Origin of the sequence: Marinomonas profundimaris, assembly GCF_000508165.1 — a bacterium.
Taxonomy (GTDB): Bacteria; Pseudomonadota; Gammaproteobacteria; order Pseudomonadales; family Marinomonadaceae; genus Marinomonas; species Marinomonas profundimaris.
The window spans coordinates 57672-115342 of record NZ_AYOZ01000034.1; the positions used below are offsets into that span (position 1 = coordinate 57672).

A 57671-nucleotide genomic window follows, 5' to 3' on the forward strand; every position below is an offset into this window, starting at 1 on the left:
TTTTGGATTCTTCGTATAGGCTTTCCACGCTTTAATGAACGCTTCGTTTTCAGGCGTTTCAACACTTTGGAAATAGTTCCAAGCGGCTAAGTGCCCAACCAAGGGTTTAGTGTCTAAACCAGAAAGCTCTTCTTCACCCACAGAGAACGCCACCACAGGAATGTCTTCTGCTGAAATGCCTTGGTTGCCCAATTCTTTGTAGAACGGAATGTTGGCGTCACCGTTGATGGTCGAAACCACCGCGGTTTTCTTGCCTTCGCTGCCGAACTTCTTCACATCAGACACAATCGACTGCCAGTCAGAATGACCGAACGGCGTGTAATTAATCATGATGTCTTTCGCCGCAACACCTTTGGCTTTTAGGTAGGCTTCAAGAATTTTGTTGGTAGTACGTGGATAAACGTAATCGGTTCCAGCAAGAACAAAACGCTCTACGCCCAGATCGTTCATCAAATAATCCACCGCAGGAATGGCCTGTTGGTTTGGCGCCGCGCCTGTGTAGAACACGTTTTTAGACGACTCTTCCCCTTCGTATTGCACTGGGTAAAACATCAAACCATTCAATTCTTCCAATACAGGCAAAACCGATTTACGAGACACCGACGTCCAGCTACCGAAAATCACATCCACTTTGTCTTTGGTCAAAAGCTCACGACCTTTTTCGGCAAACAAAGGCCAGTTAGACGCAGGGTCAACTACGATGGCTTCTAGCTTCTTGCCAAGCAAACCGCCCTTTTTGTTTTGGTCGTCGACCATCATCAAGACCGTGTCTTTCAGCGTCGTTTCAGAAATTGCCATGGTGCCAGACAAGGAGTGCAACACACCGACCTTGATGGTTTCTGCTGCCAATGAAGGAAGCGCAATAAGCGTTGCACCAGAGAGCACAATCGCAGATGTAAGCGTTTTGATTTTCATAATTGGAGCCGTCCTATTGTGATTTATAATAGTGTTGAATCGTAGCAAGAGGTGTAAACACCTCGTATCAGTAGACCCAGTATTAAAAAATCACCGTCAGAAAGGTATGCGCGAAATGACTTACAGGGATACGTTATTTGACGTATATGGCAGCTTTATTCCCTCCCCTTTCTTCAAGGGTTCATCTCTTGATCTGTCCCTTCCCCTTATCACTTCCAAGGGGAAGGTTAGGATGGGGTTGCTCTTTGATTCCATTCAAACGCCTTGTATTCATGAGCTTTATTCCGCCAATTGTAAGGTAGGTCGTGGCTTTAGCCCGACGCGGAATTTAGGTTCCATTCAAACACTTTGTATTCTCAACCTTTATTCCGCTCTTTAATTCAGGAAAAGTTAACGCCTACCTTTTCTGTCACTTTAAAATAGAGCTTTAATGCGTGTTGTACACCTTGGTTGGCGTGCAATATTTCACGGCTTACATTCAACATTGTCGTTACTTGCGCCGCTGACACATCCAGTTCTTTGTTTTTATCTGCGGGGAAAAGGCGCAAGCTTTCCGCTATGTCTTCATTCAGCGCCTGATGTTGTTGGCTTATCATGTCGTTTAGTAGATGAAACTGATTTAGCCGCTGTTCATCAAGCATGTCGCTTTGCAAAAAACTCAGCTGGCGACGCAGTATTTCTTCCTGACTGTTGCTTATTTCTTGATTAAATAAGAGGCTGCTTTCACTGTCACCTTGACGGAATAGGTCTAAGTCGGATTGGATATCTTTTAAGCTTTTTAACGCAAAGACGTTATCACGAGCGCATTCCAGCAATAGGCTGATACGCTCAATCTGTTTAACGTTTAGCGATACGGATTCTAGGCGAATACTGTAATGTCGAATCAGTGTCTCAAGGCGCTTTAATCTCACGTAACCTTCGTTAAATCCTTCGTATTTCTTTGCCACCTTTTGCAAACTCTGCACTTGCTCTGGCGTACCTATCTGCAATGGTGAAAAATGAAACGACTGCATATTAAGTGTCATCCCCATTTCCAAAAGGTGGCGAACTTCTTTCTCTAAGGTAATTAACCCAGCGTCCGTTACTTCGGTCGATGTGTTGTGCAAATACAATGAAATGTATTCTTCTTCGTCCTTGCCAAAACGCTTACTTAGCCAATCGGAAAACTGCTTTAAAAAGGGCACAAACAAGAAGAGACCAATGAAGTTGAAGCTACTTTGAAACATTACAATGCCATACAAAGGATCGGTAATACCGACAAAATTCATGGCGCGGGGCAACAAGGGGAGCAGCACTAAGAAGGCAAAAACATCCACAACGAGATTATAAACAACATGAGCTAAGGCCAGTTGTTTCATAATACGAGATCCTCGTAAGCTCCCTAAAATAGTGGTACTCGTGGTGCCAATATCCGCACCAACGACCAACGCGGCGGCGGCGGGCAAATCCACAATGCCAGAATGCAATGCGGTTAAGGTAATGAGCGTCATCGCTGAACTGGATTGAATCATAGCGGTCATCAACATGCCCACCAGCAAATAGACCACGATGGGCATATTGCCTAGGCTAGACAGATCAAAAAGCAGCGGGAGCGTTTCAACCGCGTCTTTCATTTCCGACAAGCCAAAGATTAATAGCCCTAACCCAATAACGGCTTGAGCACCACTTCGCCATTCCGGACGGCGCTCAGAAAATAAATAAACAATGGAAGACAGGCCAAACAGAGGAAGAGCGATCGCGGCGAGATCCATTTTGAAGCCAATAGTGGTGACAATCCAACCACTAAACGTCGTGCCGAGGTTCGCTCCAAGAATGACACCAACGGCATTGAATAAGGGAATCATGCCTGCACTGGCAAACGCCAACACCATCAAACTGACCATAGAGCTACTTTGAACAATCGCGGTAATGGTTACCCCTGACGCGACACTGAATATAGGCTTCTCAGTAGAACGCGACAAAATTTTCTTAATACGATTGTTACCCAGTGACTGCAGCCCTTGCTCCAACTGATGCATGCCAAACAGGAAAATCCCTAAACCGACAATAGTGCCTAAAATGATATTCATACGCTGAATTATAATTCCCAAAGACGGTTCGAACCTAAAATAGGGTTCGTCATTATTCTTATAAAAATGGAAAAACCTTAACAACAAAGCTTAAGTCAGCCACCCTATTTAGGCAAAGCAATAATACGACAGCAACGCCGTGCGGCGTAAAGGGTTGATTTGGTGATTACTTCCCCACTTGATCAACTCTCTTCATTTTTCAATTGCTCGATCAACACCATAGCGCCCGCTTTCTTTTTGGTTCTATCTGGATAAGTCAGGTAGTAGGCTTTTCTTAGTGACAAGGTTATGTCACTGAGTGACACGAGTTGTCCTGTTCTCAATGCGTTCTGGATGAAGAGACCTTGGCCGAGTAGTAGACCTTTGCCTTGTATAGCGGCGTCGATGGCCATGCTGGAAAGATTGAATTGTGGGCCTTTGTTGGGTTGTCGGTTTTGGTAACCCGCGACAGTTAGCCAATCTTGCCAGTTGGGTAAAAACGCGTTGTCGTCTCCCCAATCAATATGAATCATTGGTTTTTCAAGCAATGCATCTAAATCACCCTGCGCCATTCCGTTAATCAAAGACGGGCTAGCAACTAAATGCACGTCGTCTTGGAACAGGAAGTCATGGTTCAACGACGCACACTGCTTACCAAAGCTAATCGTTGCGTCACATCGACTTAGACTGAAATCCACCGCAGAATGGCTCGCTTCGACGCGAATCTCAAGGTCTGGGTGCTTTTCCATTATTAGCAACACTTTGGGCATTAGCCACAAGCTCGCTACCGATGGCAGTGTGTTTAAAGTGAAAATAGACTGGGGTTTTAATTGGTCTAAACTGGCTTGCCCGCGCTGCAGGCTTTCAACTGCTTGGTTGGCAAAATACAAATATTGATGGCCGGCTTGAGTCAGTTCAACACCTTGCTTTGACCGCTCAAAAAGCAGAGTCTCAACATGCGACTCAAGCAGCTTAATTTGTTGGCTAACCGCCGCTGGCGTTATGCACAATGCCTTCGCGGTTTTCGCAAAGTTGCCAGTTTGTGCCGCATTGATAAAGGTGATCAAACTGTTTAAATTGGGCAATTTCAACATAATAATATCAAGCTGCTTTTCAATGTTAGGGAATGTGACATTCAACCAAATTGCCTTTCTTTTTTAGTGTTAAGAAATACTTAATGATGAATGCAAAAAATATTGATTTAACCACACGGAAAACTTTACTAGTCTGAACATCATCCTATGTCTTATTAAACGCGATGAAAAGATCAATACAGCAAAGGGGGAATGATTATGCCATTATCAGATTCGATGAATAAAGCCGCCTACCCTATTGAAAATAGTGACTTTAGAGCCGAATGTAAAAAAACGCTGTCAGAAAATGGCGCGTTGGTTTTGCCAAATTTTCTGAATGGAGAAACCATTCAAGCCATTATTCAAGAAGGGGAAGCCAAGAAAAATCTCGCTTGGTTTACCCAATCGACCCATAACGTTTACTTAACCCATGTCGACAACAATTACGACACTGAACACGCGAGAAACAAACAAGTCAGTTCGTCTAAAGGCTGCATTACCGATGATCAAATCGACCCAACATCGCCGCTGAGACAGCTTTATGATGCGCCTTTGTTTCGGGCGTTTCTCGCCAGTGTATTGGACGAAACGGCGCTTTATAACTACGCAGATAACCTCTCGTCTATCAACTTACACTACGCCAGCGAAGGACAAGAACTCGGCTGGCATTTCGACAATTCGTCTTTTGCCATTACCTTGTTAATTCAAAAGCCGGAGTCTGGCGGTGTGTTTGAATACATTGAAAACATGCGTGACGCCGACGCGGGTGAAATGAATTACAGCGGCGTGAGTGAGGTGCTTGCGGGACAGAAAAAAGTCAAGAAATTGGCGATCGAACCCGGCGCTTTGGTGCTTTTTCGTGGTCGAAATGCCATTCACCGAGTCACGCCAACACAAGGCAAGATCACTCGCATGTTGGCCGTGCTGGCGTACAACTCACAACCGCATATAGCTCTCTCTGAAGCGGCCAGCAAAACCTTTTACGGTCGAGTAAAATAGCCGCAATATTTCACAATAAACGCTCATCAAAAGCGCTCATTTCTATTTTTATGTGTAAAAAAAAGCCCTGCACGTAACACGTGTAGAGCCTTTGTTTTATTTATACACCAAGCGGCTTAATGGCTTACGCGTTTAACTGCTTAACCATGGCTTCGGCTACAGCGTGTGCGCTCGCCGGATTTTGACCTGTGATCAAACGACCGTCTTCAATGATGAAAACATTCCAAGGTTTTACCTTGCTGTAACGGGCGGCTTTGCGCGCTAAAGATTCTTCTAGTAAAAATGGAATATCAACAATGGTGCCGTAGTCGATTTCTTCTTCACGTGTAAAACCCGTCACCGATTTATCGGCAATTAACGCTTCTCCAGTGCTCAGAGTAATCGGCAATAACGCAGCAGGTCCGTGGCATACCGCACCGATAATACCACCCGCTTCGTAATGCGCTGCGCTCAATGTGGCGAAGTCTTCATTGCTCGCTAAATCTGTCAATAAACCAAAGCCGCCAGGGTAAAAAACAGCGTCGTAATCGGCGATTTTAACGTGTGAAACAGGCAGTGAATTGTTCACGCGATTTTGAAAGTTTTCATCGGCTAACACAGCTTGATTAACGTCGTCATTTTCAATATCCGTTCCGTAAATAGGAACCTTGCCGCCATGAATGGAAGCGATATCGTAATCAATACCGTTTTGCGTAAACACATGCAAAGCGTGTGTAATTTCTGGTGAATAAGTGCCGTTGGCTTGGTCGGTCGTGCCAAGTGTGGCGTGATTGGTAACGGGAATCAGAATTTTTTTCATGGTGGGTCCTCTATGGTGTTTTGTTGTTACTGATGTTGCTGTTGATATTGTCATTGATGTAGTCACTATAGAATGTCCCTGATAATTTGATAATATACTGTTTCGTGGAAACACTATTGCTATATGGCAACAATGGAGAACGCAGTGGACAGTTTTGAGGGGATTATTGAATTTGTTGCCGTGGCAGAACGACGAGGTTTTTCCGCCGCCGCCAAGCAATTGGGTTGCAGCACGAGTAATGTCAGTCGACAAATCGCCAGACTAGAAGAACGACTTGGTTGCGCCCTACTGTCTCGCACCACGCGTTTGGTGAGCTTGACGGACAACGGCACGGTCTATTATCAGCAGGCGAAAGATTTACTGATTGGATTACAACAAGCCAATGAGCAAGTGAACCAACAGCAAATCAAGCTGACAGGCACGTTACGAGTCAGCGCGGCTGGCGGCTTTGCGGAACACTTTATTGCACCCGCCTTAGTGTTGTTTGCTCAGAATCACCCAGAACTCACCATAGACATGGACTTCAACAGTCGCATGGTGAACTTTGTGGAAGACGACTTGGATTTTGTGATTCGTTATGGCGAGCTAACGGATTCCAACTTGATCGCTCGTAAGCTGGTAAATCGCCCTTTGATGGCGGTGGCGACCAAAGCGTATTTACAACAACACGGCGAGCCCAAACACCCGAGCCATTTGAAAAGCCATAGCTGCATTGTCTCGAACAATGACGTGTGGAAGTTCGACCATGAAAATGGCCCAGAAAGCATCAAAGTAAAAGGCCGTTGGCGCAGCAACAACGCCAATTCCGTATTAGATGCGTGTCTGCGCGGCTTGGGCATTGCCTACATGCCGCAAAGTACCTTTCAATCTGCAGTTGCCGATGGTCGTCTAGTGCCGGTGCTAGAACCTTATTGGGGAAAAGGCACCAGCAGTTGGATTGTGTATAAAAATAAGCGTTTCATGCCATTGCGCGCTCGACTCGCCATTGATTTTCTCATTCAACATTTCGCCAATTGGGAAGAACGAGAAACCACCCACCCATTACCCTAATGTGCAAATACCTGACACCACGTTGCAATTTCGCTATTAGCCCAAATTATAGACAGCTTGCTGTTTCACTAAGGGTTAAGTTATCCATGTTTATCATTAAATTGATCTTGTCTCTCCTTGTTCTGTTTGGCATTGCCATTTATGTCATCAATTTGACTCTCGTTGCCAAACCTGGCGCGGTCGCTGGCATTGAATCGACGCATTACCAAGGAAACAAGTTTCGTAATGCGGCGCCCCGAACACCAATGCCTTTTTCAGAAACAGCGGCGTTGTGGTTGCGTTTTTTTACGGAGAAAAAAGTGGGCACCACGCCAGATATCACCATTCCGGTTCAGCCCATTAGCCAAGCCGATTTGAACGCGCTGAGTAACGACACCCTGCACGTGGTGAAGCTCGGCCATTCCTCTATTTTGCTGAAAGTGTACGGCGAATATTGGCTGATCGATCCAGTGTTTTCTGATCGCGCTTCGCCCTTCAATTTTATGGGACCACAACGCTTCCACCAGCCACCGATTTCCTTAGACGAGTTACCACCAATCGATAAAGTACTGATTTCACACAATCACTACGACCATTTAGACAAAGCCAGCGTCATAGTATTATTAGGCAAAACTAAGCAATTTTTTGTGCCAACAGGCGTAGATGGTGATCTCATTTCATGGGGCGTAGAACCGGGTAAAATCACCACGTTCGATTGGTGGCAAGAAGAAGAAACCAGCCAAGGCACAGTGGCGTTCACACCGACACAGCATTTCTCAGGCCGTGGCATGGGCGATGGCAATTCAACTTTATGGGGTTCTTGGGTTATTAAAACACCGCAGCAAAGCCTCTATTTTAGTGGCGACTCAGGTTACTTTTCAGGCTTTAAAGAGATTGGGGACAAGTACGGGCCATTTGATCTCACCATGATAGAAACCGGTGCATACGACAAGGATTGGGCCGACATTCACATGACGCCAGAGCAAAGCGTTCAAGCCCATATCGACTTGCAGGGAAAAACCATGATGCCAATTCACAACGGCACATTTGATCTCGCTTTCCACACGTGGCACGACCCGTTTGATCGGGTGGTTGCTGAATCAGAACGCCGCAATGTCGCCTTGAGCACGCCAGAATTTGGGCAGATTTTTAACATTAACGCTCTTCCACCGCTGACCCCCTGGTGGAAAAAAAGCGTCACAGAATAACGCCTTAACAATGAAGTCCGCGTTAACTCAGAATGGGAAATTGGTTTTACGGCTTTTTGTATTTCATTACGTGCTGCGGGCCGGAAGGGCCGCCGTGATATAGCGTATTGGTGTCTTGAAAACCGCTTTTTAAATAGAGGTTTTTGGCTGGGTCGTTTTTGGCGTTGACTGTTAAAAAGACACCGCTGTGATTGGGGAAAGTCGCCGTTAGGTAATCCGGCAAAAGGTGAAGCGCTTGCTTGGCGTAGCCTTTCCCTTGGTGATGTTTGTCGATGAAAAATTTACGAAGCCCAAGGCTATGTGGTGTGGCAAAGTCATTGGTTTGCTCATAAACGGTATCGATCAAGAAAAAGCCGACCACTTGATGGTCGTCAGCCAGAATCACATGCGGCCGAATTTGCGCATTGACAATTGCCAGTATGTCATCGATAGAACCCACGAATTGTCGCTGATCCTCTCCCACGCCAAGTGCAATAACGTCACCCACATGCTGAGATGTCATTTTTTCTATTGCGATCACGGTGCCTCCTATCAACATAAAATCCAGTTACGTTTCCAAATGACCTATTAATAAAATATCCGAGCGCATTTTTCTACCCTTTCTCCTTAAAAGTGATCCGTAAATAAAAGGCCCCGAAGGTGGGGCCTTTACACCTCAAGCAGAAACAGCAATACCAAAGCACAGTTTATTGTTATCCAAATCCCTGACATAAGCGGAGAAATAAGGCCCGCGCGGGTTTGGTTTTCCCTCGCAACGCCCTCCCAATTCAATCGCTTTTTTATGCAAACGCGTTACCTCGTCCATGGAATCGACACCAAAACCAAGCATGGTGCCATTGCCATTCGTGGCAGGTTCTTCATCAAAGGGAATCGCCACAGCAAAAGCCGTCTCTGCATTTTGCCAATAGGTCATTCTTTCCGTCGCGAACGTTCGAGTAAAACCCGTTTCTGCAAACAACGCATCGTAGAATGTAACAGACGCCGACATATCATTTGTGCCAAGCACGAAGTAGTTCATTTTCATTATTAAGGTTTCCTAATTTATACGAAGAAGTGGAAAATCAATCATCAGAAATAACGATCAGAAAGATCACTCAGTAGCCGTCGAGCTCACCGCAGAGGCAAAATACGCCATAATTTCCGCTCTGGTCATTTCGTTCGTTTTATTCGAAAAACAATAATAATCGGGACGTTGATCACTAAAATATTGCATGTCCATTTCAATACCATCGAGGCCTGAAAAGATCCCTACTGACATGTTATAAGCGCCGCTTTCTTTCAGCTTATAAAATAAATGCGTGCCACACTCGGCACAAAAGCTCCGCGACGCCCATGCCGAAGAGTCATACTCTTTGATGTGATCTTGGCCTTCAATCAATACATCAGTTCCACATTGAACCGCAAAGAAAGGCGCGCCGCCCCACCCGCGACAAGAATCGCAGTGGCAAACGGTAAATTTAGGATTAATCTGATTGGCCGCGATGGTCACCGCGCCACATAAACACTGTGCTTTTGCTTTTAGCATTAGGCTGCTCCTTAGAAATTGAAGGCTTTTGAATGAACCTCTCAATGCATTCTATGAGCACCTAATGACAGCCCTATGTCAGGGGTTAGAGCTTATTTATAAGAAAAATAAAAGTCATTTACCATATCGACAAAAATAGTCTTCTAACGTCATATCGTGAGGCGTGAATGTGTTGGAGCGCAAATCGAGGTTTTGTATTCTGTCCAAACGAAAGTTTCTAAAATCTTGTCGTAAACGACACCAAGCAACCAGCATCCAACCGTTCCTCGTGTTTAATAAAGCAAACGGCTCAATCTGCCTTTTCGTCAGTCGATTGGCTTCATCCATATAGCCGATATCGGTGAGAAAGAAATTCGTTAATGCACATTGTAGCGTCGATAAATGATCGCTGTTTTTCTCTTGCGTCTTCATTTGGCTGAATTGCGTTCGTTCCGAGAGAAAATTCACCTTCGCCTTATTCTCACTGTTCAGCGACGACTTAATCTTATCAATGGCATTGGAGTATTCTTTTACCAGTGACGAATCCTTATTATTGAGCACCAACTGCTCCACCATCACCAAGGCATTCGCTTCGTTTTCAGTAAACATTATTGGCGGCAAACGATAGCCTTCGACCATGCGATAGCCTTTGCCCTCTTCCGTGTAAATCGGAATGCCTGAACTTTCCAACGCGCGAATGTCTCGGTAAATCGTCCTGACACTGACAGAAAAGCGAGCGGCCAATTCCGTCGCCGTCACCAAGGATCTTGCTTGTAATTGCGTCGTAATCGCCGTTAACCGCGAGAGCCGTTTTACATTGCCGTCACTCAAAGCGCTTCCCCCTATATAAAGCCCAAAAAATCACCTTCCCACAAACCAAAAAAAATGCCGTTAAGATTGTCATCTTAACGGCATTTGATATTCGCTTTATGAACCGACTACTTTAGTCTTGGTTGATAAAGTAGTTGATCACGTAAGCTGGAAGGTCCGCTGCGTTCACAACGATTTGTTCCATTGTGTCACGGTCACGAACGGTGACTGGTGCGCCTTCTTTTTCGATTGAATCGAAATCGACAGTCACACATATAGGTGTGCCGACTTCGTCATGACGACGGTAACCTTTACCTACGTTACCGGTGTTTTCATAAAGAATACGACCCAAGCCCAGTTTTTGAAGCTTGTTTTTCAATTCTTTCGCTAACGCAACGATCTCTGGCTTGTTCTTTTTAAGCGGCATGATAGCGACTTTGATCGGCGCTAGATGTGGCTTAAATTTAAGCACGGTACGAGTCGAACCGTTTGGCAGCTCTTCTTCTGTGTAGGCTTCTGTCATTACAGCAAGCAAACCACGGTCTAGACCAGCAGAAGGTTCGATACAGAAAGGGATTTCCCACTTGTTCGCTTCAAGGTCACGGATCGCCAATTTGGCCGTAGAATGTTCGTTCTTTTTCACTTTCGCGGTGATGTCGAATTCGTCTTGCGCCTTGGTGTGAGAACCCAAATCGTAGTCGGTACGGTTGGCGACGCCTTCTAGCTCTTCAAAACCATGTGGAAACTTGTACAAGATATCCACAGTCGATTTTGAATAATGCGACAGGTCGTCGCCGGTGACGTATTCAAACTGGATGTTTTCTTCTGCTAGACCTTGATCCAACCACCACTGTTTACGAGCGCCAACCCAGAATTCATGCCATTTTTCATCTTCGCCTGGCTTGCAGAAGAATTCCAATTCCATTTGTTCGAATTCACGAACACGGAAGATGAAGTTACGCGGCGTAATTTCGTTACGGAAAGATTTACCAATTTGCGCAATACCGAAAGGCAAGGTGCGAGAAGTAGAATCCACGACGTTTTTGAAGTTAGTGAAAATACCTTGTGCGGTTTCTGGACGAAGGTACGTGTAAGAATCTTCGTTTACCATTGGGCCGACGTTGGTTTTAAACATCAAGTTGAAGTCACGAGGCTCTGTCACATTGGTCGAACCACAGTTATCACAGACTTTGATGTCTTTCATGTGGTCGGCGCGCAAACGAGATTTACATTCGTGGCAATCGACCATTGGGTCTGTGAAGGTGTCTTCATGACCAGAGTATTTGTAAACGTGTTTGTTTTGGACAATCGCTGCATCCAACCCTTCTACGTCATCACGTTCGTAAACCATCGAACGCCACCACGCGGCTTTTAGGTTGTTTTTTAATTCAATACCTAGCGGACCGTAATCGTAAGCGCCTTGCATACCACCGTAGATTTCACTGCCTTGGAAAATAAATCCGCGACGTTTACATAGGGAGACGAGTTCATCCATTGTTTTAGCTGGCATTTCTAAACACACCTTAAGCAAAATTCATTAATAAGGACATAAAACCCATATGGCTTCATGTTCAAGCAATCGTTATAGCCGGACATTGTACTCTTTGCCCGTATTTCGCTCAATGGCGATTCACAGATCAAGCACGACAAAAACTTTACACATTTATGCACAGAAATAGGACAAATTAAGGAACAGAGTTGCTGTTTTAAAGTCTATTTTGTTAGATAATTCGTTTGGCTTACATAGTCTTTCTTCAAAGCGTTTTTTCATTATTACAGGTATAAGCATGCTTTCTTATAAACCCGTTGTCTTTACATTAGCCATCTTGAGCATTCTTCCTCTTTTTTTTACGACTTACTTAAGCCTGACGCATAAAATGTTTCTGGATACATCCGGCATCACGCTGTTTGCGATGTATGGCGCTATTGTGCTGAGTTTTTTATGCGGCGTGATCTGGGGGCAAGTCATTGAGCAACCAGAGAACAATAACGGAAAAAAACTTTTAATTTCCTCGTACCTTATTATGTCTGCCGCATGGATCGCCCTGCTTTTCAAAACGCCAGAGCTGTCTGTGGTGTTTCTATTGCTCGGTTTGATCACGATTTTTTGGGTAGAAGTGCATTGGTTAAAACCAGAGAATTCGGAAAAATCGTATCATTTTTCGCTGCACTTTTGCTTAACCTCCGTTGCCTCTATTTTGCATTTATTGGTGCTGTACCCAAGCTACTAGCAATACACACTGATCTAACCTTCCGTTAACTGCGTATCACTCATAACTAACTTAACAATCAATACAACAATCAAAAATGAGTGATACACCATGCTAACCATTTTCTACGATGGCCATTGCCCACTTTGCGCCGCTGAAATGAAAACACTGCAGTCCCTCGACACAAAAAACAGGCTGCGGTTAGAAGACATTCACGCCGATCACTTCCAACAAAACTACCCGTATATAGACCCTATTGAGGCGGATAAAATACTGCACGGCCAGCTCGCCGATGGCAAAATCATCACAGGGCTCGATGTCACTTGCTTAGCTTGGAAGCTGGTTGAAAAACACCAATGGATACAAATCCTGCGTTGGCCGATCATTCGTTTTATCGCGGATATTAGCTATCGTTTTTTTGCTCGATATCGCCATCAAATATCCTCTTTTATTTCCAGAAAACCGCGCTGCGATGCATGCCAAAATAAAAAATGTGATCTATAGTACATTTGTTTTCATTCTCACCTTCGTTGAGGTTTTTTTTGTATGCCATCATTCTATGCGCTGGTCATTGGCGCCAGCAGCACCATTGCCAAAGCCGCTATACATCAATTCGAAGACGATTCAAACTGCCTTGGTGTTTTTGCTGTCAGCCGCTATTTTCCGGTTCCTACACAAAACACAAAAACCACGTATCTGGCGTGCAACAATACGGAATCTAGCATCAGCGAAGTGTGCCAAATTCTGGCGCCTGTATCGGGTAAAATCACCAAAGTCTTAATCTGCAACGGTCTATTGCACGACGACAACATCACGCCAGAAAAACGACTAGAAGACATTAGCGCGTCGCAACTCGAAGCCGTATTTCATGCAAACAGCATTGTTCCCATGTTGTGGTTGAGCCATTTACTGCCGCTTTTACAAGGTAAAAATAACACCCAAGTGGCACTATTCAGCGCTCGAGTAGGCAGCATTTCAGACAATAAAATGGGCGGTTGGTACAGTTATCGTGCGTCAAAAGCGGCGTTAAACATGCTGATTCAAACCAGCGCGGTGGAATACGCCAGAAGAGCAAAAAACGTCAAACTCATTGCTTTTCACCCCGGCACCACAGATACGCCACTATCCAAGCCTTTTCAGCAATCGGTTCCAAAAGACAAACTCTTTAGTGCCGCCTTTGTGGCCACACAATTATTGTCCATCATGGAAAACATACCAATGGACAATGAAGCCGCGTATTTAGACTGGAACAACCAAACCATTGAGTGGTGATTGAGCGCCCCCCCCCCCCGTAACGCGAGCGCCGTAATAGTCACGTCTTCTTTCCTGTATTCGAAAAAAACGTATTGCCATGAAAGAGTTGGAGCCGCATATGTTACTCTCGACCTAAAAGAGAACAATTTATGGAACACCTAGACTCAACCGATCGTAAAATCCTTCAACTGTTACAGCACGATGGCAGCCTGAGCGCGACGCAAGTGGCGGACAACATTGGCTTGTCTCAATCCCCCTGCTGGCGACGCATCAATCGGTTACAACAAGAAGGTTTTATTCGCTCAACACAAGCGATTTTGGACAGGAATAAACTGGGGTTGGGCATCGTGGTGTTGGTCAATATTAAATTGTCTTCACACGGAAGAAAGATGCTGGATGAATTCGAGCAAGCCATTGTCGACTTCCCCGAAGTGGTGGAATGTTGGACGATTTCTGGGGCGATGGATTACAGTTTAAGAGTGGTGTCAAAGAGCATTGAAAGCTACGAGCACTTCTTACGCAGCCAGTTACTTCAGCTGCCACACATCCAAGAAGCGCAAAGCCATTTCACCATGCGTGAAGTCAAAAACATCACCACATTGCCATTAGATTTTTAATGATTAACACAGCAACGATTTATTTCAGTAATGGGTCGTCTTTTGGAAGCAGCTTTTGAATCCATAATGCCAGTTTGTGCTTCATGCTCGGCAAGTCTTCTTTGTCGGCTGGCAACGCCACAACCAATTTATCCAACACCAATAGTCGATAAATCGCCTCGGTCTTTTCGTTCGCGGACATGGTGGCAGAAAAGCCTTCGTAACCACGTTTGAGCGCATAGTTTTCGCCCACTTGAATGGCTTTTTTACTCAGTGCTGCTTCGTTCTTAATCTTTTTCATCGTTTTCCTTACCTCTGGCTTTAAGTCCCATTAATGGATTGAAACACCAATACGCTGGAAGGCGATTGTCGACACTTCAATAAAAGCACGAACAGAACATCTGACCTGACTCTATCAGCTTTTTAGCGGCTTCCAAGCACTTCTGCCGAATAAATCCAAAAAATCACTTAATAAACACAATGTTACCGAGAATCAGCAACCTAGAAAACAGCAATATACGACTAAAGGCTAATCAACAAAAAACAAAACTGTCGACAATCCCACTTGATTAAGCGCATAAACGCGGCTATAAAGAAGCACATTGTCAACAATAAAGCGTTTAGCCTTTTTATGAGCAACCTTATTTCCATCAAATCTGCGACCTTGTCAGAAGACATAGCCCAGCAGCTTATCAGCGCCATTGTGCAAGGCCACATTCCTCAAGGCAGTAAAATATCCGAGCCTGAGCTGGCCAAACAGTACGGCGTTTCTCGTGGGCCGCTCCGCGAAGCCATCGTGAAATTAGAAGGCTTGGGGCTCGTCACACGCACCGCCAATATTGGCGCGCGCGTGATCAAGCTAAACATTCAAGACATGCTCGACACCTTTACCATGCGCGAAGCCTTAGAAGGCATGGCAGCCAGACTGGCGGCAATAACAATGCAAACGGAAGAAGTTCGCAGCTTGTACGCTTTGCTCGACAAACATCAGGCGTATTTAGACGACAATCAAGACGAGCATTATGTTCAACAAGGTGGCAATGACGACTTTCATCTACGCATCATTCACGCCAGCGGTAACGCAAAATTGATTCGCCTTTTAACCGAAGAGCTGTATGCCGTTATCCGCATGTATCGTCGCCATACGGCGGATCAACGTAATGATCCACGCCAAGCCTTGCGAGAACACCGCGCCATTTTAGACGCGATTGCCAATCACGAAGGCGATCTCGCTGAGCTGTTAATGCGTCGTCATATTAGTCGCGCCAGCCAACTATTAAAGCAAGCGATGGAGCAAACCGTCCTCGCTTCACCGCCATAACATGCCCCCGTTTAAGAGAGGATAATAATGACAAAAATACGCTCAGCTGGCGCGCGCTTTAGACAAGCCGTTGCTACACAGTCCCCATTACAGGTCGTCGGTGCCGTTAATGCCTATTGCGCCATGATGGCGGAACAAACCGGACATCATGCGCTTTATCTCTCCGGTGGCGGTGTCGCCAACGCCTCCTACGGTTTGCCAGATCTTGGTATGACCGATTTACACGATGTATTAGAAGATGTATCTCGCATCACCTCGGCGTCTGACTTGCCGCTATTGGTCGACATCGATACCGGCTTTGGTGGCGCATTCAATATCACTCGAACCATTCAACAAATGGAAAAAGCCGGCGCGGCGGCAGTGCATATTGAAGACCAAGTCCAGCAAAAACGCTGCGGCCATCGTCCAAACAAAGCCATTGTGAGCCAAGGCGAAATGGTGGATCGCGTGAAAGCCTGTGTGGATGCTCGCGTTGATGAAAACTTTGTCATCATGGCGCGAACTGATGCGTTGGCCGTGGAAGGCATGGAGTCCGCCATTGAGCGTGCCATTGCTTGCGTTGAAGCCGGTGCGGATATGATTTTCCCCGAAGCCATGATCACCTTGGATCAATACAAAGAATTTGTCGCGGCCGTTAAAGTACCGGTGTTAGCGAACATCACAGAATTCGGCGCCACGCCGCTATTCAGCAAAGAAGAGCTCGCCAGCGTTGGCGTTGACTTGGTGCTTTACCCTTTAAGCGCGTTTCGCGCGATGAACAAAGCCGCCCTCAATGTTTATCAGCATTTATTGAACGACGGTCACCAGCGTGATGTTGTCGATTCCATGCAAACTCGCAACGAATTGTATGAATTTCTGAATTATCACGAATACGAAAACAAACTGGATGCGCTTTTTTCCAAAAAATAAACACGCTAAAAAATGAACTAGTGCACTGACAATCTACTGATTTCTCAACTAAAAATAACAATGGAGAATGAACATGAGCAAAATACTTTCAGGCGCCGGCTTACGAGGCCAAAGCGCAGGTGAAACCGCACTCTGTACCGTCGGCAAAGCGGCATCAGGGTTAACTTATCGTGGTTATGACATCGATGTTTTGGCCGACAAAGCCAGCTTCGAGGAAGTCGCTTATCTTTTACTGTATGGCGCGTTACCAAACCGTACTCAGCTGCACGATTACGAACACAAGCTAATGAGTTTACGCAGCTTGCCAGAAGAACTGAAAGCCGTTTTGGAGCTGATCCCAAAAAGCGCTCACCCAATGGATGTAATGCGAACCGGTTGTTCTTTTTTGGGCAACCTTGAACCCGAATTGCCTTTTGAAAAACAACCTTCGTTGGCGTTACACGCCGCTGATCGATTGGTCGCTACGCTGCCAGCGATGGTCGTGTATTGGTATCGCTTCACCCATGATGGCGTTCGCATTAACACACACAATGCGCATGTGCCGTCGTTGGCCGCGCATTTCTTGACCATGCTGCATGACGACGTGCCAAGCGACCTTCATACGCAAGTCATGAACGCCTCACTTATTTTATACGCAGAGCATGAATTCAATGCGTCCACCTTTACCGCTCGGGTTTGCGCTTCGACGTTATCGGACATGCATTCTTGCGTCACCGGTGGCATTGGAAGTTTACGCGGCCCATTGCACGGCGGCGCCAACGAAGCCGCCATGGACATGATTGAACCATGGAAATCCGCCGAAGAAGCCGAAGCCGCGTTGCTGCAAAAACTCGCCAACAAAGAAAAAGTCATGGGCTTTGGTCACGCTATTTACAGTGAGCGAGATCCTCGTAATGACATCATCAAAAAATGGGCGAAAAAACTCAGCGAAGCAGTAGGTGACGATCATTTGTATGCGGTTTCTGAACGCTGTGAAGCCGTCATGTGGCGCGAGAAAAAGCTTTTCTGTAACGCGGATTTCTTCCACGCCAGCGCCTATCGATTTATGGGCATTCCGACCAAGTTGTTCACACCGATTTTCGTTTGCTCTCGCGTCACCGGCTGGGCCGCTCACGTTATGGAACAACGCGCCAACAATCGCATCATTCGCCCAAGTGCCGATTACATTGGCCCGGATCATTCAGAGTGGGTCGACATCGATCACCGAGCTTAAAGAAACAATAAATCTAACGAATAAGGACACACAATGAGCGCCAACGTAGATCTAAACAACCGCCCTGATTATGATCAAGTTATTCAGGACATCGCAGATTATGTACTCAACTTCAAAGTAGAAAACAAAGACGTATTAGACACCGCCCGCAACTGTTTAATGGACACGCTAGGCTGTGGTTTGCTGGCATTGCGCTTCCCTGAATGCACCAAACACTTAGGGCCAATTGTTCAAGGTACGGTTGTACCAAATGGTGCGCGGGTTCCGGGTACTTCTTTGTCATTGGACCCTGTTAAAGCCGCATGGGATATTGGTTGTATTATCCGCTGGTTGGATTACAACGACACCTGGTTGGCCGCAGAATGGGGGCACCCTTCAGACAACCTTGGCGGCATTTTGGCAACGGCAGATCATTTATCTCAAGTCCGACTGTCGAATGGCGAAGAACCACTTCTTATGCGAGACGTGTTGGATGCCATGGTCATGGCGCATGAAATCCAAGGGGTTATCGCACTAGAAAACTCGTTTAACCGAGTGGGTTTGTGTCACGTTTTATTGGTACGAGTGGCGTCGGTTGCTGTGGTCACTAAAATGATGGGCGGCGACCGAGAGCAAGTCATGGCGGCGATCTCGCAAGCTTGGGTTGATGGTTCTGCGCTGCGTACCTATCGCCACGCGCCAAACGCTGGGTCACGTAAATCGTGGGCGGCGGGCGATGCAACATCACGTGCGGTACGCTTAGCGGACATGTCGATGCGCGGTGAAATGGGCATTCCGTCTGTCTTGACCGCGCCACAATGGGGTTTCTATGACGTGTCTTTTTCAAAAACCAACAAAGACCAAGCCATCAAGCCCGAGGCTCAACGCCAGTTTTCTTTCCCTCAGGATTTCGGCGTTTACGTGATGGACAATATTTTATTTAAAATCTCTTTCCCTGCGGAATTCCATGCTCAAACAGCAGCGGAAGCCGCTGTAACTTTACACGCTCAAGTCAAAGACCGTTTGTCTGACATTGAGAAAATTGTCATTCGCACCCATGAATCAGCGATTCGGATCATTTCCAAATCCGGCCCATTGGCCAACGCCGCTGACCGCGACCATTGTTTGCAATACATGACCGCCGTGCCATTGGCGTTTGGTAATTTGATTGCAGAGCATTACGAAGACGATTTCCACGCGGCGCACCCGATCATTGATGAATTGCGTGACAAAATGGACATTGTTGAAGACAAACGCTTTACGGCGGAATATTTAGAAGCCGATAAGCGCTCTATCGCCAACGCGATTCAAGTCTTCTTTAAAGATGGTAGCAGCACAGAAGAAGTCGTGGTGGAATACCCCGTGGGTCATCGTCGACGTCGTGAAGAAGGCATCCCTTTGTTGGAACAAAAATTTAAAAACAACCTGGCGACTCGATTCCCTCATCGCCAATGCGATCGTATTTTCACCCTGTGTAAAGACCAAGCCACATTAGAAAACACACCAGTGAATCGCTTTATGGATTTATTCGTTATCGCCTAATCTCGCCGCATACTTTCCCTCCAAAACACCCATTTTTAATGGGTGTTTTTTTTGATTTTATTCATAACAAATAGAGTCAAATCTCGATAATTATTTAATACAATCCTTATTGAAATAAATTGTAACTGATTGTTCTTGCGTGTATCTTCCATTTCAAATAAGAAAGATTCCCACAAACTCTCCCCATTTTTTAAGGATAATGACCCATGTTTTCTTTCTTCAAAAAAGCACCATTACCAAAACAGTTAGGCATAGGAACGCTCTTCACTGTTTTAGTTATTTTCACAATATTAGTCTTCATTCTGGGAAGATTATTTAGTTATGAAGTGAACGACATTGTCAGTGGTCACCAAAAGAAAGAAGCCGCCTTAGTGGCTGAACAACTCGAAAGCAAATATCAATTGTTGATTAAAATCGCCGATGGTTTTGGTGGCGTATTAAGCCAACAGCTAAAATCCGTCACCATTGATACCAACCGCATGTCTCAAATAAACAATGAGTCGATTCCCACTATTCTTCTTAATGACACCGCTTTAAATGGCCATTCACAGTTTCTAACCGATTTTGCAACCGCGTCTCGATTGGACGTCAGCTTGTTGCTAAAAACCAGAAATGGCTTAACGCGCATCAGCACAACCGTGAAAGACGCCAGCGGTCGCGCCATCAATGGCAGCCGACAGAACGCGCCCATTGCACTTAAAGCGTTACAAACTGGCAACGCAATTACCGAGCAGGTCACTTTGCAGAACAAACACTATATTGGCCACTACGAAAGCGTCCCTGGCCATCCTAACTTATTGATAGAATTGCTCATTCCTTATTCCGCTATTCTCAAGTCGTCTGCAGACTCCATTAATGCCATGCAATTCGGAAAAAGCGGTTATATCTATGTCACGGACACAGGTGAAAATGAAGGCACATTGCTCATTCACCCAAGTTTGGCGGGTAAAAACTTATACTCATTGTATCCTGAGTTAAAAAGCACCTTCCAAGACATGTACAAAGACGACAACGGTATTATTTCTTACTCCCTTAAAATCGCGGGAAAAGATGATAAAGCGCGCTCTTCAAAGGCCATTTATCAACACGTAAAAGGTTGGAATTGGGTCGTGACGTTAAAATCGTATAACGATGAATACCAAGAAGAAATCGATATTATCCTGTATTTAATTGCCGCCATTTCCATTGTCGCCGCCGTATTATTAAGCTTGATTTTGTGGTTATTTATCCGCCGTGCGCTGTCACCTTTAAAAGAGATTTCAACCGCGCTTCATGCCTTGGGCCAAGGCAACCTGGCTTTCCGCTTTGCCAACAAACAAGACAATAGCAGCCGCAATGAAATGGCGATGCTTCAAAACGACACAATTGTGATGCGCGACAACTTGATTAAGCTGGTCAATAACATCATGACGTCCAGCAATGAGTTATTGCTTTCCACCGAAGGCATTTCAATCGCCAACAGTAACCTACGAAAAAGCGCTCACGATAGCCAAGACGCCAGCGCTCAAGTGGGCTCGGCCATCACACAAATTGCGGCGTCCATTCAAGAAGTGGCGCAAAGCTCTAACCAAGTGTCGGAAGAATCCATTGAAGTCAGACAATTAACCGAAGAAGGCAACGCGGCGGTGAAGAATGTAGAAAGCACGGTCAGCGCTCTTTCTTCCGCGTTTAGCCAAGCATCTGAAACCATTAAAGAAGTGGAAAACAGCTCGAAGAACATTGGCGACGTTGTCACCGTTATCAATAATATAGCGGAGCAAACCAACTTACTGGCGTTGAACGCCGCGATTGAAGCCGCCCGAGCGGGTGAACAAGGCCGAGGCTTTGCGGTGGTCGCAGATGAAGTACGAGTGCTGGCACAACGTACGCAGCAATCCACGGAAGAAATCCGCAACGTCGTCGAAATACTGCAAAGCAATAGCCGTTCAGCCGTCAGTGACATGGAAGAAGGTCGTAACCAAGTGGACAACAGCGTGCAACAAGCAAATCACGCCAATGCGCTGTTAAGTCGAATCTATCAGTCGATTCAAAACGTTGAAATGGGCATCAATAATGTCGCATCGGCAACAGAAGAACAAAGTGTCGCATCTACGCAAATTCGTCAAAATGCCGAGGAACTGCAAACGTCCGCTCAAGGCACACTGACATTGGCCAGTACGTCGCAAGAGCACAGCGAACACATTCGCCAATTAACGGCGAAGCTGCAAAAAGACTTATCCACGTTTACCTTAAAGTAAATAACAAACGCACTGAGCGTTGGCGCTTCCTTGTGGTCACAGTATGATAGTGTGACCACAAGGAGACTTTATGCTTTTATCTGACAACCATCGCCACTGTTTTTTATTAACAGGTTCGATCCATGACGTTTTGTCGGATTTTTTTCGTCTCAGCAAACACCTTTCTACACCACTGATTTACGCTCACGATGTGTCGCAATACAACGCACTAAATCATTCTATTTTTCACAATTCAGACGTTCGCACCTGCTCCTTTAAACAAGCTCGACAAGAGCTAGGCAGTACGCACGATGCTATTTTAGTGGACTTAACGCACGGTGTTTCCGCCAGCGCGCTGGCTATTTTAGCAGGAACGGTTCGTGGTAATGGCGTGTTTGCGATTGCGTTGCCCAAAGGCGATTGGCTGTCTGTTGTGGATCTGGATTTGCCTCGCTATTTACCTTGGCCATATGAAAGCCACCAGATAGAGTCGAGCTTTAAGCGTTTCCTGTTGGATCAACTCCACCGCGATTCGTCACCTTTTCAAACCCTAGCGTCAGATCAAATTCACCCGTTACCGGCGCTTCCTTTGATGGAAAGCCTGACCACGCTAACCGAGGAACAAACCGAAGCGCAGTCTTGTTTGTTTGAAGAGCACGCCAAGTCTTATGTGCTTATCGCACCTCGCGGGCGGGGGAAATCGACGCTTTTAGGCGATAGCTTGGCCAAAATGCTCAAAGCCGGCAAGAAAGTCGCGCTCACTGCGCCGAACCAAGACGCGATTAAAACGCTAAAAGCGCGCTTCGAGCAGGTTTTAAAAGAAGTGGATTTGGACTCGGAGCTGCCCTTCTTTGCACCAGATGCTCTGCTTGCTAATCCGGCACACTGGGACACGCTGTTTGTAGATGAAGCCGCCATGATTCCCGTGCCATTGCTCATGGCATTGAATCAAAAAGCCGAGCACAGCCTTTTCAGCACCACAGATTATGGTTATGAAGGCGCTGGAAAAGGCTTCGGCATTCGCTTTTGTCGTTATTTAGCCGCTCAATCGACCCCAAACAACATGCCATTTTTGACGTTAACATTAAGCATGCCAATTAGATGGGGGGGAAATGACCCACTGGAACATTGGATCAACGAATGTTTCTTTTTAGCGCCTAATCAAAACGTCGTTCTGAACGAGGCAGACACACCATCGATTCCTCAAACGTATAAAGTCATCGCCAACAACGCATGGCTGGATCGGCCTGATTTATTGGCTCGCACCTTTCAATTATTGGTCAGTGCTCATTATCAAACTTCCCCCGATAACTTGCGCTGGATCTTAGACGACCCTTCCGTTTCTGCTTATCTTTCCTTGCAAGGTTCAGCGGTACGTTGCGTGGCAATCATGACCGCAGAAGGCCAATTACCAGACGCGCTTAGCCTAGCGGTTTTGCAAGGTACGCGTCGGCCTCGTGGTCATTTGATACCACAATCGTTATTGGCTCACGAAGGCATTGAAGACGCGGGACGATATCGCTACTGGCGCATTAGTCGCATTGCAACGCATCAGAGTGAGCAAAACAAAGGGCTCGCCAGCCAACTGCTGGATCAAATTGAGATCGCAGCGCAAGAACAATGCGACTTTTTATCGACCAGTTTTGCCGCCACGCCAGACGTTGTGGGCTTTTGGCTGAAGAACGGCTTTATCCCTGTTCGCCTTGGCACCACCAAAGACCAAGCCAGCGGGTGCTACTCATTAATGATGGTGAAACCACTAAACGAAATAGCACGTCAGAAAACCGCGATTTGGCATCAAGATTACCGAGCCAATCTCGCGATCAATTTACCAAGAGATTACCAAGACATTGACGCTCACCTAGCTCGTATGCTCAGCGCCGATTTCTTAGAAGCAAAACCACTAACCGGCGCCGTGACGGACAAAGACAAACAGGACTTAGCCTTGTTTGTGAATCATCACAGACCTTATCTCACGATTCGTGCGCAGCTCACTCGACTGGTAAACACTCAACTCGCACGCCATCAGTTATCTCACTCTCATGCGCACTTTTCTCTGCTAAACACAGTAATCACACAACCCGCTCATGAGATCGACTTTGTCGCCTTTGGATTGAAAACAAAAAAACACGTAGAAAAGCATTTGAAAAGCATTGTGGGTGAGTTGCTACTAACAAAATTTTAGTTACGTCACAGTGACGACCATTTTCATTAGTTATAATGGGTGAACATCCACCCATATTAAAATCTGCTTGTGCGACATTCCCCCCACACCCGCTTTTTTCATCCAACAAAAAAATCATAAACCTATCAGTAAAAAACATTTTAATCTTTTAAATCAGCACCTTAGATAAATAAATAAAGACTTGGCATAGATTGTGTAAAGAGTATGATCTAAGCAGCACCTTTTTTGCTCTGTCTGTGTTTCCCAATCATCAGACTAAAAAATCAGGTAAACAATAATAATTCAGTTTTTTGGAGTCTTATAAAAATGAAAAAAATCGGCCTAGCTCTAACATCTTTAGCACTTGCCCTTTCTGCTGGTACAGCAGTTGCAAACTGTGATCCAGGTGAGCGTGTTGTTAAATTCAGTCACGTAACAGGTGGTACAACTCACCCTAAAGTGGTTGCAGCAAACAGCTTTGCAGAACGCGTTAACCAAGAAATGAACGGCAAACTATGTGTTGAAGTTTTCCCTAACTCCACATTGTTTGGTGACTCTAAAGAACTTGAAGCCCTTCTTTTGGGTGACGTTCAACTACTTGCGCCTTCTCTTTCTAAGTTCGGTTCTTACACTGATAAATACGGTGTATTTGACCTACCTTTCATCTTTAAAGACATGGATCATGCAATCCGTTTCACTAAAACGAAAGAAGGTAAACAGCTTCTTACAGAAATGGATGAATACGCAGGTTTTGTTGGTCTAGGTTACTGGATGTCTGGTATGAAATACTTTTCTGCCAACAAACCACTTCTAGTTCCTAGCGATGCGAAAGGCATGAAATTCCGTGTACAAACATCTGACGTTGCTAAGCAAATGATTGCAGCAATGGGCGCATCGCCACAAGCGATGGCATTCTCTGAAGTATACGGCGCATTGCAAACAGGCGTTGTAGACGGACAAGAAAACACGTGGTCTAACATCTACACGAAAAAATTCTACGAAGTTCAAGACAGCACAACAGAAACCAACCACCAATTGTTGGCTTACTTGTTCATGACGTCTTCTGAATTCCTAGCAAGCCTTCCAGCCGCTGACCGCGCTCAATTCATTCAAATTGCTGACGATGTAACACAAGCAGCAAACTTGAATGTTAAAGCCGCTGAAGCAGCGAACCGTGCCAACATCTTGAAAGCCGGTGGCAAAATCAATACTTTGACACCAGCACAACGTAAAGATTGGGTTGATACAATGAAGCCTGTTTGGTCTCAGTTCGAAAGCTACATCGGTAAAGATCTAATCAACGCAGCCGCTGGCGCGTAATTAAATCTCTACCCAGCAGTAATAAGCTGACCCTTTTAGGGTCAGCTTTTGCGGTTTTTCATCACTCGCTTTAAACCAATACATTATCTATTGACCCTTAAGCCTGTCTGCAAACTCCGCCATGCTGCTTTTTATTTGTTCAGGTCCATTCGTTAGGAGACCCCCATGGCACATTGGCCGCACCTTTATTTACTTATCTTTATTCTAATCCTTTGGGCATTAGAAAAGCGCTTCCCAAAAGTCATGGAGCGGGCAGAAGAGAATCTATTAATCATCGTTATTTCTTCTATTATGGCGGTATCGTTTGGGCAAGTAATCGCTCGTTACGGCTTTAACACCGGCTGGGATGCGGCGCTTGAATTTAACACCGTTGCCTTTTCTTGGTTGATCCTATTGGGCATGAGTTACGGTATCAAAACGGGCCTTCACCTTGGTGTCGACATCGTTTTAAACGCTGTTCCAAAACGCATAGCCAAAGGCTTGTCTTTGTTTGGTGCCGCGGCCGCTATGCTGTACGGCTTGATCCTACTTGATTCCACTTGGTTGGCTATGCTTGGCGTAGACGTTAGTGGTGGTGCGATTCAGTACTGGTTGAAAATGTTCAACATCGGCATAGGTTCGAATGAACTTCGTTACCCTGAATTTGTACAAGAAATGTTTGGTCTGCGCCCTCGCGTTCATCGCTGGATTGTTCTTGTTATTTTGCCAATCAGTTTGGCTCTACTTTCTTACCGTTCTTTGCAAGCCTTCATCGATATTGCACGTGGCAAACGTGACATGTTGATCAGTGGCCATGAAGCACAAGAATTGGTTGAAGAAAACAAAAACGTCTTGAAAGACTAGCGCAGGAGCTTAATTGTGGAATCCATTATTCTATTTTCTTTGGTACTAATCCTGCTGTTTATTGGCTTGCCGGTTGGTATCTCGTTGGGCTTATCGTCCATCTTGTTTATTACTTTTTTCTCACACGACTCTTTGTCGTCTGTTGCGATTTCCTTGTTTGGGGCTGGTCAACACTATACGTTGTTGGCTATCCCGTTTTTCATTATTGCCTCGTCTTATATGTCGACCGGCGGTGTAGCAAAACGTCTCATTAATTTTGCAATTGCCAGTGTGGGTCACTTCCGTGGTGGTTTGGCAATGGCGTCGGTTTTGGCGTGTATGATGTTCGCGGCGCTGTCTGGATCTTCTCCAGCAACCGTGGTTGCCATCGGTACGATTGCCATCGCAGGTATGACGCAAGTAGGTTACTCCAAAGAGTTTGCGGCTGGCATCATCGCTAACGCAGGCACATTGGGCATTTTGATTCCACCATCCATCGTAATGGTTGTGTACGCCGCGTCTGTTGACGTGTCGGTTGGCCGTATGTTCTTGGCAGGTGTTATCCCAGGTTTGATGGCCGGCGGTATGTTGATGTTGGCGATCTATGTGGTTGCTCGTATTAAAAAATTGCCTGCTGAAGAATGGAAAGGCTTTGGTCATTTGATTCGTGGTGGTAAAGAAGCGGGCTGGGGCTTGTTCCTTGTCGTGATCATCATGGGTGGTATTTACGGTGGTGTGTTCACACCAACAGAGGCGGCGGTTGTTGCGGCGGTTTACTCTATGTTCATCGCGCTGTTTGTTTACCGTGATATGGGCCCGCTAAAAGGCCAAACATGGACAAACGATCAAGACGCGCCACACGCTCGCGTTGGCTTTAACGGTACGGTTTATGGTGTGTCGTTCTTCCTCGTGTGGGAAATCATGTCTTTCTTTATCTGGGCAGACAGCGAAACCATTACGGGCGGAGACCGTGCTATTTGGGGCGCGATCATGTCGGTTGCTCTGGCCGTTTTCTACGTCTACAAACGCGCAAGCCAATTGGAACAGTCTGTCGGCACATGTCTAGCCGCTGGCCTACCAATTTGGGGGCGTAACTTGTCTATGATGTTGCGTGGTTTCTTCCCGTCTTTGTTCGGCGAAGAGTCTCGTAAAGTGATGCTAGAAGGCACAAAAACAACCATCATGCTGATGTTTATCATCGCTAACGCCTTGTTGTTTGCTCATACACTTTCTGCAGAACGTATTCCACAAATGATCACAGAATGGATGCTAGGGGTTGGCTTTAACTGGTTCACCTTCCTTGTTGCTGTGAATATATTGCTGCTAATTGGTGGCCAATTCATGGAGCCTTCTGGTCTATTGGTTATCGTAGCGCCTGTGGTATTCCCGATTGCGATGGAACTGGGTGTTGACCCAATTCACTTGGGTATCATCATGGTCGTAAACATGGAAATCGGCATGATCACGCCGCCAATCGGTTTGAATCTATTCGTAACATCGGGAATTACCGGAATGAGTTTGGCGCGTGTGGTAAAAGCCGCGATGCCTTTCGTTCTCGTATTGATGGTGTTCTTGGTAATGGTGACTTACATTCCAGCCTTGTCTACAGCATTACCGTACAGCATTATGGGGCCAGAAATCGTTCAATAACGATTTCCGCTCTACAAAAGATCATACAGTTCAGCGCCCTTCGGGGCGTTTTTTAATGGGTAAAATACCGCTAAACAACAAGCGAAAAAAAGCGAGGTACAGAGACCTCGCCTTTTCAAATCAACTTACGCTTTATACTTTTAATTTTTACGCTCAGCCTTTCATAGTGAGAACACCATCAACCAATTGTGGGATAGACAGCGGGTTTGCATTTTGCACGCTCAACGGCATTAACGCTTCTGGGAAGTCTTGATAACATACAGGACGCACAAAGCGATCGATCGCAGCACTGCCCACAGACGTAGAACGACTGTCCGATGTGGCAGGAAATGGCCCGCCATGCACCATGGCTTGGCAAACTTCCACACCCGTTGGATAACCATTGCAAAGCAAGCGACCCGCTTTGCGCTCCAAAATAGGCAAGAGTGTTGCCACTGCGGCCACGTCGCTCTCTTCCATTTGAATCGTCGCCGTTAATTGGCCTTCCAAATGCTCCGCCACCGTGCGGTATTCCTCTATGTTTTGGCATTTTATGATCAAAGAATTGGAACCAAACACTTCGTTTTCTAAACTTTTATCACTTAAAAAAGCCGCCGCATCGGTGACGAAAACATGCGCCTGACATTGGTTTGGCGCATCCGACGAGGGTGCTTTTGCCAACAAGGTGACCTTGTCGTTCGACGCCAACGCATTCACGCCGTCGCAATAAGCTTGAAAAATACCGGATGTCAGCATGGTCTGAGTCGTAAGTGCCGCCGTGTCCGCCGCAACTTGAGCCAAGAACTCGTTCGCACCTTCACCATCCAACATCACCAACATGCCTGGATTGGTACAAAACTGACCAGCCCCCATGGCCAATGATGCCACAAAGCCTGTCGCGACCGATTTGGCTTGCTGCGCCAGTTTATTTGGCATCACAAAAACAGGGTTGATGCTGCTCATTTCCGCATAAACAGGAATTGGCTCAGGACGATTTGCAGCAATATTCATAAGCGCCACACCACCATTACGCGACCCCGTAAAACCAACCGCCTTGATGTGAGGATGTGACACCAAGGTACCGCCAACATCCGCACCTGCGCCAAATAAAAGCGAAAACACGCCTTCCGGTAAACTGCATTTTTTTACTGCGGCTTGAATCGCACGGCCAACCAATTCCGATGTACCCGGATGCGCCGAATGTGCTTTTACAATCACAGGGCAACCCGCCGCCAACGCAGACGCAGTGTCACCACCCGCGACGGAAAACGCCAATGGAAAGTTACTCGCACCGAACACTGCAACCGGCCCCAATGGGATTTTTTGAAAGCGTAAATCTGAACGAGGCAACGGCGCACGATCCGGCATAGCAGGATCAATACGTGCATCGACAAATTTGCCCATGCGAACCACAGAAGCGAACATACGAAGTTGCCCCATGGTACGACCACGCTCCCCTTCAATACGCGCTTTTGGCAAGCCGGATTCTGCCATGGCGCGCTCTACTAAGGCATCACCTAACGCCAAAATCTCATCGGCAATGCATTCCAAAAAGGCCGCACGCTGCTCGACTGAAACCGCTCGATAAGCATCAAACGCTTGCCATGCTAAATCCGCCGCTTGATCGACGTGCTGTTGATCGCCACCCAAAAACTCGGGCTCAAGAAGTTCATTCGTTGCTGGATTTAAGGCACGTATGGCTTTTTTATGCCCCTTAACTGAGTGCTGACCAATCAACATATGTCCTGAAATTTGCATCTTCATCTCCATTTTTTTATTGCGCTATTCGATATTAAAAAAGACAAAGCGCCACATAAGCGGCGCTTTGGTGTTTTCTAAGTACACTTATTTGTTGGCTTCAATTAAGGCTATTAAGCGTTTTTCCTGCTCTGCCGTTGGCATCGTCAGTGGCGCTCGAACGTTACCAGCTGAACGACCAATGGCCGTTGCGCCAGATTTAATCAAACTCACGGCATAGCCTTTTTTCTCGTCACGCAGGCGACAAAAAGGAATGAAGAAGTCTTTAATGATGGCCGTCACTGTGTCTTTTTCGCCCGCACGTAATGCCTTATAAAAGCGGTTTGCCATGTCTGGCATAAAGTTGAATACGGCGGATGAATAGGTATTCACACCAATAGAAAGGTAGGCTTCGGCGAAGATTTCTGCGGTTGGCACACCACCGATGTAAACCAAGCGATCACCGACGGTTTTGACGGTGTCGTTCAGTGCCGCAATGTTACCCACGCCGTCTTTTAGTGCGATCATATTCGGGTTTTTAGCCGCTAACAATTTTACATTTTCCGCGCTCAAAATTCCGTTACCACGATTGTAGTAAATGAACTGAATCGGGCTGCTTTGCATAATTTGAGACGCGTATTCCACAATGCCATCTTCTGGGCATTCGGTTAAGAAAGGCGGCATGAGTAAGATGCCATCACAGCCTGCGTCTTCTGCCGCTTTAACAAATTCTTTTGCTTCTGTCACACTGCGCCCTGCACTGGCGATCACGGGGACTCGGCCCGCTACGGTTTCAACGGCGATTTTACAAATTTCTTTGTACTCTTCCAGACCCAAGGAGAAAAATTCGCCGGTTCCACCCGCCACAAAAACAGATGACACATCGTGCTCGACAAACCATTCGATTCGCTGTTTGTAGGTATCAGCTTGGAATTTACCGTTTTTATCAAAGTCGGTAATCGGGAAAGAAAGCAAACCGTCACTCAAAGCAGAACGGATTTTAGCGGTAGAAAGTGCCATAAGATGGTCCTCATTTCGTTAATTTGCCCAAATTTGGGCCAAAGAAATCCCTACCCAAAACTTGGATAAAAATTTCGTTTTGTTAATAAAAATAGTGTTTCGTCGACGTCGACTTAGATATTCATAAATTGCTGGGTATTATTTCGTTCATCACTCGTCTTCAAAGTGCCCCGCCGTGGCGAAAAAGCCACCCTGAAATAAAAGTGCCGGATTCTCGTCGTCCAGAGGTGCGTCATTTTTGAGCACCTCGTCTTCAAAGGTTTCCGACGAATCTTTCGGTTGCCAACCAACAAAATTGGAAAGGCGATTATCCCACCACGACCACGGATTATTAGACGCACCGTAGATCACGGTGCAGCCCAATCGATTCACGGCGTAGACTTTTTTAATCAGGTCCGCCATGTCGCCTTCGCTTAACCACGTGGATAACATGCGACGATCAATCGGCTTTGGCAAACAACTGCCGATGCGGACCAAAGCCGATTCAATGCCAAATTTATCGAAATAATACTGCGCCATAAGTTCACCAAAGCCTTTTGACACGCCATACAAACTGTCTGGGCGCATTGGGCTGTTGGCGTCTAAGCGTTCTTCACGGGAATGGAAACCCACCACATGATTGGAGCTCGCGAAAAAAATTCGCTTAACACCCAACTGTCGTGCCGCTTCGTAAATATGGTACGTGCCTTTCAAGTTGCCATTCACAATACTGTCAAAAGTGCCTTCGATTGATTGACCACCAAGATGAATGATCCCGTCACAGCCGCGCACAAGCTCAATAACAGAAGACAAATCTCCGAGATCACACGCGGTAAACGACTCACCTTTGTTTAATGTTTCAATCGGAACGATGTCTGACAGCACGAGCTCATCCGCCCAACCCGCCAATGCTTTTCGCATTGCCTTTCCTAATGTTCCGGCGGCGCCTGTTAATAACACTCGTTTCATCGTTTTCCCCTTATCAATATCGTCACACTTGTGTGTCTATTCGTCATGATCGCCATTAACCATTAATCCAATTCGGCAACGCCATGGATACCGCTGGAACAAACGTCACCAACATCAAGGCGGTCAAAATAGCCAAGTAAAACGGCCAAATGGTTTTCACGGCTTTTTGAATCGACACACCGCCAATTGCACAGCCAACGAACAAACACCCACCCACAGGCGGCGTACACAAACCAAGACCTAAGTTCATCATCAGCATCACGCCAAAGTGAATCGGATCCATACCAAGGCCAATAGCAACGGGTAGAAAAATCGGCGTACAGATAAGAATCAGCGCCGCCATGTCCATGATCATGCCCAATACCAGCAAGATCACATTCATCATCAACAAGATAACAATCGGGTTATCTGAAATAGACGTCAGCGTCTCCGCCAAGACTTTAGGCACTTCGTACAAGGCCAGCATGTAACCGAAAGCCGAGGCACAACCCACAAGGATCATCACCATGCCAGTGGTTCTCACGGAACGAACCACCGCGACCCAAAAGTCTTTTAGGCTTAATGATCTATACACGAACCCCGTAATTATGATTGCGTAAATCGCCCCAATCGCACCGGACTCTGTGACCGTAAAGACGCCAGATAACGCCCCACCCACCACAATAATCGCGGTAACCAAACCAGGAAACGACGCTAAAAAGGCAAAGAAAATAACCTTAAAGCCGGCAAACTCTTCTGTTGGAAAGTTTTTACGAATGGCGATCCATCGAGCCACAACGCCCAACAAAATACACATCAAAATCCCAGGCACTACACCCGCCATGAACAGGCTGGCAACCGACATTCCGCCGCCCGCGGCCACAACGTAAAGAATCATATTATGGCTTGGTGGAATCATGATGCCGGCAATCGACGACGTTACCGTCACGTTCACCGCATAATCATCGTCGTAGCCTTTTTCTTTCATCACTGGAATCAACAAAGAACCCAGTGCCGACACATCGGCAACCGCAGAGCCAGAAATGCCGCCAAACAACATACTAGAAAATACATTCACCTGACCCAATCCGCCGCGCATCCAGCCAACAGCCGATGAAGCAAGTCGAATCAAGCGCGCCGCAATGCCGCCGTGCAACATCAACTCGCCAGCAAAAATAAAGAATGGAATCGCTAATAAGGAAAAGGTAGACGTCCCAGCAACAATGCGCTGAAAGCCAATCATCAAAGGCAAGCCTTCATACCAAAAGGCAGAAATAGCCGCCATACCTAGGGCAAAAGCAACCGGCACACCCACAAACGTCAACAGAGCAAATAGCCCAAGTAAAATTGCTAATCCCATGTTACTGGTCTCCCTTTACATCAGAAGAAAGCGAATCAGCAGACACAGATTCCTCTATAAATAATCCCATTACACCCAAGACGATGCGATAGCCGGTAAACAGGCACATCAACACACCAGAGGCAACAACAGGGTAATAACGAATGGCTTCACTGATACCTAACAATGGTATGGTTCTGAACGAAGCAAAATCGACGAGTTCTTTACCGTACACAGCCATGGAAAGGCCAAAGGCAAAGATCGTCATATCAATCACAATACTGATGAATTTACTGACACGCTTTGGAACACAAAGGGATAACATATCAACACTCAAGTGGGTTCGTTCATGAATCCCAACCGCCGCCGCGAGAAAAGTGATGTCCGTTACCAAAAGCAATGCCATTTGCTCTACCCAAGTTGGCGTATCATTCAGCACATAACGGCCAAACACTAACCAACCAAAACTCGCCACCAGAACAACCATAAAAACACCGGATAGCGCGGTTGCTAAGTACGCTAACGCATCCAGAAAGGTCTTCACAGGAGTCTGTTTAGAAGAGAAAACATCCATCAAACTACTCAATATTCAAAAATGATCGAAACGTGCTTATCTGACCTATCGTTAATAATAGGACAAGATAAGCACAACCTAAAATCCCGAAAAATTACTGAGTATTTTGGATTTGATCGATAAAGGTTTTAAGAGATGGATTGTCTTTCACCGCTTTTGCATACACAGGTTTCATTGCATTTTGAAAAGCGGATTTGTCTTTGATTTCATTAAATTTCACGCCAGATGCCAAGACTTTTTTACGGCTCTCAGTATCGCGTTCAGCCCACAATTTACGCTGTAGCGTTGAACTGTCGCGTGCGGCTTTTTTAACCGCAACTTGATCGCTTGAAGACAAACCATTCCACGCTTTCACGCTGACACATAAACACTCAGGTAGAATCAAATGTTCAGTCAAAGAATAGTAAGGCGCGACTTCAAAGTGATTACTGGAATCATAAGATGGCCAGTTATTTTCTGCACCGTCAACAACGCCAGTTTTCAAAGATTGGTACACTTCAGAATACGCCATCGGCGTCGCATTACCGCCCAGCGCTTCTACCATGCCGACATAAAGTTCATTGTTCATAACACGGAACTTTTCACCCTTCATATCAGCGGGCGTTTTAATCGGTTTAGAGGTGTTGTAAAAAGAGCGTGCGCCGCCATCGTACCAAGCTAAAGAAATAATACCTTTTTTCGCCATCGCATCACTAAGTTGGTCGCCAACTGGGCCATCCATCACACGGTGCATATGATCTAAGCTTTTAAAAATAAAAGGCAAAGACACCACGTTGACTTCTGGAACCGCATCCCCCATTGGGCCTAAGTTGAAACCAGCGAACTGAATGCCGCCAACTTGCAGCATCTGAATCGCATCAGACTGGCTACCTAATACCGCGCCGTTGTACACACGACCGCTCACTCGTCCGTCGGTCACTTTCTCGGCATCTTTGATAAAAGAGTCCATAGCCACTGTGACAGGGTAACCTGTGTTATGGATATTCCAACCTTTCCAGTCCGCCTGAGCCACAGAGGCAAAAGTAGCCGCCGACATCGCAGTGACGAGCGCAAGGGTTTTTCCGAGTTTTTTAGTGGGATTTTTTATTATCATTGTTATTTCTCCAAATGTTAACTTTTGCTTTTTTTCACTTACCCGACATTAAGAAACGGCTTTTCAAAAAAAACGCAGAGCCTTAACCGTTTTTATTTGTACCATAGGATAACATTAAGTGACAACAGTCATACTATGAATTTTACAAAAAAGCTTTTAATAGTGGTTGAAATTGTCTATTAATGAGAAGTCATAGTATGTGATATATTACCGACTTAACCACTGCCTCGGCACAAAAGTATTTAAGGAAATAGGCCTAAACATATGTCTGCATCGAAAAAAACGAAAACCAGCTTACCGCAGAAAACGGCCGAAAAACTGCGTGAACGAATCCATAATCAAGGCTTAAAAGCCGGTGATAAATTACCCACGGAACCCAACTTGATGGCGGAACTGTCTGTCAGTCGTACCGTGTTACGAGAAGCCATTGCCACATTAAAAGCAGAAGGCTTAGTGGAAGCCAAACAAGGCATCGGTGTGTTTGTCGCCGAACCAAAACAGGATCTATTGTCGTCGCTGAGAAAAAACACACGAACATTGACCGACACAATAGAATCTCTCGAGCTTAGAACCGCCGTAGAGATAGAAGCCGTGGCACTTGCCGTAGCACGCTGTTCTCCTGCGCAAGAAGCCGAAATATACCGTTGTTTCGACGCGTATGAGAAAAAAATTCAGCAAGGTGAAAGCGCAGAGCAAGAAGACTTTGAGTTCCACCTTGCCATCGCCAAGGCCACCAACAACCAGCATTTTGTGGATTTTCTGGAAGTCCTTGGGCGTCGCACCATTCCACGAGCAAGACTGCGCGAAGAAGCAGGTTTACCAAGAGATCCAGAGATCGACAAGTCGCTCAACAATGAACACAAAGCCATTTTGGACGCCATCGAAGCCCGTGATACTAAAGCCGCACAACACGCGATTCGTGTTCACTTAAACAATGGTAGCGAACGTTATCGAAAATTGGTTCGCGAAATAGAGCGAACCAAGTCATAGTATGAATATGTGGTTTTTATCGAATAACCTATGCTATGTTTGCTGTCTCAGAACAAGAAAAAGCAAACATAAGGCAGAGCATTCGCTATGAAAATCACTCAAATCATCACTCATCATCTGACTCACACGCTTGAAAAGCCGTTTGAATCTGCGTCAATGCGGTTCACTTCTCGCGACCATCTATTGCTTGAAATACACTGTGATAACGGCCTAATCGGTTGGGGCGAATGCCTCGGCAATCGCATTGTGAACGATGCGTTTATAAAAGCCATGACGCCGCTTTTAATCGGCAAGAATGCCCTCGACATCGAGCCTATCTGGCTCATGCTTTACAACACCTTTCGTGACCAAGGTCAGCGTGGCGCGACAATCAACGCCATTAGCGGTATCGACATCGCCCTTTGGGATCTGGCGGGGAAATTTCACCAATGCCCGACGTACCAGCTTATGGGCGGCGCGTTTCGCACACGCATTCCAGCCTATGCAACAGGCGGTTTCCGCATCATTGGTGAAGACCGTATTGAAAGCCTGTTAAACGAAGTGTCAGGTTATAAAGTACAAGGCTTTGAGGCCGTCAAAATCAAAATCGGCTTCGGTGTCGCTCTCGATGTCGCTTCTATCAAAGCGGTTCGACAATGTTTGGGAAATGACATCGAACTCATGATAGACGCCAACCACGGCTACGATCATATCGATGCCGCACGCGTTGCCAACCAAGTCGCCGATTGCAACATTCTTTGGTTTGAAGAGCCCGTCGTGCCAGAAGCCCTATCAAGCTACAACAAGTTACGAACCACGCAACCGATCCCACTCGCCGGTGGCGAAACATGGCATTCACGTTGGGGCATTAACGAGGCACTCAAACAAAACACTGTCGATATTTTACAACCTGACGTGTGTGGTGTTGGCGGCTTAAGTGAAGCTCGAAAAATCCTGACCTTGTGCGATATTTATGGCGTGCGCTGTGTGCCTCACGTTTGGGGAACCAGCATTGCCTTAGCCGCGTCGTTGCATTTTCACGCGATCATCCCGCCTAGCCCTCCGTCTCCGGGCACAGGTTCGCCGCGATTTGAGTTTGATCAAACTCACAACCCATTTCGCTCAAGCATCGTGACCACACCGTTTGAGCTAGATAACGGCTACTTGACTGTGCCAAATGGACACGGTTTGGGCATAGAGATCCTTCGTGACGAAATCGCCAAATTCGCCCCACAGCAATAAAATAGGAAAGACGATGACTCGCACATTAATCGGAAAAGCACCGCGCATCGCCCTGCCAAAAGGCAGCGTAGACACGCACATTCATGTCTACAGCGCACAGCATCCGTCTATGCCGGGCGGGCCAGACCTGCCTGTCGATGCCGCAAATTTAGCGGATTACCAAAAAGTACAACACTGGCTCGGGCTGGAAAAGGTTGTGATCACGCAACCTAACGCCTACCAGACGGACAACACCTGTTTGCTGGAAGCCTTAGACGAACTCGGCGATAACGGCCGCGGCGTCGTGGCCGTGACCACAAAAACGAGTGATGCAACGCTTCAAGCTTGGCATGATCGTGGTGTACGTGGCGCACGCATTATGGAACTGACACTTGGCGCAGTTCGTTTAAAAGACTTGCTGGAAGTGAACGCCAAAATCAGACCATTTGATTGGACCTGCATCGTACAGTTTAATGGTCGCGAAATACTCGACCGCACAGCGTTGCTGGAAAAGGTTCAAGGCGATTATGTGATTGACCATCACGGTAAATTTCTCCCACCCGTGACGCCAGATTCAAAAGAGTTTGATCAGTTGCTGCGTTTAATCGACAAGGGCAATTGTTATTATAAAATCGCCGCCTGCTATGAAAGCTCCGTGACGGGCGGGCCTGATTATCAAGACATCGCCGAGTTATCCAAACGCATTATTGCCCACGCGCCAGAACGGGTTATTTGGGGCAGTAACTGGCCGCATGTTTCCGGTGCGCCGGAAGACGCGCCCAATGACGTTCAACTTTTGGACACGGTGATGAGCTGGATGCCGGATGAAACAACACGCCAGTCCATCTTTGTCGACAATCCAAATCGACTTTATTGGCGCAACGAACATTAAATAGATACTTTCGTTTTTTGGAGAGGACGTTTTTATCGCTTCACTCTGTTAAAAATTTTTGCTTTGATGGGAATTGGTCATTTTCTACACACCAAGCCCATCAACAAGGATTTTTATGATGCAGAACAAACACTGGTTATCCACAGCAAGCCTTCTTCCTTTATTCATTGCTAGCAATGTAACGCTCGCAGCGAGTCAAGCCGCCGATGCCGTTTCTCCAGAAGCGGCCAGTGGTGTACAGCATAAAACCTTAACTCACGCTCAGCAATTTATGGTCGCCACCGCGAACCCTGTCGCCAGCCAAGCCGGTTATGATGTCCTAAAAGCAGGCGGTTCGGCGATCGATGCGCTTGTGGCGGTGCAAATGACGCTCGGTTTGGTGGAACCGCAATCGTCTGGTTTGGGCGGCGGCGCCTTCGTGGTGTATTACGACGCGAGCAAGCAAAAACTCACCACGTTCGATGGCCGAGAAACCGCGCCATTAGACGCCACTCCCGCACTCTTTCAAGACCAAAACGGCGAACCGCTCTCTTTCTATAGTGCGGTTGTCGGAGGTCGTTCCGTTGGCACACCGGGAACCGTAAAACTGATGGACGAGCTGCACAACAAATACGGCAAAACGCCTTGGAAAGACCTGCTCGCTCCGGTGGAAAAACTCGCACAAAATGGCTTTGTAGTGTCTCCGCGTTTGTCCGAATCCATTGAAGGCAGTAAAGAGCGCCTGTCTCGATTCCCTGAAACGAAAGCCTATTTTTTCAATACGGATGGCTCTCCATTGGCCGCTGGCAGTGTGTTAAAAAATCCTAAATACGCCGAAACAATCTATCTATTAGCACGAGAAGGCAGTAACGGTTTTTATTATGGGCAAATCGCCAAAGACATCGTCCATAAAGTGCGCAGCATTGACGATAACCCTGGTGTTCTGTCGATTGACGACTTCGCCACATACAAGATCAAAGAACGCTCGCCAGTGTGTTTGCCATACAAACAATACGATGTGTGCGGCATGGGGCCTCCGAGCTCCGGTGCGCTGACCGTGGGCCAAATTCTGGGTATTACTGAGCAATTTAACCTGGCCGCTTTAGGTCCAAATTCTCCAGAAGCATGGCAAATCATCGGCGACGCGTCGCGTCTGGCGTTTGCGGATCGTGGTCGTTACATGGCTGACACCGACTTTGTACCGATGCCGCAAGGCTTGTTGGATAAAACCTACTTAGCCGAACGCGCCAAATTAATCACACCAGGAAAAGCATTGGACACAGTGGCAGCCGGTGAGCCTGCATGGAAACAGCCGATCGCATTGGCTGACGACATTGCCATCGAACTGCCTTCCACCAGTCATATTTCCATTGTGGATAAAAACGGCAACGCGGTATCCGTGACCACAACGATTGAAAATGGCTTCGGCTCCAACGTCATGAGTCATGGCTTTTTACTCAACAACGAACTGACCGACTTTTCCTTTAAGTCTCATCAAAATGGCTACCCTATTGCGAACCGATTAGAACCAGGAAAGCGCCCGCGCTCTTCTATGTCACCTACCATTGTGATGAAAGACAAAAAACCGTATTTAGTGGTTGGCTCGCCGGGCGGCTCTCGTATTATTGGTTACGTGGCGAAAACGCTGATCGCACATCTTGAATGGGGAATGGACATCCAGGAAGCCATCTCGCTGCCAAATAGACTCAATCGATTTGGTACGTTCGACCTTGAAAAAGGCACTGACACAGAATCCCTTGAAAAATCACTCAGTGAGATGGGGTTCGACGTGTCCATTCGAGATTTGAACTCAGGTGTACAAGGAATTGTGATTCAAAAAAATGGATTGTTAGGTGGTGCAGACCCTCGTCGAGAAGGCTTGGTTTTGGGGGAATAACAGCGATTTGGAGAAGAAAAATAGATCCACTCACGACCAAGAGTAACGATGTTACTCTTGGTTTTTTCACCTTAATTTTTTATGCCTGATTCTTTTTATAAACGGCAACGTCATTTCGCCCTGCTCGCTTCACATCATACAAAGCAGAATCCGCCGATTTTATCGCTGCATCAAGCGCTTGTTCGTCATCACCCGTGAAGCTAGAAACACCAATGCTCGCCGAAAAGGACAGTGGCTGGCCATTAAATTCTAATGTTGTTGATCGCATACGCGCTAAAATATCAAAGGCAAATGCTTGTGCGTCTTCCAAACTCGTCTGCGTAAAAAGTACCACAAACTCGTCACCACCTAAGCGAGCAACCATGTTCGGTTTTTTCACGACATCCAGCAATATACGGCTGAATTCAATTAACACGGCATCGCCACCAGCGTGGCCAAATTGATCGTTAATTTGTTTTAGGCTGTCTAAATCCAACACCAAAAGTGCAGACTGATTTTCCTGTTTGAGCGCAGATAATGTTGATAAATAAGCGTCACTCTTTTGATAAAAGTACCCACGATGGTACGTGTTCGTCAGGGAATCTATCGTGGCCAATTTTGCCATTTCCACTTCCATGACATCAATTTTGAAAAACAGACCTATCAAATACCAAGAAAGCAGAGGCGTCACTGTCATGGTGATGATACAAATAATCACGATGTCTTGCTCTGGAAGATAGGAATAGTCTAGTAATTCAACCAAGATGAAATTGAATGTAATGGCTAAGAGTGTTGACAGCATAGTGAGGATACACACCAACCCCACTCGCCCAAGTTTTCTAAGGCTCATTCTTACTAACGGTGTCACGCGACCTCCAGTTGTCCAAATTACAGGAAAAACAACATGATACTCGTAATCCAAGCGCTAAATACAGCATTTGAAGCCACAAACATTACAACAAAACCCAAGATTGCCAAATAAGGCGCAGCGCCATTAAGGTCAATACGATATTAAAAATACGATGAAAATAGCGATCTGGCATACGTTTAAGTAACCGAAGGCCAACCCACGTTCCTACCGCACCACTCAGCACCATACACACCAAGAGTGGTAACCACGCAGTCAAAGGAAACCCTGCTGCTTCAAACACCGCCACTTTCAGCACATGCTGTAAGGACATGGCCGCCGCGAACGTCGCGACGGTACGAAAACGATCCGCGTGAATTTGCTTTACGAACGCCGCGACCAACGGCCCCGTTGCGCCAGCAAATAAGGTAATAAACGTCGTGATCGCGCCCGCCATCACTGTGCCCCATGTTCCCAATACCATTTTAGGCAACTTTGGTCCCCAACATAAATACAGGATAAACAGTGCAATGGTTAAATACATGATTGCTGGCGGCAGCGACACCAAAACGAAGCTGCCGATTAACGCGCCCACAATCGCACCGGGTAAAAACGCACCAATCAGCTTCCAGTCGATGTGTCGCCAACTCATCGCCGCGCGCCCAGCGTTAGACCCTAACTGCGCCACACCATGCAGCGGGATAATCAGCTGAGGCGGCAACACTTGCGCCATCACGCCAAGCAACATCACGCCACCGCCTGCACCGAAGCTCGCAGTGAAAAATGATGTCAGCCCTGCAACCATCACCAGAAGAATAAATATATGAGGAGACACTTGGTCAAAAAACAACGAAAATAACGTCATATGAACGGAACTACACAGTAGGTTAATAAAAAGAACAGCGAAGGAAACAGCCCGCGTCTGGCAGAACCTATGAGTTACTGTTTGTAGATGTCTTTATCTAAATCGTACTTACGCATTTTGTCGTAGAGTGTTTTACGCGGTAAACCGAGCGCATCCATCGTGTCTTTGATCGACCCTTTTTGACGCAGCAACTCTTGCTCCAATAAGGTTTTTTCAAAACGCTCTAACTGCTCAGGCAAGGTCATCACACCGGGATTGTTTTCATTGATGATGATCTGATCGAACTCAAAGGAACCGGCTTCGCCCATCAGCACATAGCGCTCTGCAAGATTACGCAATTCGCGTACATTTCCGGGCCAATCGTAGCTTAATAAACTGTGCATACGCGCCGCAGACAGTGGCTCAGATTCTCGCTTATATTGCGCAATTGCCACCAAACAAAAATGCTGCCACAACAAAGAAATGTCGTCTTTGCGTTCTCTCAGTGGCGGAATGTCCACACGGACCACATTCAGTCGGTAATACAAATCTTCGCGGAACGTTCCGCCTTCACTCAACTGTTTTAAGTCCACCTTGGTGGCCGCCAAAATGCGCAAATCTAGGTCGATGCTTTTATTAGACCCTAAACGTTCCAACCGGCGCTCTTCCAATACCCGCAATAAACGAATCTGCATCGACATTGGCATGCTTTCAATTTCGTCCAAAAACAAGGTACCGCCATTGGCGTGTTCCAATTTACCAATACGTTGTGTTTTCGCATCGGTAAACGCGCCTTTTTCATGACCAAACAATTCCGATTCCATAATAGAATCCGGCACCGCGCCACAGTTGATCGCCACAAATGCGTGCCCTCGACGAGAACTGTGCTCGTGAATATAACGCGCCACCAGTTCTTTACCTGTGCCTGTTTCCCCTTGAATAAGAATATCCGCACCCGTATCCGCCACATGCAACAACGCCTGACGAAGACGATGAATGCCCGGCGTGTTGCCGATAATACGAGGGCCAGGTGCATTCTGTGCAACCAATTCCAAACGTAAGTTACGGTTTTCTAAGGTTAAACGGCGTTTTTCAGACGCGCGACGCACCACATCCAAAAAGTCTTCGTTCGAAAAAGGTTTTTCTATAAAGTCATACGCGCCATCTCGAATCGCGCTGACCGCCATGCTGATGTCGCCATGTCCGGTGATTAAGATAAACGGGATTTCCGCGTCAATCTTTTTAACGTCTTCGAATAACTCTAAACCGCTTTTTCCGGGCAAGTTGATATCGCTCACAATGACGCCGGACCAGTCCAAAGACAATCGCTCTGTGACACCTTGCGCCGTCGTGAATTCAGCGACATCAAAGTCTTCAAGCTGCAATGTCTGAGAAATCGCCATACGAACCGCTTGCTCATCATCGATCAAAATTACTTGCTTGCTGTCCGGCATTACAATTCCTCTTTTGGCGCTTTAGAAAGTGACGCGTGGTGTATAAAACGCGGTAGAGTAACACAAAACTCGGCGCCGCCGTTTGCTTGGTTTTGAGCGCTAATTTGCCCGCCCATGGCTTCGACGATACGTTGGCTGATAGACAAACCAAGCCCCAAGCCCAAGCCCGACGATTTAGAGGTGAAAAAAGGTTCAAACAGGTTCTTAATGGCTTCGTCGCTCAAGCCATTGCCTGAGTCTTGTACGCAAATCACCACGTTATTATCCACCATCGATTGCTCAATGCGCACTTGCCGTTCATGATCAGGAACTTCTAAAATCGCGTCGGCGGCGTTGGCCAATAAATTAACCAATACCTGCTCTAAGAAGACCATATCACCATTGACGATGAAGCCCTGATCCTCGGTCACAACCAATTCAATGCCCACTTCTTTGTATCGCGGACTCATGATTTTAAGCGCGCCCATTATCGCCGTTTGCACCGCAATAGGACCTTGTTGTACATCGCCTTTTCGCGCAAAAACTTTAAAACGGGCAATGATATCTCCCATGTGATGCCCCAACTGACTAATGTGCTGCAAGTTGGCGTGAGCTTGTTCGTAATTGCCACGATCTAAAAACTTCAAACCATTACCCGCGAACGCACGAATGGCAGTAAGTGGTTGGTTTAATTCGTGATTTAGACCTGCACTAAGTTGACCTAATACCGCCAATTTCGCGGTTTGAATCAGTTCCCGTTGCGTGCCTTTGTGCTCTTCAATTTCGTGTCGTAAACGTGCGTTGGCACCTTCTAATTCAAAGGTTCGTTCGCGCACTCGTTCTTCTAAGTCAATTCTGGCTTGGGTGATTTCTTGCTCGTAACGTTTGCGTTCCGTCATATCATGGAACGTCACCAAATAGCTCAAGCGATTTGGCAACTGCATTTCACACAAGGTCATTTCCACTGGTACCGTCGTTTGATCGGAATACCCTAAGCGGCCTTCTCTGGTCAGAACTTTCATGCCTAAATCGTTCGCCGCGTCTCGGAAATCATCGTGGAATGACAAGTCGGTCCCGTCTTTCTCATCGCCGCGAAACAACACACTCAAAGGCAAACCGACCAATGGCGCTAATGGTTGGCTAATCAGTTTTTCGACCGCGGGGTTAAAAGACTCGATTTTGTGATTTTCATCCAACGTGACCAAGCCCGCTTGAGTGTTTTGAATCACCTCTCGAATGTACGCTTGATTATGGCGAGTCATCTCATTGGCATCGGATCGCTCTCGCAGCATTCGTGTACGCAACATCGCCAGACCAAACAACAACGCGGTGATCATGACACCACCCGCAAAAATAGCGCGCCACAATGCAATTTCTTCATTGATGGTTTTAAGCGGGGCCAGAATGGAAATTTTGAAGCCCAATAATCGAATCGGTCGACTCATTGTCAAGAACGAAAGTCGCTCTAATTCCGTTTCTTCATTCGCTAATGTGTTGGCAAGCACATCCACAATTTGAGATTTTTCATCAAATTGTTTTTGATAAACAATGGCCAACTTTTCAATCGATTGACCGTAATAACGCTGAGAGTCCGCGATACGTTGCAATTCGGCATGTGACAGCTCGCCAAAAACACGATACAACCAGGTAGGACGAGAGCTGCTAAACACAATGCCATCAGGATCCAGCAATAAAAACTCATAATGCTGGTTGGCAAAACGTTTCTCGAACTGGGTTAAATCCACTTTAACAACGGCGATACCAATAATAGAGTCGCCTTCATACACAGGGTATGAGAAGTAATAACCACGACGATTGGATGTGGTGCCCAATGCATAATAGCGGCCGGGCTTGCCTTGAATGGCGTCTTGAAAATAGGGCCGAAACGCGAAATTCCGGCCGACGAAGCTGGCTGACTCACGGTAGTTGGACGCGGCGATGGTTAGGCCATCGGTGTTTAAAATGTAACTGTCTGACGCTTCAGTAATGCGGTTAATCTGTTCCAGTTCGCGATTGAGTTGGTTGATGTCTGAATCAAAACCATCCCGCAGGGCTTTTTTCACCCTGTCATTAGACGCCAATAACGTCGGCATATGTTGATATTTGGCGATCGCGCTTTCCAACACGCTGGCCAACTGATTCAGCTGTTCAAAGGAATCAATTCGTAACGTCTTGATTTGCTGGTTTTTTAACGCTTCTCCACCTTTCCAGATGGTCAGTAGCGTTATGATAAAAACCATAATATAGAACCAAAAAAAGTACTTTTTCAGGCCTTGGGAATACAACGATTTCAGACTGGAACGGTTAATTTCACTCAAAAACTTGTCCTAATAGACTATTCTAATTGGATACATTTCTTACATTGAATTCGTATCTTATTTCAGGCATTTTTAGCCAAGTACACACCAAACACTTTTTATTGACCCTTTACCAAAAGGATAAAAATGCATTCGATCAGTATTCATTGCCCTTCAATCGACGATCTCATTCAAAAACTAGAAGGAGTTCAGTCGCCTGATTTAATCCAACTATACGGGACCTTGGCGATAAAAGAAGCCAAACCGTGGGCAATCTACCTATCTCAACGCTTTCCTGATGCCTGCCGTATTGGTATGGCAAGCCAAAGACATATATCGAATGGTCAAGTAAAAAGCGATGGCGCAACGCTCATTTTATCCTATTTTGAAAAAAGTCATCTGGTTCATCACTCCGCCGCCTACGATGGCGAAAACGCCGATCAGTCTGGACAAGCATTGTTTGCGCCTTTTTTAACGCAAACAGAACAAAACCAAGCCCGTGTTTACATTGTGTTACTGGATTCCAAAGACGCCATACAAAGCGACTTTTTTAATGTGACACAAAAAAATGACATTACCGTAAGCGGTGGACGCGCTGGTATTTACGACCATGAAAACAGCTGGGTTCTCTATCAAGACAACCTTTATCAAAACCAGTCTATTGCCGTGGGCATTGTCGGTAAGTGTCTCAGCCAACAGCGAGATGTGTTTGTTGATAACATCGCCATTGGTCGTCGTATGTTGGTCACCGCCAGCGAAGGCAACATCATCAAACAAATTGACCATTTGCCAGCCCAACAGATCTATCAGCGATACTTATCAAATGGTGAGAAAATCAGCCTTTCTCTTGCCAACCGATTTGCGCTCACCACGGTGCATAATAATATTGAAATCAATGCGGTGCCATTAAAGTGGGAAAGTGATGGTGCAATTCAAATGAGTGAGGCCATCCCCGAAGGCGCTTATGTGAAGTTTCTGTATTTTCATCCTGCTCAATCCTTGTATTCGATTACACCAAAAATCCAACATCTTAACGAACAACAGCCCGACAGCGTGTTCGTGTTTAACTGCATCAGTCGTGATGATTTCATTGAAGAGCAGCCCACGGACAAACTAAATTTGCTCAACCAAGTCATGCCTTTGCACGGCGCTTATTGTTTTGGGGAGTTTTTCTCCACACAATTTGGCGCAAAAGTAATGCAACATGCCCTTACTTATTTGGCCATCAACGAATCTGGCTACGGCATAAAACGCGAAGTCGAACCGATTCAATTACCCGATGTGAAAGATTCTCTCGCCCCCATGTTCAACTTGATCAGCAATGCTTTTCAGGATCTTGAACAAGAATCAGCGTCGTTTTCTACATCCGCAGACAATGACTCGACAGGCAATCATTCCAACAACGATTGGTTATACGATGTACAAACGGGGCTTCTGAATCGTTTTTCTCTGCTCGGTCGTCTGACTAACACACAAGATATTGCTCACCTTGCTGTGATGCGGATTCGTAACTTCCGTCTGATTAATCAGCAATATGGCTATAACGCCGCGGATGATTTATTTGCCCAGCTAGCACACTATTTAAAGCGACGTTTGGACGCGAACTCCGTCGGCATAAACTTTACCTGTTACCGTTTATCCGCCAACGAAATCGCCGTCTCTATCCACAGCGATATTACACCGAAAAAAATCGTCAGACTGTTCCAAAACCTAGCAGAGGACATTGAAAATCAAGCGTTTTCTAGCATCAATAAGTTGGAACATCTGCTGACACTGAGTCTCTCCGTTGGCATGGCTTCAGCTTTTGATCAGGAGGGGCTGCCTCTTTGTGAGCAGTCGCATCTATTGATTAAAGCCAGCGAATCCAGACGGTTTGCACAAATCAATAATCAACCCATTTTCTGGAGTGGGAATTTACCCACCAGCGTCACCACAGAAGAAAATCTTGATTGGATTTTTCAAATACGCAAAGCACTCGAAAACGACGATATTTTGGCTTATTTCCAGCCTTATTACGACAGTGAAACAGGGGCGGAAGTGGGTGCAGAAGCCTTGCTTAGAGCGCGTATCGACGGCAAACTTGTCAGCCCTGCGTTGTTTCTAGACTTGATAAAACAAACGCAGCTTTACGCTAAAATAACGCTGACCATGCTGGCCAAATGTGAACGTATTCTCAATACGTATCCCAATGTTCATGTTGCCTTAAACCTGTCTGTCTTAGACTTTAAACATTACTCGACTCTCAAAGCCTTGCGAGAGTTTTTCAAACGCAATCAAGTCAACGGCCGTTTAACACTGGAAATCACCGAATCGGAATCCATCCAAGATTATGAATGGATCAGCCCAATCATTAATGAATTCCGTGAAGCAGGCGCCTTATTAGCGATTGATGATTTTGGCGCAGGTTATTCGAATTTAGAGAAGCTCATCGCCCTGAACCCAGATATTTTGAAGTTAGATGGCTGTATTATCAAAACCATCGACACGGATGACAAGCTGCAAAAATTGGTTCAGCACATCAACAACCTCGCTCATTCTTTAGGCATAAAAACGCAGGCTGAATTTGTGCATAATGAAGCGGTAAAACAACAGTTGAAGACGCTGAAAGTGGATTATTTACAAGGCTTTCATTTGTCCGAGCCCATTAGCGAATCCGAATGGCTTGAACAATACAATGACGATACCGTGAACTAACCGCCATTCGCTCACGCCCGTGCGTGAGCGAATGGCAATACGTTCGAAATGTGTGTTTTACGACACAGCAACATCAACAATCTATCCACACCCAACGCCACACCGGCGCATTCTGGCAGGCCTTGTTCAAGCGCGCTGACCAACCGTTCGTCAAATTGTCGATCCGTTAGCCCCATCGTTGATCGTGCCGCTTTATCGTCGGCAAAACGTCTTGCTTGCTCCTTGGCATCGGTCAATTCATGATAGCCATTGGCCAGCTCCATGCCTTGCCAATACAGCTCAAAACGCGCCGCCACGGGTTGACCGTGTTCGTCCAAATGGGTTTTCGCTAACGCCGCCTGAGACGCCGGATAACTGTGAATAAAACAGGGGGAATATTGGCCGATGGCGGGTTCTATGACGCTGGAGAAAATCAGCTCAAGCAAGGTGTCTCGATCCTCTTCCTGCAAGCCATATTCTGTGTGTTCATGGGCGCATTCTTGCAACTGCAAGTGCGTGGCGTTGAAAGGGTCTAATCCCGTGTGACGCAAAAACGCCATGTGATAACTCAATCGTTCACACGTTAATGCTTCATCGTCCGCTAACACACGAAGCAAGGTTTGAATGTCATCCATCAACTGCCAATGATCAAAGCCAACTCGATACCATTCCAACATAGTGAATTCAATACTGTGACGACGCCCCACGTCTTCCGCTCGAAAGACTTTACCCAATTGATAAATTGAGCCGGAGCCCGCACACAACAACCGCTTCATCGCGTATTCCGGTGAGGTTTGCAGGTAATACGTGAGATCTTGACCTTGCGAACGCGTCTCGCTGGTCAGTACTTCAATATGAGGATCGGAAATGCTGCCTAACGACAAACACGGCGTATCAACTTCCATCACCTCTTGCGCATCGAAAAACACACGAATGGCTTTAAACAACGCCGCGCGTTTTTGCAAAATAGACAGATCAGCACTGGGTTGCCACAAAGAAGCGTCGTACATAGAAAACACTCAGAAAATAAAACGCATCATAACAAAGACTGAACGATTAATTCAGCTTACTCAGCAGTATTTTAATGCCCGCTACGCCAAACATCAGCGCAAAGGCAGCGTCAAAGCCACGTTTCATTTTGAAATAACCTTGGCGAATCCGAGGGTTGGAAAACAGAACAGCGTAACCCAAATTTATGCAGGCACTTTGAATCGTTAATAAGACAATCACAGACAACAAACCTTGTGTGGAAACCGAACTCGGCATCCCCATGGCGAATAACGATCCTAGAAACAAAATCGCTTTAGGATTGGTTAAGTGGATGGCCAAACCACGAAAATATGCAGCACGCAAAGACGTTTGTTTAGTCTCTAATGTGGTCAACATTTTGCTCGCATCCGATTTATTCGTCATTGCTGAACGACAAGATTTGTACGCTAAAAATAATAAATAGACCGCACCAACATAACGTAAGCTTTCGAATAGCCAGACATTCGCATACAACACGGCACCTAAACCAAAGGCTGCCGAGCAAGACCAAAATAGCGAGCCTGTCAGTATCCCAGATGCTAACGCCAAACCTTGTACTCGCCCTTGATTCATTGACGTCGAGGCAATAGCTAAGGTCGCAGGCCCAGGGCTTGCCATAACAACAAAAGCACCGATTAATATTAGGACATAGTGAATTTCTTGCATCATTAAACTCCCTTATATTGCTTAACAGACAAAATTTTCAGTAATGCCATTTGCCCAACAAACAAACCAAATACGAGGACCAACAAAGTCATTGGCGCCACACTGGAAATAGAATACGTCATGATCATTTTATTCCATAACCAGTAACCCAATAACGTCGTTGGGTACGCTTGGAACAAAACAGAAAAATATGGCTGGCCACTGGAAAAGTCGGTTGATAAGCACCGTATTTATCAACAGTTGAAGACGTTATGTAAGCTGGTAAGGGAAACCGGTATAAACTCGGCTTCCCTACCCTGATCGTTATAGGTCAAATTGCGATGGCAATATCACGACGTCGCGGATGGTCACATGACGAGGGCGAGTCAACATAAACAATAGGGCTTCAGCCACATCGCTGGCGTCCATCAAGCTGCCCTTATCTTTTGCTTCTTGAAGCTTTTCCGCTGGCCAGTCAGAGAGTAGCGTCGTAATAACCGGGCCTGGCGACACCGAGGCAACACGAATACCATGGGAACACACTTGACGGCGCACGGTTTGCACAAAGCAATTCATCGCCCATTTTGAGGATGCGTAAACAGGCTCCCACGGGGTTGGAAAATGCCCAGCAAGTGAACTGGTGACGAGAATATCGCCGACGCCGCGCGCTATCATATGCGGCAAAACATCACGGACGTTCTTCATCACCACGTTGATGTTCAAGTTGAGCATGCGATCGATGGCGTCGTTATCCGCATCGACCAAATCGCCACCAACATACAATCCAGCATTGGCGTGAAAAATATCGATGACCTCGGTTTTTTCAAGAATACGAGGAATCAAACCACGACACACTTCTGGGTCGAGCAAGTCGGCCGACAATGTCACCACAGCATCGCCGTGCTTTTCCTGTAAGACCTGCAGCGCCGCCGCATCGCGATCAACAATGACGACCTGTGCGCCTTCCGCTATCATTGATTCCACACTCGCAAGGCCAATTCCTGACGCGCCACCGGTTACTACGGCGACTTTCCCTAATAATGCTTTAGACATGATTCATCCTATTATTGTTATTGACCGATAAAAATTTGATCTAACCACACGCTAACACTCAAACCACTTCCAACTCTGCTACTTTTTTGAGTATAACCAATCCAAAACACGCATTAACTTGTTCCCTACCGTCACCTTGTCAGACCACCTAAAGTCTATGAATAGGCGCATCAAACAGTAGAAAACGCTGCGAAATCGCCCGTTTTTATCAACATTCAATTTTTTTGAACATTTAAATCAAAATACTCCGTTACCTTGTTTATAAATTATTAGATATAGTAGCCTCAACTTAAACGGAACCACCCCAAACACTAAGGTAAATAAACATGAAAGCATTGATTCAAAAAATCACAAACACAACATCCGGCATCGCTAGTACGATTCTGCGTATTCCAGTCGGTCTTATATTAATGGCACATGGCGCGCAAAAATTGTTCGGTGCCTTTGGCGGCTACGGTTTAGAAGGCACAGGTCAGTGGATGGCGTCTATCGGCCTAGAACCTGGCTATTTGATGGCACTATTGGCTGGCAGCGCAGAATTCTTTGGCGGTCTGGCGCTGGTTATCGGTTTGCTGGTTCGTCCAGCGTCTGCCGTAATTGCTTTCACTATGCTGATGGCAATCGTGACGGTTCACCTTGCTAACGGTTTGTTCATGGCAAGCAACGGCTACGAATACGCATTAACATTATTGGTTGTAACGGTTTCTTTGGTATTCAGCGGCGCTGGTTCTTTCTCTATCGACAAAGCAATTGCTAACAAAAACTAAATTGTATTAAGCATTCAAATCAAAACCTCGATACCACGGTATCGAGGTTTTTTTATGCCGTTAACCTATGATTTTTAATGCCAGATAAGGCGTTAGGTTCAACACAATAATCGCAATTTTGTATTGCGCCAAATATTGAAAATACGCTTTTCCCAAATCTTTTTGTTCAATATCAAACAGTGCTGAATGTATGCGAACTACCCACTTTCTCATGGTGATCAGCAAACAAGTGGATATCAAAAGAAAAGCCATGTTAATAACCAATGACCAGCCTAAAAATGTTGTTAATTCTTCTATCGTCATTCTTATTCTGCCTATTTTTTATTAGATTATAGATAATATCTTCTCGTTTTGTGACAAAAAAGCAGGAAAGCACTGTTGATAAGTACAGTAGTTATCAACAATTCTGGCATCAAAAAATTTCTATTATCCAAACAAGTTGCCCGCATTAGAGGAAAACGCCAATAACATTGAGCGTTTTTGATATTGTTCAAAAAGACGCCATCGCGCCATGATGTTCATTCACTTAACACTGCCAACTATAAAAACAAAAAAGGCCATACCATGTCTGACTACGTCATTATTGGTGGTGGCGCCGCAGGTTGTTTACTTGTCGAGCGCTTATCCCGTAACGCCAATCACACCGTCACCTTGCTCGAAGCGGGTCCACCAGATACAAACCCGTTAATAGACATTCCAGCGGGCATCATTGGGCTAATGCGCAGCACAACATTAAATTGGGCGCTGCGAACAGAGCCGCAAGCTGAGTTAAATCATCGACGCTTATTTTGGCCAAGAGGAAAAACTCTCGGCGGCAGTACCTCAATCAACGCCATGTGCTACACCCGTGGGCAAGCCGACGACTTCGACCACTGGAAAGCCTTGGGCAATATCGATTGGGGCTATCATTCGCTTCTACCGCACTTCAAAGCGGTAGAACGCTTCTATCGAGGTGAGAATCAATGGCATGGCGCAAAGGGCGAACTGTCGGTTGAGCCATTGCGCTACCTGAATCCGCTTTCAAAGGCGTTTATTAACGCTGGACAAGAAGCTGGCATTTCCTTCAATGAAGATTTTAATGGCGAGCACCAACTCGGTATTGGCCCGTATCATGTCATGCAGAAAAACGGCGCACGTTGCAGCGCCGCTCGAGCATTTTTAGACGACGCAAAAAACCGTCCAAATGTAACGGTTATCACCCGCGCACACGTTGAGCGAATTGAAATTCAGAACAAACGCGCTGAAGGCGTTCTCTATAAGGCAAACAGCAAGTTGTGTTTTATTAAAGCCACAAAAGAAGTCTTATTATGCGCTGGTGCATTGCACAGTCCGCAACTGCTTATGCTGTCTGGCATTGGACCAAAAGCAGCACTGGAACCACACAATATCGAAGTGAAACATGCTCTTGCTGGCGTTGGGCAGAACCTTCAAGACCATTTAGACATCAGCCTAATTCACCTAGACAAAACCCGCAGCAGCATTTCGTTTCATCCCAGCTTTATATTCAAAGGCATAAAGAGCCTTTGGCAATACAGAAGACGTCAAGGTTTACTCACATCGAACATGGCCGAAGCTGGCGGCTTTATCGCCACACAAGCCAACGACAATCGCCCAGATGTACAGCTGCATTTTGTTCCTGCTGTGGAAGTCGACCATGGTTTAAATTTATGGCCTGCCATCAAACATTATGGCTTTACGTTACGTGCTTGTTTACTCAGACCCAAAAGCCGTGGTGTCGTCCGTTTGCATTCCAACCAAGCAAGCGATGCGCCCAAAATTGACGCCGAATATTTGAACAACGCGGACGACTTAGAAGGCATGATACGAGCGTTTGACGCCGCGCGATCCATACTCAAACAGCCTTCTTTGGCAGTGTACAGTCAGAAAGAATGGCAACCGGGGGAAGATTGCAAAACACGAGAACAGAAAATCGACTACATCCGCGCTCATGCTGAAAGCATTTATCACCCTGTTGGTACTTGTAAAATGGGCAATGACGCACTCGCCGTTGTCGACCAAACATTGAAAGTGCACGGCATCGACAAACTCAGAGTCATCGATGCCTCTGTCATGCCAACGCTTATCAGCGGTAACACTACCGCCGCCACGTTAGCCATCGCCAGTAAAATCGCGGAAAATATGTTAGCGGAGCAATGACCTATTTTGAGCAAAAAAAAACCTTCGACAGAAAACGGTCGAAGGCTTTTTAGGATTCGTTTACTAGACCAGGGAAGTATTATTTGCCTGTGGCGCGGGAAACGTATTCGCCGCTACGTGTATCAATACGTAGGACTTCACCAATGTTGATAAACAATGGAACACGAACCATAGCGCCCGTCACCAAATAAGCGGGTTTAGAGCCGCCGTTGGCGGTGTCGCCTTTCACGCCTGGGTCGGTGTCTTTTACTTCAAGTTCGATGAAGTTAGGCGGCGTTACAGCAAGAGGCGCGCCGTTGTATAACGTCACAAGGTATTTCTCTTGCTCTTTAAGCCAGTTCTTCGTGTCGGCAATCGCATTTTCATCAGCAGCGTGCTGCTCGAACGTGCCATCTACGGCCATGAAATGCCAGAATTCACCGTCGGTGTACAAGTACTCCATGTCGGTATCCATGACGTCTGCGCCTTCTAGGGAATCGCCCGATTTAAAGGTACGCTCCCAAACTCGACCGCTTTTTAGGTTACGCAATTTCAGACGATTAAAGGCTTGGCCTTTACCCGGTCTTACGTGTTCGTTCTCCAAGACAGAACATGGATCACCATCAACCATTACTTTCGCGCCACTACGCATATCGCTGGTAGAAATATTAGCCATACATCCTCACAGTATATTTTTAGAGAAAAGGCTCCGACTGGCGTATCATGTCAGTCTTAAGATCATTTATTAGATCTTTAAAAGCCATCGGCCTCATTGGCCAAAATAAGTTGGCGCAATCATAACCCAAATGAACACAATTTTGCAGATATTTGACGTGATCCCGATTCAAACAAAGAACAATCTAAGCTGGTCGCAACACCTGTCACAGGCGATCACCTCTCTTCCCGAGCTCGTCAAACTCCTTGGCCTGCCAGAAAGCCTCGCGCATCAAGGTCGTGAAGCACATCAAAGCTTTAAGTTACTCGTGCCTCGTCCCTATTTGTCTCGTATAGAATATGGCAACCAAAACGACCCGCTGCTCTTGCAGATTTTGCCCAGCGCCGCCGAAATGCAAAACGTCTTTGGTTATACTAAAGATCCGCTAGAAGAAGCCGAGCATAATCCGCAAAAAGCCATCGTGCACAAGTACAAGCGCCGTTTATTGGTCATTACCACCGGCACTTGTGCGGTGAATTGTCGTTATTGTTTTCGTCGTCACTTTCCTTATGGCGACAACCAACTCGCGCAAGCCGAATGGCAATCTGTCATTGACTATTTAAAAGGTCATCCAGACGTAAACGAAGTGATTCTCAGCGGCGGCGATCCCTTAATGATGAAGGACACTCTGCTCGCGGACAAAGTTCGTCAAATCGAAGCCTTGCCACAAATAAAACGCCTGCGCATTCATTCACGATTGCCGGTAGTGATTCCCGCTCGAGTGAGCGATGACATGCTGGACTGGATAAGTAAAAGTCGTCTCGACATTATTATGGTGTGGCACATTAATCACGCCAATGAAATGGACGAGGAACTGGCCAGCGCCGCGTTCAAGCTGAAACAAGCGGGGGTTACCTTGCTAAACCAAGGAGTGTTGTTGAAAGGAATAAACGATACGGTCGAGGCGCAAGTCAACTTGAGTGAAGCTGTATTTGATGCCGGTATTTTGCCTTACTACATGTTCACGCTGGACCCTGTTGAAGGTGCGGCACATTTTGATATCAATATTGAAGAGGCCCAGCGATTAATGGGCAAAGTCGCCGCTGAATTACCCGGCTATTTGGTGCCAAAACTCGCCAAAGAAATACCTGGTAAAACCGCCAAAAGTGTCTTTGCCCCGCTTCTTGACGATTAACTTTTTACTGTTACTTACTCGTTACCCATTGTCCTTTATCGTAAAAGCGCAATACGACCGACTTTGACTTGCTGACGTCGCACTCCAATGGTCGGCGCGAGCTGGTATAAGTCACCATTGCGCCCCACCAGCTGACAAGGCACATGGTTTTTCTTTGCCACGTCGGCGTTGGCGTCTAGATGCTTCGGTTCGCCATGAACCGGAATCGCAATTTCTGGTTGCGTCCATTGATACAAATCCCCCAATTCGCCTCGACAAGGGTGACCGCTCACATGAATGGTATTATCCGTTTCATGAGCTTGTAAGGTACGGATTTTTCGACTTTTGAATTGCGCCGCCAATCGGTCTATGGCGTTTTCATTACCCGGAATTCTCATGGCGCTAAAGATTACTAAATCGTCGGCTTCAAGGCTCAAATCAAAACAAGTGTCTGCCGCCAATCGGTTTAACGTCGCTCTCGGTTCGCCTTGGCTACCGGTCACAACCGCCAGCACTTCTTCGCGCGGTAAATAACCAAGATGCGCTGCGTCGATAATGGGTAAATCGTCCGGCCAATGACCCGTTGCTCTGGCAGCACTGACCATGTTTGTTAAGGATCGTCCAATCAAGGCGAGGTAGCGTCCGGTTTCTTTTGCGACTCGGCCCAGCCCGACCAAGCGCGCAACATTGCTGCTGAAACACCCAACGACGACGCGATTTTTTTCGTCCTCTATGGTTTTCAGTAGCCCTCGATAACAGTCCGTTTCGGAATCAGAATAACCGCTTTTTAAGGCGTTGGTGGAATCACACACCATGGCCAACATGTTTTCCTTGGCCAATTTTTGAAACGTAGTTGGCGAAAAGCCGTCCCCCAGAATCGGCTTGTTATCAATTTTCCAATCGCCCGTGTGAAAAATTCGCCCTACTGGCGTATCGATGGTCATCGCAAACGGTTCTGGCACAGAGTGTGTTAAAGCCAGCCATTTCACGTTAAACACGCCAATTTTCTTGATTTCGTTTTCTTCTACTTCGATGATCGGCACTTGATCGGTTAAGCCCACTTGAACCAACTTACGACGCAGCACTTCAGCGGTAAAGGCGGTGGTGTAAACCGGACATTTAAAACGTCGCCATAAAAAAGGCAGCGCGCCAACATGGTCTTCATGAGCATGGGTAATAACGATGCCCGCTAAACGCTCTTTTTGTTCGGTAATAAAGGTGGGATCGGCGCAGACTATTTCTGATGTGTGAAGGTCGTTTGGCGTTAGTGGCTCATTAAATGACACCCCACAATCGACCATCAGCCATTGCCCATCGTGACCGTACAGGTTCATATTCATGCCGATTTCGCCAGTACCGCCGAGCGGTAAAAACCATAAATCTTGTTGTGTTGGGATCAAAGACGAAATAACGCACTCCTTGTGGGTAAAAACAAAAACATCAGTGAATAACGTCATGGTACGCATTTTTCAGTAAGATCTCAGCCTGTGCTCTCAGATTAACGAAAAGTAATTACCCACAAAAAAGCCTCATTTTAAAAAACTGCATTCGATTGTCCTTTATTAGATAATGTTATAACCCCGTTGTGCCTTTACGACACTAACGTCACTTCATTACGCTTGCATGTTTTATTCCAACACCGAAACACGCTCGAAAAAGTAGGATTATAAACTTGAACCTCAACATCACGACCAAACTCGCCAAAGCCTTGACCGCTTTAATTTTACTCTCTTGTTTAGCGATTTTTGCGCTGTACTTGATACAAAAATTTGGCGGCCAATACGCAGAACAAAAAATTCAAGAACAATTAGAGCGCTCTGGATTAAGCTCTTTTGTTCAGTATGAAAGCATTCATTTTGACCCTTTCACATTAACGCCGTCGCTTGAAAACGTTCGTTTTGGTTCAGACAACGCCCCTTGGTTACGATTCGCCCGTATTTCACTCAATCAATATCCGATCAAATACCCTGATTTAGACGTGGATTTCTGGATTCAAGAAAGCACGGCAGACAGCCTGTCTCGCGATACACGCCAACTCATGCGAGCCGCAGGCATTACAACCTTGTTAGGAAAAGGCTCGTTGCGTTCAACGATTGAAGGTGAACACGTCGCTTCTGAATTTCAGTTGGATATTAAAGACGTCGGTAAAATGTCACTGTCGTCTAATATCAATATCTTGAATCAAACCGTTAACATGCCAGAACTGCGCTCAGACATCATTGCGTCGTTTGCGCTGGGGCAGCCTGAAGCCATGCTCATTATGTATGGTGAGGCCATTGAGCTTCGCTCTTTAACCGTGGGATATCAGGAGTCAGGCTTAATAAATCGTTTGCTTCCTCCGTCTACCATGGCGCAAGAATCCAAACAGACACAATTGGATAATGTGGCGCTTGCTAGCCACGCGTTAGGGCTCGCAATGGCGGATTCGCAGGAAGCCAAACAGATTGCGAATTCTGTCTTGGGCTTTTTATTGAAGCCAGAAAAGTTAACCCTGTCTATGTCGCCAACTTCGCCGATCAGCTTGAAGACGCTGGCTTTATTGGCGCACGAAGGCACCTTATACAAAGACAGTAAGATGACAATAACGAACCAGTAATTAATTAATGGAGACCATTGCGCTCATTTTTGACTCGGGCGTAATGTGGCTAAAAGAGGTTAAACATTTCTTTGTAAGACGGGTTCGATAGGAATGCTGTTAACCTGTTCTTTTCTCACACTAACGCTAGGAAAAACATGAGCAATGTAACGATTTTAGTGGATGTTCAGAACGTCTATTACACCACACGACACACGTTTGGGCGCTCTTTCGACTATAACGCATTCTGGAAAGAAGTTACTCAAGATCGGAATGTCGTCAAAGCTATCGCTTACGCCATAGACAGAGGGGATGAGAAGCAGCGTCAATTCCAAAATATCTTGCGGGCGATCGGC

The 57671-nt window shown here is 46.3% G+C and carries 52 protein-coding genes (2 of these 52 cut by a window edge); 26 read left to right on the top strand and 26 right to left on the bottom strand.

The genetic code is table 11. The features are described 5' to 3' along the window. The 3 genes from urtA to D104_RS31080 form a co-directional block, all read right to left on the bottom strand. On the bottom strand, positions 1-915 hold the 5' portion of the coding sequence (urtA, locus tag D104_RS31070) for an urea ABC transporter substrate-binding protein (protein ID WP_024024548.1). Its footprint begins 369 nt before the window's first position; 915 of the gene's 1284 nt are visible here — the first part of the coding sequence; it begins with the start codon at positions 913-915; its stop codon lies off the left edge, out of view. Positions 916-1295: 380 nt separating this feature from the next. Continuing rightward, positions 1296-2984, bottom strand: a complete 1689-nt coding sequence (locus D104_RS31075; RefSeq protein ID WP_024024549.1) for a Na/Pi cotransporter family protein — start codon at positions 2982-2984, stop codon at positions 1296-1298. A 182-nt stretch (positions 2985-3166) separates the two neighbouring features. Next, the gene (locus D104_RS31080; RefSeq protein ID WP_024024550.1) at positions 3167-4102 is read right to left on the bottom strand and encodes a LysR family transcriptional regulator; all 936 of its coding nucleotides are present in this window, start codon (positions 4100-4102) and stop codon (positions 3167-3169) included. A gap of 153 nt (positions 4103-4255) precedes the next feature. Between D104_RS31080 and D104_RS31085 the strand changes: the two genes are divergently transcribed. Then, a complete protein-coding gene (locus tag D104_RS31085; protein WP_024024551.1) occupies positions 4256-5035 on the top strand; it encodes a HalD/BesD family halogenase in 780 nt (259 codons plus the stop codon). Positions 5036-5159: 124 nt separating this feature from the next. On the opposite strand, the gene D104_RS31090 is transcribed toward D104_RS31085, so the two are convergent. Then, a complete protein-coding gene (locus D104_RS31090) occupies positions 5160-5834 on the bottom strand; it encodes a type 1 glutamine amidotransferase domain-containing protein (protein ID WP_024024552.1) in 675 nt (224 codons plus the stop codon). Positions 5835-5978: 144 nt separating this feature from the next. Between D104_RS31090 and D104_RS31095 the strand changes: the two genes are divergently transcribed. Both D104_RS31095 and D104_RS31100 read left to right on the top strand, forming a co-directional pair. Further along, positions 5979-6884: a LysR family transcriptional regulator gene (locus tag D104_RS31095; protein WP_024024553.1), complete on the top strand. Its 906-nt coding sequence runs from the start codon at positions 5979-5981 to the stop codon at positions 6882-6884. 86 nt (positions 6885-6970) lie between these two features. Then, complete coding sequence (locus D104_RS31100) at positions 6971-8071, top strand: MBL fold metallo-hydrolase (protein WP_024024554.1); 1101 nt, start codon at positions 6971-6973, stop codon at positions 8069-8071. Between the two features lie 46 nt (positions 8072-8117). Here D104_RS31100 and D104_RS31105 read toward each other — a convergent pair whose 3' ends face one another. The 5 genes from D104_RS31105 to D104_RS31125 form a co-directional block, all read right to left on the bottom strand. After that, positions 8118-8591 carry a GNAT family N-acetyltransferase gene (locus tag D104_RS31105; RefSeq protein WP_024024555.1) on the bottom strand — a complete coding sequence of 158 codons (474 nt, stop codon included), beginning with the start codon at positions 8589-8591 and terminating at the stop codon, positions 8118-8120. Positions 8592-8726: 135 nt separating this feature from the next. Continuing rightward, positions 8727-9095: a VOC family protein gene (locus D104_RS31110; RefSeq protein ID WP_024024556.1), complete on the bottom strand. Its 369-nt coding sequence runs from the start codon at positions 9093-9095 to the stop codon at positions 8727-8729. Between the two features lie 66 nt (positions 9096-9161). Continuing rightward, positions 9162-9596, bottom strand: a complete 435-nt coding sequence (locus D104_RS31115) for a GFA family protein (RefSeq protein ID WP_024024557.1) — start codon at positions 9594-9596, stop codon at positions 9162-9164. 114 nt (positions 9597-9710) lie between these two features. Continuing rightward, positions 9711-10406 carry a helix-turn-helix transcriptional regulator gene (locus D104_RS31120; protein ID WP_024024558.1) on the bottom strand — a complete coding sequence of 232 codons (696 nt, stop codon included), beginning with the start codon at positions 10404-10406 and terminating at the stop codon, positions 9711-9713. A 112-nt stretch (positions 10407-10518) separates the two neighbouring features. Then, positions 10519-11895: a glycine--tRNA ligase gene (locus tag D104_RS31125; protein WP_024024559.1), complete on the bottom strand. Its 1377-nt coding sequence runs from the start codon at positions 11893-11895 to the stop codon at positions 10519-10521. Between the two features lie 277 nt (positions 11896-12172). Here D104_RS31125 and D104_RS31130 point away from each other — a divergent pair, with 277 nt between their 5' ends. The 4 genes from D104_RS31130 to D104_RS31145 all read left to right on the top strand — a co-directional run bounded on the left by D104_RS31130 (position 12173) and on the right by D104_RS31145 (position 14466). Then, the gene (locus tag D104_RS31130) at positions 12173-12616 is read left to right on the top strand and encodes a DUF3429 domain-containing protein (RefSeq protein WP_152531164.1); all 444 of its coding nucleotides are present in this window, start codon (positions 12173-12175) and stop codon (positions 12614-12616) included. A gap of 90 nt (positions 12617-12706) precedes the next feature. Further along, positions 12707-13099, top strand: a complete 393-nt coding sequence (locus tag D104_RS31135; RefSeq protein WP_024024561.1) for a thiol-disulfide oxidoreductase DCC family protein — start codon at positions 12707-12709, stop codon at positions 13097-13099. Between the two features lie 42 nt (positions 13100-13141). Then, a complete protein-coding gene (locus D104_RS31140) occupies positions 13142-13867 on the top strand; it encodes an SDR family NAD(P)-dependent oxidoreductase (RefSeq protein ID WP_024024562.1) in 726 nt (241 codons plus the stop codon). Positions 13868-13998: 131 nt separating this feature from the next. Then, on the top strand, positions 13999-14466 hold the full coding sequence (locus D104_RS31145; RefSeq protein ID WP_024024563.1) for an Lrp/AsnC family transcriptional regulator: 468 nt from the start codon (positions 13999-14001) through the stop codon (positions 14464-14466). 19 nt (positions 14467-14485) lie between these two features. On the opposite strand, the gene D104_RS31150 is transcribed toward D104_RS31145, so the two are convergent. After that, positions 14486-14746 carry a DUF5062 family protein gene (locus D104_RS31150; protein WP_024024564.1) on the bottom strand — a complete coding sequence of 87 codons (261 nt, stop codon included), beginning with the start codon at positions 14744-14746 and terminating at the stop codon, positions 14486-14488. Positions 14747-15076: 330 nt separating this feature from the next. Between D104_RS31150 and D104_RS31155 the strand changes: the two genes are divergently transcribed. From D104_RS31155 to D104_RS31195, 9 genes are all read left to right on the top strand, one after another. Further along, positions 15077-15766 carry a GntR family transcriptional regulator gene (locus tag D104_RS31155; protein WP_024024565.1) on the top strand — a complete coding sequence of 230 codons (690 nt, stop codon included), beginning with the start codon at positions 15077-15079 and terminating at the stop codon, positions 15764-15766. Between the two features lie 27 nt (positions 15767-15793). Beyond that, positions 15794-16675: a methylisocitrate lyase gene (gene prpB / locus D104_RS31160; RefSeq protein ID WP_024024566.1), complete on the top strand. Its 882-nt coding sequence runs from the start codon at positions 15794-15796 to the stop codon at positions 16673-16675. Between the two features lie 67 nt (positions 16676-16742). Further along, the gene (gene prpC / locus D104_RS31165) at positions 16743-17888 is read left to right on the top strand and encodes a bifunctional 2-methylcitrate synthase/citrate synthase (RefSeq protein ID WP_031215052.1); all 1146 of its coding nucleotides are present in this window, start codon (positions 16743-16745) and stop codon (positions 17886-17888) included. A 33-nt stretch (positions 17889-17921) separates the two neighbouring features. Continuing rightward, positions 17922-19409, top strand: coding sequence for a 2-methylcitrate dehydratase (prpD, locus tag D104_RS31170; protein ID WP_024024568.1), 1488 nt, complete (start codon positions 17922-17924; stop codon positions 19407-19409). Positions 19410-19615: 206 nt separating this feature from the next. Continuing rightward, positions 19616-21646, top strand: a complete 2031-nt coding sequence (locus D104_RS31175; RefSeq protein ID WP_024024569.1) for a methyl-accepting chemotaxis protein — start codon at positions 19616-19618, stop codon at positions 21644-21646. Positions 21647-21716: 70 nt separating this feature from the next. Beyond that, entirely contained in the window at positions 21717-23810 is a 2094-nt protein-coding gene (locus D104_RS31180) for a tRNA(Met) cytidine acetyltransferase TmcA (RefSeq protein ID WP_024024570.1), read from the top strand. Positions 23811-24116: 306 nt separating this feature from the next. Further along, entirely contained in the window at positions 24117-25109 is a 993-nt protein-coding gene (locus D104_RS31185) for a TRAP transporter substrate-binding protein (protein WP_024024571.1), read from the top strand. Between the two features lie 165 nt (positions 25110-25274). Then, positions 25275-25952 (top strand): TRAP transporter small permease, encoded by a 678-nt coding sequence (locus D104_RS31190; protein ID WP_024024572.1) that lies wholly within the window; start codon positions 25275-25277, stop codon positions 25950-25952. Positions 25953-25967: 15 nt separating this feature from the next. After that, positions 25968-27581 (top strand): TRAP transporter large permease, encoded by a 1614-nt coding sequence (locus tag D104_RS31195; protein WP_024024573.1) that lies wholly within the window; start codon positions 25968-25970, stop codon positions 27579-27581. 153 nt (positions 27582-27734) lie between these two features. Here D104_RS31195 and D104_RS31200 read toward each other — a convergent pair whose 3' ends face one another. The 6 genes from D104_RS31200 to D104_RS31225 form a co-directional block, all read right to left on the bottom strand. Next, complete coding sequence (locus tag D104_RS31200) at positions 27735-29318, bottom strand: aldehyde dehydrogenase (NADP(+)) (RefSeq protein ID WP_024024574.1); 1584 nt, start codon at positions 29316-29318, stop codon at positions 27735-27737. Positions 29319-29405: 87 nt separating this feature from the next. Continuing rightward, on the bottom strand, positions 29406-30317 hold the full coding sequence (locus tag D104_RS31205) for a 5-dehydro-4-deoxyglucarate dehydratase (protein ID WP_024024575.1): 912 nt from the start codon (positions 30315-30317) through the stop codon (positions 29406-29408). A 150-nt stretch (positions 30318-30467) separates the two neighbouring features. Further along, entirely contained in the window at positions 30468-31265 is a 798-nt protein-coding gene (locus tag D104_RS31210; protein ID WP_024024576.1) for an NAD-dependent epimerase/dehydratase family protein, read from the bottom strand. Positions 31266-31320: 55 nt separating this feature from the next. Further along, a complete protein-coding gene (locus tag D104_RS31215) occupies positions 31321-32604 on the bottom strand; it encodes a TRAP transporter large permease (protein WP_024024577.1) in 1284 nt (427 codons plus the stop codon). A gap of 1 nt (position 32605) precedes the next feature. Next, entirely contained in the window at positions 32606-33157 is a 552-nt protein-coding gene (locus tag D104_RS31220; protein ID WP_024024578.1) for a TRAP transporter small permease, read from the bottom strand. Between the two features lie 94 nt (positions 33158-33251). Then, a complete protein-coding gene (locus D104_RS31225; protein WP_024024579.1) occupies positions 33252-34250 on the bottom strand; it encodes a TRAP transporter substrate-binding protein in 999 nt (332 codons plus the stop codon). Positions 34251-34514: 264 nt separating this feature from the next. Between D104_RS31225 and D104_RS31230 the strand changes: the two genes are divergently transcribed. The 4 genes from D104_RS31230 to ggt all read left to right on the top strand — a co-directional run bounded on the left by D104_RS31230 (position 34515) and on the right by ggt (position 39208). Next, the gene (locus D104_RS31230) at positions 34515-35240 is read left to right on the top strand and encodes a FadR/GntR family transcriptional regulator (protein WP_024024580.1); all 726 of its coding nucleotides are present in this window, start codon (positions 34515-34517) and stop codon (positions 35238-35240) included. Between the two features lie 87 nt (positions 35241-35327). Then, positions 35328-36461, top strand: a complete 1134-nt coding sequence (locus tag D104_RS31235) for a mandelate racemase/muconate lactonizing enzyme family protein (protein ID WP_024024581.1) — start codon at positions 35328-35330, stop codon at positions 36459-36461. A gap of 13 nt (positions 36462-36474) precedes the next feature. Then, positions 36475-37332 (top strand): amidohydrolase family protein, encoded by an 858-nt coding sequence (locus tag D104_RS31240; protein WP_024024582.1) that lies wholly within the window; start codon positions 36475-36477, stop codon positions 37330-37332. A 115-nt stretch (positions 37333-37447) separates the two neighbouring features. Then, the gene (gene ggt / locus D104_RS31245; RefSeq protein WP_200866766.1) at positions 37448-39208 is read left to right on the top strand and encodes a gamma-glutamyltransferase; all 1761 of its coding nucleotides are present in this window, start codon (positions 37448-37450) and stop codon (positions 39206-39208) included. Positions 39209-39287: 79 nt separating this feature from the next. Here ggt and D104_RS31250 read toward each other — a convergent pair whose 3' ends face one another. From D104_RS31250 to D104_RS31265, 4 genes are all read right to left on the bottom strand, one after another. After that, complete coding sequence (locus D104_RS31250) at positions 39288-40055, bottom strand: GGDEF domain-containing protein (protein ID WP_152531165.1); 768 nt, start codon at positions 40053-40055, stop codon at positions 39288-39290. A gap of 85 nt (positions 40056-40140) precedes the next feature. Continuing rightward, the gene (locus tag D104_RS31255; RefSeq protein ID WP_024024585.1) at positions 40141-40899 is read right to left on the bottom strand and encodes a sulfite exporter TauE/SafE family protein; all 759 of its coding nucleotides are present in this window, start codon (positions 40897-40899) and stop codon (positions 40141-40143) included. 74 nt (positions 40900-40973) lie between these two features. Continuing rightward, positions 40974-42332 (bottom strand): sigma-54-dependent transcriptional regulator, encoded by a 1359-nt coding sequence (locus tag D104_RS31260; RefSeq protein WP_024024586.1) that lies wholly within the window; start codon positions 42330-42332, stop codon positions 40974-40976. Beyond that, the gene (locus tag D104_RS31265; RefSeq protein ID WP_084546037.1) at positions 42332-44551 is read right to left on the bottom strand and encodes an ATP-binding protein; all 2220 of its coding nucleotides are present in this window, start codon (positions 44549-44551) and stop codon (positions 42332-42334) included. Before D104_RS31265 ends, D104_RS31260 begins: the two co-directional genes overlap by 1 nt. A gap of 204 nt (positions 44552-44755) precedes the next feature. On the opposite strand from D104_RS31265, the gene D104_RS31270 reads away from it, so the two are divergent. Further along, the gene (locus D104_RS31270; RefSeq protein WP_024024588.1) at positions 44756-47302 is read left to right on the top strand and encodes a bifunctional diguanylate cyclase/phosphodiesterase; all 2547 of its coding nucleotides are present in this window, start codon (positions 44756-44758) and stop codon (positions 47300-47302) included. An 11-nt stretch (positions 47303-47313) separates the two neighbouring features. Here D104_RS31270 and epmA read toward each other — a convergent pair whose 3' ends face one another. The 3 genes from epmA to D104_RS31285 form a co-directional block, all read right to left on the bottom strand. Beyond that, positions 47314-48291: an EF-P lysine aminoacylase EpmA gene (epmA, locus tag D104_RS31275; RefSeq protein ID WP_024024589.1), complete on the bottom strand. Its 978-nt coding sequence runs from the start codon at positions 48289-48291 to the stop codon at positions 47314-47316. Between the two features lie 46 nt (positions 48292-48337). Further along, positions 48338-48979, bottom strand: coding sequence for a LysE family translocator (locus tag D104_RS31280; RefSeq protein ID WP_024024590.1), 642 nt, complete (start codon positions 48977-48979; stop codon positions 48338-48340). Positions 48980-49279: 300 nt separating this feature from the next. Further along, on the bottom strand, positions 49280-50008 hold the full coding sequence (locus D104_RS31285) for an SDR family oxidoreductase (RefSeq protein WP_024024592.1): 729 nt from the start codon (positions 50006-50008) through the stop codon (positions 49280-49282). A 326-nt stretch (positions 50009-50334) separates the two neighbouring features. Here D104_RS31285 and D104_RS31290 point away from each other — a divergent pair, with 326 nt between their 5' ends. Next, the gene (locus tag D104_RS31290) at positions 50335-50775 is read left to right on the top strand and encodes a DoxX family protein (RefSeq protein WP_024024593.1); all 441 of its coding nucleotides are present in this window, start codon (positions 50335-50337) and stop codon (positions 50773-50775) included. A gap of 60 nt (positions 50776-50835) precedes the next feature. On the opposite strand, the gene D104_RS31295 is transcribed toward D104_RS31290, so the two are convergent. Then, positions 50836-51078, bottom strand: coding sequence for a DUF6868 family protein (locus tag D104_RS31295; protein WP_024024594.1), 243 nt, complete (start codon positions 51076-51078; stop codon positions 50836-50838). 261 nt (positions 51079-51339) lie between these two features. On the opposite strand from D104_RS31295, the gene D104_RS31300 reads away from it, so the two are divergent. Then, complete coding sequence (locus D104_RS31300; protein WP_031215059.1) at positions 51340-52932, top strand: GMC family oxidoreductase; 1593 nt, start codon at positions 51340-51342, stop codon at positions 52930-52932. A gap of 79 nt (positions 52933-53011) precedes the next feature. Here D104_RS31300 and efp read toward each other — a convergent pair whose 3' ends face one another. Beyond that, a complete protein-coding gene (gene efp / locus D104_RS31305) occupies positions 53012-53587 on the bottom strand; it encodes an elongation factor P (protein WP_024024596.1) in 576 nt (191 codons plus the stop codon). Positions 53588-53717: 130 nt separating this feature from the next. Here efp and epmB point away from each other — a divergent pair, with 130 nt between their 5' ends. Beyond that, positions 53718-54761 carry an EF-P beta-lysylation protein EpmB gene (gene epmB / locus D104_RS31310; RefSeq protein WP_024024597.1) on the top strand — a complete coding sequence of 348 codons (1044 nt, stop codon included), beginning with the start codon at positions 53718-53720 and terminating at the stop codon, positions 54759-54761. 35 nt (positions 54762-54796) lie between these two features. Here the strand turns inward: epmB and D104_RS31315 are convergent, their stop codons facing one another. After that, positions 54797-56197: a ribonuclease J gene (locus D104_RS31315; RefSeq protein ID WP_024024598.1), complete on the bottom strand. Its 1401-nt coding sequence runs from the start codon at positions 56195-56197 to the stop codon at positions 54797-54799. Between the two features lie 215 nt (positions 56198-56412). On the opposite strand from D104_RS31315, the gene D104_RS31320 reads away from it, so the two are divergent. Together D104_RS31320 and D104_RS31325 are read left to right on the top strand one after the other, a co-directional pair. Next, a complete protein-coding gene (locus D104_RS31320; RefSeq protein ID WP_024024599.1) occupies positions 56413-57336 on the top strand; it encodes a hypothetical protein in 924 nt (307 codons plus the stop codon). A 137-nt stretch (positions 57337-57473) separates the two neighbouring features. Further along, positions 57474-57671: the beginning of a LabA-like NYN domain-containing protein gene (locus tag D104_RS31325; RefSeq protein WP_024024600.1), read on the top strand. Its footprint extends 279 nt past the window's final position; 198 of the gene's 477 nt are visible here — the first part of the coding sequence; it begins with the start codon at positions 57474-57476; its stop codon lies off the right edge, out of view.

Coding starts and splice junctions, on each gene's coding strand:
- D104_RS31075 (WP_024024549.1), bottom strand. CDS start 2,984: ATGAATATCATTTTAGGCACTATTGTCGGTTTAGGGATTTTCCTGTTT.
- D104_RS31085 (WP_024024551.1), top strand. CDS start 4,256: ATGCCATTATCAGATTCGATGAATAAAGCCGCCTACCCTATTGAAAAT.
- D104_RS31090 (WP_024024552.1), bottom strand. CDS start 5,834: ATGAAAAAAATTCTGATTCCCGTTACCAATCACGCCACACTTGGCACG.
- D104_RS31100 (WP_024024554.1), top strand. CDS start 6,971: ATGTTTATCATTAAATTGATCTTGTCTCTCCTTGTTCTGTTTGGCATT.
- D104_RS31110 (WP_024024556.1), bottom strand. CDS start 9,095: ATGAAAATGAACTACTTCGTGCTTGGCACAAATGATATGTCGGCGTCT.
- D104_RS31115 (WP_024024557.1), bottom strand. CDS start 9,596: ATGCTAAAAGCAAAAGCACAGTGTTTATGTGGCGCGGTGACCATCGCG.
- D104_RS31125 (WP_024024559.1), bottom strand. CDS start 11,895: ATGCCAGCTAAAACAATGGATGAACTCGTCTCCCTATGTAAACGTCGC.
- D104_RS31130 (WP_152531164.1), top strand. CDS start 12,173: ATGCTTTCTTATAAACCCGTTGTCTTTACATTAGCCATCTTGAGCATT.
- D104_RS31135 (WP_024024561.1), top strand. CDS start 12,707: ATGCTAACCATTTTCTACGATGGCCATTGCCCACTTTGCGCCGCTGAA.
- D104_RS31140 (WP_024024562.1), top strand. CDS start 13,142: ATGCCATCATTCTATGCGCTGGTCATTGGCGCCAGCAGCACCATTGCC.
- D104_RS31145 (WP_024024563.1), top strand. CDS start 13,999: ATGGAACACCTAGACTCAACCGATCGTAAAATCCTTCAACTGTTACAG.
- D104_RS31150 (WP_024024564.1), bottom strand. CDS start 14,746: ATGAAAAAGATTAAGAACGAAGCAGCACTGAGTAAAAAAGCCATTCAA.
- D104_RS31155 (WP_024024565.1), top strand. CDS start 15,077: ATGAGCAACCTTATTTCCATCAAATCTGCGACCTTGTCAGAAGACATA.
- prpB (WP_024024566.1), top strand. CDS start 15,794: ATGACAAAAATACGCTCAGCTGGCGCGCGCTTTAGACAAGCCGTTGCT.
- prpC (WP_031215052.1), top strand. CDS start 16,743: ATGAACATGAGCAAAATACTTTCAGGCGCCGGCTTACGAGGCCAAAGC.
- prpD (WP_024024568.1), top strand. CDS start 17,922: ATGAGCGCCAACGTAGATCTAAACAACCGCCCTGATTATGATCAAGTT.
- D104_RS31175 (WP_024024569.1), top strand. CDS start 19,616: ATGTTTTCTTTCTTCAAAAAAGCACCATTACCAAAACAGTTAGGCATA.
- D104_RS31180 (WP_024024570.1), top strand. CDS start 21,717: ATGCTTTTATCTGACAACCATCGCCACTGTTTTTTATTAACAGGTTCG.
- D104_RS31185 (WP_024024571.1), top strand. CDS start 24,117: ATGAAAAAAATCGGCCTAGCTCTAACATCTTTAGCACTTGCCCTTTCT.
- D104_RS31190 (WP_024024572.1), top strand. CDS start 25,275: ATGGCACATTGGCCGCACCTTTATTTACTTATCTTTATTCTAATCCTT.
- D104_RS31200 (WP_024024574.1), bottom strand. CDS start 29,318: ATGCAAATTTCAGGACATATGTTGATTGGTCAGCACTCAGTTAAGGGG.
- D104_RS31205 (WP_024024575.1), bottom strand. CDS start 30,317: ATGGCACTTTCTACCGCTAAAATCCGTTCTGCTTTGAGTGACGGTTTG.
- D104_RS31210 (WP_024024576.1), bottom strand. CDS start 31,265: ATGAAACGAGTGTTATTAACAGGCGCCGCCGGAACATTAGGAAAGGCA.
- D104_RS31215 (WP_024024577.1), bottom strand. CDS start 32,604: ATGGGATTAGCAATTTTACTTGGGCTATTTGCTCTGTTGACGTTTGTG.
- D104_RS31220 (WP_024024578.1), bottom strand. CDS start 33,157: ATGGATGTTTTCTCTTCTAAACAGACTCCTGTGAAGACCTTTCTGGAT.
- D104_RS31225 (WP_024024579.1), bottom strand. CDS start 34,250: ATGATAATAAAAAATCCCACTAAAAAACTCGGAAAAACCCTTGCGCTC.
- D104_RS31230 (WP_024024580.1), top strand. CDS start 34,515: ATGTCTGCATCGAAAAAAACGAAAACCAGCTTACCGCAGAAAACGGCC.
- D104_RS31235 (WP_024024581.1), top strand. CDS start 35,328: ATGAAAATCACTCAAATCATCACTCATCATCTGACTCACACGCTTGAA.
- D104_RS31240 (WP_024024582.1), top strand. CDS start 36,475: ATGACTCGCACATTAATCGGAAAAGCACCGCGCATCGCCCTGCCAAAA.
- ggt (WP_200866766.1), top strand. CDS start 37,448: ATGATGCAGAACAAACACTGGTTATCCACAGCAAGCCTTCTTCCTTTA.
- D104_RS31255 (WP_024024585.1), bottom strand. CDS start 40,899: ATGACGTTATTTTCGTTGTTTTTTGACCAAGTGTCTCCTCATATATTT.
- D104_RS31260 (WP_024024586.1), bottom strand. CDS start 42,332: ATGCCGGACAGCAAGCAAGTAATTTTGATCGATGATGAGCAAGCGGTT.
- D104_RS31265 (WP_084546037.1), bottom strand. CDS start 44,551: ATGGTTTTTATCATAACGCTACTGACCATCTGGAAAGGTGGAGAAGCG.
- D104_RS31270 (WP_024024588.1), top strand. CDS start 44,756: ATGCATTCGATCAGTATTCATTGCCCTTCAATCGACGATCTCATTCAA.
- epmA (WP_024024589.1), bottom strand. CDS start 48,291: ATGTACGACGCTTCTTTGTGGCAACCCAGTGCTGATCTGTCTATTTTG.
- D104_RS31280 (WP_024024590.1), bottom strand. CDS start 48,979: ATGATGCAAGAAATTCACTATGTCCTAATATTAATCGGTGCTTTTGTT.
- D104_RS31285 (WP_024024592.1), bottom strand. CDS start 50,008: ATGTCTAAAGCATTATTAGGGAAAGTCGCCGTAGTAACCGGTGGCGCG.
- D104_RS31290 (WP_024024593.1), top strand. CDS start 50,335: ATGAAAGCATTGATTCAAAAAATCACAAACACAACATCCGGCATCGCT.
- D104_RS31295 (WP_024024594.1), bottom strand. CDS start 51,078: ATGACGATAGAAGAATTAACAACATTTTTAGGCTGGTCATTGGTTATT.
- D104_RS31300 (WP_031215059.1), top strand. CDS start 51,340: ATGTCTGACTACGTCATTATTGGTGGTGGCGCCGCAGGTTGTTTACTT.
- efp (WP_024024596.1), bottom strand. CDS start 53,587: ATGGCTAATATTTCTACCAGCGATATGCGTAGTGGCGCGAAAGTAATG.
- epmB (WP_024024597.1), top strand. CDS start 53,718: ATGAACACAATTTTGCAGATATTTGACGTGATCCCGATTCAAACAAAG.
- D104_RS31315 (WP_024024598.1), bottom strand. CDS start 56,197: ATGACGTTATTCACTGATGTTTTTGTTTTTACCCACAAGGAGTGCGTT.